We start from the raw sequence: 57,671 nt of genomic DNA on the forward strand, positions 1-57,671 counted from the left end.
TATTAAGTAAGCACAAACCATGGCCTTTCAGGTAAACTTGTCTGACAAAGGTCTTATTCACAAGAACAAAGGAGTCGGGATGAGTTCTCAATCCCAGGCCAAATCACCGGAAGCCTTACGCGCAATGGTCGCCGGTACGCTGGCTAATTTTCAGCATCCAACCTTGAAGCATAATCTCACGACGCTGAAAGCGCTGCACCACGTGGCGTGGCTGGATGACACCCTGCATATCGAACTGCAGATGCCGTTTGTCTGGAGCAGCGCGTTTGAGACGCTGAAAGAGCAGTCGAGTGCTGAACTGCTGCGCATCACCGGTGCAAAAGCCATTGACTGGAAGCTGACGCACGCTATCGCCACCCTGAAGCGTGTGAAAAACCACCCGGGCGTAAACGGCGTGAAAAACATTATTGCCATCAGCTCAGGCAAGGGCGGGGTGGGCAAATCATCCACCGCCGTGAACCTGGCGCTGGCGCTGGCCGCAGAAGGGGCAAAGGTCGGTATTCTGGATGCCGATATCTATGGCCCGTCGATCCCCAACATGCTGGGAGCAGAAAACCAACGTCCGACCTCACCTGACGGCACCCATATGGCGCCGATTATGGCCTACGGACTGGCGACCAACTCGATTGGCTATCTGGTGACTGATGATAACGCCATGGTCTGGCGCGGGCCGATGGCCAGCAAAGCGCTGATGCAGATGCTGCAGGAGACGATGTGGCCTGATCTCGATTATCTGGTGCTGGATATGCCTCCGGGTACCGGTGACATTCAGCTGACGCTGGCGCAGAACATCCCGGTTACCGGGGCCGTCGTCGTTACTACGCCGCAGGACATTGCCCTGATCGACGCCAAAAAAGGCATCGTGATGTTCGAAAAAGTGGAGGTGCCGGTGCTGGGCGTGGTCGAAAACATGAGCATGCACATCTGCAGCAACTGTGGCCATCATGAAGCGATCTTTGGCTCCGGTGGCGCAGAGAAGCTGGCGGCGCAGTATCATACCCAACTGCTCGGCCAGATGCCGCTGCATATCACCCTGCGTGAAGATCTGGACAGCGGTAAGCCGACGGTGGTGAACCGTCCTGAGAGTGATTTCACCGAGATGTATCGCCAACTGGCGGATCGTGTCGCCGCGCAGCTTTACTGGCAGGGTGAGATTATCCCGGGGGATATCGCGTTCCGCGCGGTATAAAACATTCAGGCTGCTCGTTGCGGGCAGCCTGAAGTGCAGTAAAAGCGTCGATTAACGGTGGTAGAAGATATCGCCGTTATACACCTTCATAATTTTGCCATCCGTATTCCCCACCAGGACGTAGTTTTCACCCATATAGGTCCAGTGTGTGCCTTCTGCCGGCGCAGGAAGGTTGCGCAAATTGTACTGTTTAATGGTGTACTCAGGCGTCAGGTACTGTGCCGGGGCGAAATCACCAATCTTAAATTTCGTAAAATCGGCAATAAACTCCTTTTCCTCATAGGCCTGGATGCCCGAGGGTGCCGCTGCGGCCTTCGGTGCTGCAAATGCCGCGCTCGCAACTGACATCACTACGCCCAGAAGTAGTAATTTTGCTTTAGTCATTTTTTCTCCAGATTTACCATGGCTGTTACCTTTGCTCTGCTGTTCCCTCATCGAGCAACAGGCGAGCTATTTTATGTTTTTGCCAACTGGCCCGTTGGCGAAAAAATGTAACAAATCTGTTCATTCAGACGTTCAGTCGCGCAGCGCTGACTATTGATGGTATGAATTCTATGTTATTTATACACGCCTTAATCAATAGTTCCTTTTATAGAATCCTAAATGACTGCTACTGACAAAATAATTAATGTCGAATTGTATTTTTTTTATAGCGTAATGTTTATGATGCGTTTGCAATTATTGATCCTGCTTTTGATTTCCCTCTTTTATAATCAATGACCAGGTGGTTATCAGTACGATGAGTCCTCTGATTTTATCAGGTGTTTTTTGTAACCGTATAATTATAAATACATTTTGTTTAATTACTTAATGGCGCTCGCTACGCGTTCCGCGTCGGGATTAATGGAATATTAACGCAATTACCAGAGTTTTATTATTAATGAAAACGACACTCCGCGCAGGTGCCGGTTTTTTTGCAGCGATCTTATTAACCGGCTGCACAATTATTCCCGGTCAACATCTAAATACTTCCGGAAAAAATAACGTTGCCGTGGCCGACAACCCGCTGGATCTTAATAAGAAAGTGGATGTCTGGCCGCTGACGCCCTCTGTTATTGAAAAGCTTCGTCCCGTCGGAGCTAAATCTCAGGTAAATCCGAATCTCGATGAAGCATTAGCGCGCTGGGAATACCGCATTGGGCCTGGGGATGTGCTGATGATTACCGTCTGGGATCACCCGGAACTCACCACGCCAGCCGGGCAATACCGCAGCGCCAGCGATACCGGGAACTGGGTCGGCGCAGACGGAACGCTCTTTTATCCCTACGTCGGCAAACTCCACGTTGCGGGTAAAACGTTGGCACAGGTGCGGGAAGAGATCACTGCCCGACTGGATCGGGTGATTGAAAGCCCGCAGGTCGATGTCAGTATCGCCGCATTCCGCTCGCAAAAGGCCTATATCACCGGTGAGGTAAACAAATCGGGTCAGCAGCCCATCACCAATATTCCGCTGACGGTCATGGATGCCATTAATGCGGCAGGTGGCCTCTCGGCTGACGCAGACTGGCGTAACGTGGTGCTCACGCATGACGGCAAAGACTCGCGCATTTCACTGTATGCCCTGATGCAGCATGGCGATCTTACGCAAAACCGGTTGCTGTGGCCGGGGGATATTCTGTTTATTCCGCGTAATGATGCCCTGAAAGTGTTTGTGATGGGTGAAGTGATTAAGCAAAGCACTCTGAAGATGGACCGCAGCGGCATGACGCTGGCCGAAGCGCTTTCTAATGCCGGCGGATTGAATCAGGACATGGCCGATGCCACCGGTATTTTTGTGATCCGCTCCACCTCGGGTAAAAGCCCCGACGGCAAGATTGCGCAGATCTATCAGCTCAACGCCCGTGATGCCTCCGCTATGGTGTTGGGCACGGAGTTTCAGCTGCAGCCCTACGACATCGTCTACGTCACCACGGCACCGCTGTCGCGCTGGAACCGGGTTTTGACTCAGCTTGTACCGACCATCACCGGCGTGCATGACCTGACGGAAACCGTGCGTTTTATTAAGTCCTGGCCTGAATAATGATTCATTCCATTCTGGTGGTTTGCACCGGCAATATCTGTCGCTCGCCATTGGGAGAGCGTCTTTTACTCCAGCAACTCCCGACGCTGCAGGTGTCATCTGCTGGGGTCAGCGCGCTGGTTGGCCACCGTGCGGATCCTCAAGCACAGAGCGTGGCGATGATGCATGGCATCTCTCTGGTGGGGCATATCGGCCGCCAGCTGACGGCCCAAATGATGCGGCAAAGCGATCTGATCCTCGCCATGGAAGCAGAGCAAATTAATCGTATCTCACTTATCGCACCAGAGGTACGCGGTAAAGCGCTGTTGTTTGGGCAATGGTTGAAGGATCAGGAGATACCTGATCCTTACGGGAAAAGCATGGATGCTTTTGAGTACGTCTTTCGCCAGCTTGGTGAGGCGAGTCAGGAATGGGCTAAAAGACTTAAAGTTAAGGGATGACGGACATGTCGGCAAAAACGATAAATACACAAGGTTGTACTGTAGAAAACCAAGAGCTGGATCTGGCGCGCCTTGTTGGAGAATTCATTGATCATCGCTGGTGTATCATTAGCCTCACGCTAATTTTTGCGCTTTGTGGGGGGATTTACGCATTATTTACTTCGCCGGTGTATATCGCTGATGCGATGGTGCAAATAGAAGATAAGCATCAGAACACTATTCTCAAAACCTTGAATCAGCTCTCACCAGACCTTGCACCGGACTCTTCAGCTGAAATGTATCTTATGAAATCTCGCATGATCCTCGGCGAAACGGTTGAGGCACTGCGCTTACGAGATGAGATAGTCCCGATCTACTTACCTTTGGTGGGCAAAATCTGGGCTCGCCTGATTGGCCAGCAACCCGATATATTGACCGTTGACATGTTAACGCTGCCGCCTGCTCAGGGGCAGGTGAAGCCGCTCATCCTCACAGTACAAAGTGAGGGTCAATACCTGCTGGAAGGAGAAGGTTTTAGCGCGCAGGGAAATGTTGGCGAGTCATTGCATAAAACGGGTGTCTCAATCAGGGTTCGCGAATTGTCTGCGCCAGCAGGCACGCGTTTTTCGATTACGCAGCGCTCGCTGCTTGAAGCCATCAATGACCTGAGCCGCAATTTTAGCGTGACACAACAGGGCAAAGAGAGCGGGATAATCGGGTTGAGCCTCACTGGCACCGACCCCGAACGCATTGCTCGCACCCTAAACCACATCACACAAAGCTATCTGCAGCAAAACATTGACCGTCAGGCGGCACAGGATTCTAAGAGTCTTGACTTTCTTCAGCGACAGATGCCGCTAGTGCGTACCGAGCTTGAGGATGCTGAAGAGCGTCTGAATGCCTATCGTAAGAAACGTGATTCGGTTGATTTGACGCTGGAAGCCAAGTCAGTGCTAGAGCAAATCGTTAATGTCGATAATCAGTTGAATGAGCTGACCTTTCGCGAAGCCGAAATCTCGCAGCACTTTAAAAAAGACCATCCGACGTATCGTGCACTGCGGGAGAAGCGTCTGACCTTAGAAGGCGAGCGGGACAGGCTAAACAAACGCGTCAGTGCGATGCCATCGACACAGCAGGCGATCGTCCGCCTGAGCCGCGATGTGGATTCAGGTCGCGCGGTGTACCTGCAGCTTCTGACACGCCAGCAGGAGTTGAACATCTCGCGCTCCAGCGCCATCGGCAATGTACGTATTATTGACACGGCGGTGACGCAACCTGCACCCATAAAGCCGCGCAAAGCGCTGATCGTGATGATGATGACGCTGTGTGGACTGTTCGTGTCGATGGGGCTGGTACTGGCAAAATCGGCGCTGCGACGCGGTATCAACAGTCCGGAGCAACTGGAAAGTGAGGGCATCAACGTCTATGCCACTCTACCGCGTTCAGAATGGCTGAGCAGAAAAACTCTCTTAAGCGGCAAATACTTCTCCTGGTGCTTTAAGCATAAAACTACCGACGTGCCGTTTTTGCCGGTGGACCGGCCGCTGGATATTTTTGTCGAAGCCATTCGCGGATTACGCACCAGCCTGCATTTTGCCATGATGGATGCGCAGAATAATATTTTGATGTTCAGCGGGCCGACGCAGGACTGTGGCAAAACGCTGGTCAGCACGTCGCTGGCGGCGCTGGTGGCGCAGGTTGAACAGCGCGTGCTGTTCATCGATGCCGACATGCGTAAAGGCTATGTGCACAATATTTTTGATCTGAAAAACGACGCGGGTTTATCCGATGTCCTGTCAGGGAAGGAAGAATTCCAGCAGGCCGTCCAGACCTACGCCAGCGGCAAATTCGATGTGGTGACCTGTGGACAATACCCACCGAATCCTTCTGAACTGCTGATGCATAGCCGTTTTCGTGAGTTTATGCGCTGGGCCAGTGAGCATTACGACATGGTCATTGTGGATACCCCGCCCATTCTTGCCGTCACGGATGCCGCTCTGGTGGGGGGAATTGCGGCCTCGACTCTGCTGGTTGCCCGCTTTAACGTCACCAGCGTCAGGGAGATGCAGGTCAGCTACCGACGTTTGCAGCAGATGGGGGTCAACATCAAAGGCGCCATTCTGAACGATGTCATGAAATCCGCCGCCAGCTATTACAGCTCCGGTTACGACGCCTACGGTTACTCCGCAGCACAAAACGAGGGCGCACAGACAGCAAGACGATAGGATGTACAGGGGAAAAGACCCGGTAGCCGAGCGGCTACCGGGTATAACGACTTATTTAGACAGCAGCTCGAGCGCCGTACGTTCCACCAGCGACAGCAGGACTTTGACATCCTCAAGCGTCACGATTGGGTTCAGCAGGGTCAGCTTCAGGCAGGTAACACCGTTGTGCTCGGTCACGCCAACGTTGGCACGACCCGAATCCAGCAGCGCATCACCAATCTTCTGGTTGAGCAGCGCGATGGCCGCGTCGTCCAGCTGTTGCTCAGGACGGAAGCGGAACAGCACACTCGCCAGCTGCGGTGGCATCACCAGTTCCAGCAGCGGTTGCTCGGTCACGTATGCGGCAACCTGCTGGGCCATGGTCACGCCATGATCGATGATCTCAGCGTATTTCTTCTCACCCAGCGCTTCCAGGCTCATCCACAGCTTCAGCGCGTCGAAACGACGGGTTGTCTGCAGGGATTTGGATACCAGGTTCGGCACGCCCGCCTCTTCGTCGAACTCGGAGTTCAGGTACGCCGCCTGATAACGCATCAGCTCATAGTGACGCGCTTCTTTAAGCAGGAACGCCCCGCAGCTGATGGTCTGGAAGAACTGCTTGTGGAAGTCCAGGGTAACGGAATCCACCAGCTCGATGCCGTCCAGGTAATCGCGATACTTCTCGGACATCAGCAGCGCGCCGCCCCAGGCCGCATCCACGTGAACCCAGATATTCTGCTTCGCCGCCAGTTCTGCAATTGCACGCAGCGGATCGATAGCACCCGCATCCGTGGTGCCTGCCGTGGCAACAATCGCCAGGATCTGCTCACCGTTGGCGTTGCAGTGGTCAATCTTCGCCGCCAGATCGTTAAGATCCATACGCGAACATTCGTCCGTTTTCACCTGGATGACAGACTGGTAGCCCAGACCCATCAGCGCCATGTTCTTCTGCACGGAGAAGTGAGCGCTGTCAGAGCACAGAACGCGAATTTTACGCAGATCGCCCACCAGACCATCCTGCTGGACCGAGTGGCCAAGACGCGCAAAGAACGCATCGCGTGCCAGCATCAGACCCATCATGTTGCTCTGGGTGCCGCCGCTGGTGAACACGCCCGCATCGCCAGCCTGATAACCCAGGCGGGTACGAAGCCATTCAATCAGTTTGATCTCGATAATGGTCGCCGACGGGCTTTGATCCCAGGAATCCATGCTCTGGTTAGTGGCGTTGATCATCACTTCCGCCGCCTGGCTTACCACCAGGCTTGGGCAGTGAAGATGCGCTACGCACTGCGGATGATGCACCGCCAGGCTGTCTTTCAGGAAATATTCAACGGCACGCGCAATCGCGGTTTCGTTGCCCAGCCCTTCCGGGTTGAAATCCAGGTTGATACGATCGCGCAGCTCGGCGACCGTTTTACCCTGATACATTTCCGGCTGTTTCAGCCACTGCATGACCGCCTGGGTGCTCTGCTCGATAGCCTGCTGATAGGCTTCAATGCTATGCGCCGATGACGACAAAATCGGGTTTAAATCTGACATCTTATGCTTCGTCTCCGGTTCGGTTAGGCTGGGCGAACGCCCGCAGCAAGCAGTGCCTGCTCAAATTTGTCCAGGAACACGTTCAGTTCCTTGTCGCTTATCAGCAGGGAAGGCAGCAGACGAACAACGTTGCCGTTACGACCACCACGTTCCAGAATCAGACCAGCTTCGAAGCATTTCTTCTGGATCAGTGCAGAGAGATCGCCATCGCCCGGGAAGCAGCCCATGTGGTCTGCCGCTTCGTGCGGTTTCACGATCTCAATACCGATCATCAGGCCCAGACCGCGCACGTGACCAATAACCGGATAGCGTTTCTGCAGCTCAACCAGTTTTGCTTTCAGCCACTCGCCCTGGGCGGCAACTTTATCAGCAACGTTCTGCTCTTTGAGGATCTGCAGGGTAGTCAGGCCAGTGGCCATCGCCAGCTGGTTGCCACGGAAGGTGCCGGTATGGTGACCCGGAGACCAGGCATCGAACTGCTTTTTGATGCCGAGCACGGCCAGCGGCAGACCACCACCCACAGCTTTAGACATCACAACGATGTCAGGCTGGATACCTGCGTGTTCGAAGGCGAAGAACTTACCAGTACGGGCAAAGCCCGCCTGCACTTCGTCGAGAATCAACAGAATGCCGTTTTCTTCAGTCACTTTACGAATACGCTGCAGCCACTCAACCGGAGCCGGGTTCACGCCGCCTTCGCCCTGAACCGCTTCCAGAATAACGGCAGCCGGTTTACGCACGCCGCTTTCAACGTCGTTGATCAGGTTTTCGAAGTAGTAGCTCAGGGCTTTAACGCCCGCTTCACCGCCGATACCCAGCGGGCAGCGGTACTGGTGCGGGTAAGGCATAAACTGCACTTCCGGCATCATGCCGTCGACCGCTTCTTTCGGAGACAGGTTGCCGGTCACGGACAGTGCGCCGTGCGTCATTCCGTGATACGCGCCAGAGAAGCTGATAATGCCGCTGCGGCCGGTGACTTTTTTCGCCAGCTTCAGTGCGGCTTCAACCGCATCCGCGCCGGAAGGGCCGGTAAACTGCAGGCAATACTCTTTGCCCTGACCAGGCAGAACGGAGAGCAGGTATTCTGAAAACTCGTCTTTCAACGGCGTAGTCAGATCCAGGGTATGTAACGGCAAGCCGCTGGTAATGACACTTTGGATGCTTTTCAGCACATCAGGATGGTTATGACCCAATGCCAGCGTTCCCGCTCCGGCAAGGCAATCAAGATACTCTTTGTTATCCGCATCAGTGATCCACACGCCGTCCGCCTTAGTAATCGCTAAAGGCAGTTTGCGTGGGTAACTTCTGACGTTGGATTCCATTTCGGCCTGACGGGCCAGATAGGTTTCGTTGGTTTTGAAAGAAGAGGCATTCAAAGAATCAATACGGACTTTATCCGTCATCATATCACTCCTACAACCGCGGCTCATCGATGGCCACGATTGAACAATTAAAAGAAAAATGAGAAGGGCATCAAAAATTCGCGGCCAATATAGAGCCTTTTTGCGTGGGGCTCAATGGTTAATTGTTTATCGTTTTGTTACGCGTTCGCAATTGACGCGCGCAGGCCGTTAACCCGCATGGCGACTACGGTTTACCCGCGGGCGCTCAGGCTAAAAAAGTGGGGCAATTCCGGGCAAAAAAATACCCTCACCAGCGCGATGGCGGGCAAAGGTTTTTGGACGCCGTAAACTTACTTTTTAACCTTTGTTGCCGCTTGCGCATTCTCTAACGCCTGCTTTTCAGCTGCCGCATTGATCGTAGCCTGACGGTTCTGATCGGCGATATAGCACGCATCGCGGCTTACGCCTTTTGCTTCGCAGTCTGCTAAGCGTTGCTCCTCAGAGACGCAGCCTGAGAGAAGCGCTGCCACAATACCTGCTAATACAATCTTGTTCATAGATTAACCTTAAGTGAGCTGAGAACGCGTCGGCATGACGGTCTTGTTTCTATAGAAGTAACGGATTGCTAACGCGAGGGTACTATCGCGAAAGGGTAGGCTAAACAGCTTGATGCAGATCACACTTAGCACGAATAGCTAAAAAGATGAGAGTGGTCTGTAGAGGGAGTGGCGAGAACGATACTCCCTCTACAAAAGGTATTTTAACTGCCCGCCTCGTTATTCTTACGCCACGCGGGGATAGTATTAAGCAGATAATGGCGAAGCGTTCAGCGCTTTGGGGTTAGAGCTCAGGCAGATTGCTCGTCTCTCGCTCCACGCGCTGAATAATATCCAAATCCCACTGCATGAGAAAAACGGAGGTCTCACTAAGCGTTATTTACATATGTTTCCCTTATCCTCAGTTTCTTATGTGATTGATGGTCTGGATTGGGAGTAAATGGTTAGAAAGAGAAGAAGCCAAATAAAAGTATATTTGGCTTCTATTTTTCACGATTTGATAAATAGATAAGAGGCAGCGACATTAGAAAGAATTAAAATAATAGTTATCAAAAATAATGTGAACTTAACTTTTAGCCATGATGTCATTTCATCGGGTAAAGTTCTGATGAAATCATAATGGTCTGAGTTCATACCTCTAACTATGAAACTGCCTTTCTTTACAATAAGAGGTAAGAAGAAATAAAAGTCTTTTTGAAATGTAAAAAAAAGCCCCCCTGCCTGAGCAAGTATTATTCCATTTGGTAGAAATCCAAATCGCTCGCGGAAAATTTCACACAATATAATGTGATGCTTGTTTTTTAATGCGGAATACCCATATGTTATTATTGTAAAAACCATAAAGAGTACAAATAAAATAGCAGATGTAATATTCACACTATTTACCTACCGAGTTATAAATCATCTCACCAAAGCCTTCGCCTTTGTCTGAGAAGTATTCACCAGCAAGGGCACCGCCACCACTCCCAAGAATTATGCCACAGGCTAAGGCACCAGCCCCGGCTACCTCTATTGTTGTAACACCCAAAACTAAAGAGCAGATACCCATACCAACAGCACCTCCGGCATAACCACCAGCAAGGCTACCAGCGAAGCTACCGATCTCTGTATATTTTTTCTTCGCACATTCAGTTTCGCGACCAGTTGAACAAGCCTCATTTATCTCATTGATTGAGTGAACCGCACTAAACACTATTCCAACGTAACCAGTATAGCGCATTGCTTTAACATATTTAGCTGCGCGCTCAATATGGGTTGCGTATCCTTCAATATCGCTGATCCCAGTCTCATTCCATTGGTATGTTATTGAACGGGTAGACAAACCCAGCACATTTTTGATTTTATTATACTCTCCAAGCTTCATCGCTTTATTCAGGAAGCCAACTTTGAGAATACTGTCGAGTTCGTTGAAGAGTTGAGTACGCCTCACATAGAATTGTTCACCGATCAATGCGCCTCGCGTCATATACGTATTTTTATATGTCGCCTGGATCTCTTTGAGAATTCGTTCGATATTCTCAAAATATTTCCCGACCGGATCGGCAACAAGCCCTATTCCTTTATCCGCAATGTTAGAAAAATGGGCAATGGTGGCGTAATGCTTGTGCAGGAAATTAGCTTCTTTATGTGTCAGCGGCTCAAGGGCTGCATCAACCCTGGCTTTTGCTTTTTGCATGTGGGCGATCTGCTCGTCGTCCTGCTTTTCAGGATCAACCAGAAGCATAATCGAACCAGCTTTATAGCTTTGGTCTGCACCGTTCAGCGTAGCAAATAGCGCTTTGGCTCCTGCCGGTGGGTTTTCAGTGAACAGCAGACGTTGCCAGGCTTCTGTCGTACCGCCATAGGGGAGAACAGCGAAACCTGCATCTATGCCCGATTTTTTCTTCTTCGCTGTCTGTGCGTGCTGTTCAGGCTCTGAGTAAACTTCTGGAGCGAGTGAGGCGGATAGTGGAGCCACAGTCGCTGAGCCTGCGTTTCCGAATGCCTGTGGTTCTTCTTTTTCATACATGGGGTAAGCGTTAGAGGGGCGTATTTTTGCCTTACAGGGGCATGAACTGTAGCTATCAAGTGACCCTGCTACACGTCTGTTATCTGCACCATCCGTAAAAATTGAGATCCCGCCAATAATCTTGTACGTGTTGCCGTCTTTGCCACAGGTTACAGGGTCGCCTTCTTTTGCTATCGGTTTACCGAAAGCAATACCCAGCGCTGAGCCTACGACGATTCTTCCTCCGCATGTTGTTCTGTCCCCCTGGCAAAGCACAATCCCTGTCGCCATAAATCCCTCTGGTTAATGAGGAAATAATCAAGGAGGTCATTTTACAAACAATCACCCCATGCGCAACAAGTATCAGACTTAAGGGAAACTTCGTTTCGTAACAATCAGTAAGGGGGGCCGGATGAACTGCTTGCACCAGCAAGCCGCTTCCCCTAATCTGGCGGGCGTAAAAAGATTTAACTTACATGACTCGGGGTGCCCTTCCTTGTGAAGGCTGAGAAATACCCGTACCACCTGATCTGGATAATGCCAGCGTAGGGAAGTCAGATGCCCTCCGGGCTATCGCTTCTTCGCGCAAGGCAGGAGCGATACCATGCAGCCTGACCTGCTCAATTTACACGCCTTACACCATTTCCGAACCCGTTCCCCGCTGACGCACTGCATGACCAATGATGTGGTGCAGACCTTTACCGCGAACGTGTTGCTGTCTCTCGGAGCGTCACCGGCGATGGTGATTGAAGCCGAAGAGGCCGAACAGTTTGCCTCTGTGGCCGATGCGCTGCTGATTAACGTCGGCACCTTGACTGCGTCGCGTGCTCAGTCGATGCGCCGGGCAATCGAAAGCGCCGTCGCCGCAGGCAAACCCTGGCTGCTCGATCCGGTCGCCGTTGGGGCGCTGGCGTACCGCACCCGCTTTTGCCAGCAAATTCTCGCCCTGAAACCTGCCGCCATCCGCGGCAATGCCTCAGAAATTATGGCCTTGGCCGGGATGAGCGCGGGCGGGCGCGGGGTGGATACCACCGATACGGCAGCCAGCGCGTTGCCTGCGGCGCAGGCGCTGGCGCGTCAGACCAATGCAATTGTGGCGGTGACCGGCGAGGTGGATTACGTCACTGACGGGCAGCGCATCCAGGCTGTGACCGGCGGCAATCCGATGATGACCCGCGTGGTGGGCACCGGCTGCGCGCTGTCGGCGGTGGCGGCGGCCAGCTGTTCGCTGCCGGGCGATCGGCTGGATAACATCGCCGCAGCCTGTGGTTGGATGAAGCGGGCGGGCACCCTCGCTGCCGCACAAAGTCAGGGGCCGGGCAGTTTTGCGACGGCGTTTCTGGATGCTTTGTGGAATCTGGGGGATCAGGCATGAAGCGCATTAACGCTCTGACCATTGCCGGTACCGATCCCAGCGGCGGCGCAGGGATCCAGGCCGACCTGAAAACCTTCTCCGCGCTGGGCGCCTACGGCTGCTCGGTCATCACCGCGCTGGTGGCGCAAAATACCCGTGGGGTCCAGTCGGTGTATCGCATCGAACCGGATTTTGTGGCCGCGCAGCTGGAGTCGGTGTTCAGCGATGTGCGCATCGATACCACCAAAATCGGCATGCTGGCAGAGACGGATATTGTTGAGGCCGTGGCAGAGCAGCTTAAACGTTATCAGGTGCAGAACGTGGTGCTCGATACCGTGATGCTGGCAAAGAGCGGCGATCCACTATTATCGGCTTCCGCCGTCGATACGCTGCGTATAAAGCTACTGCCACAGGTAGCGCTGATCACACCCAATCTGCCCGAAGCGGCTGCGCTGCTCAATGCCCCGCACGCACAAAACGAGCGTGAAATGAGAGAGCAGGGCATTGCGCTACTCGCCATGGGCTGCGGGGCGGTACTGATGAAAGGTGGTCATCTGGAGGATGCCGAAAGTCCGGACTGGCTCTTTACCCGTGACGGCGAACTCCGCTTTACGGCCCCGCGCGTGCAGACCAAAAATACCCACGGTACGGGCTGTACGCTCTCTGCTGCCCTCGCGGCATTACGTCCACGTCATGACAACTGGCCTGATACGGTGCAGGAGGCCAAGCGCTGGCTCTCAAGCGCGCTGGCAAAAGCCGATAGTCTGGAAGTGGGTCACGGTATTGGGCCGGTACACCATTTCCACGCGTGGTGGTAAGCCTTATACTGGCAGGAGATATCAGGCCTGAGAAAAACAGAGATGGAACAAGCGCATACCCGGCTAATTGCTGAGCTGACTGAACGGATCGCGGCACCGGACAATACCCCGCTGTACCTGAAGTTTGCCGAAACGGTAAAAAATGCGGTGCGCAGCGGGGTGCTGGCCCACGGGAATATTCTGCCAGGTGAGCGCGATCTGAGCCAGTTGACCGGGGTATCGCGCATTACGGTGCGTAAAGCAATGCAGGCGCTGGAAGAGGAGGGGGTAGTGACGCGCGCCCGGGGCTACGGGACACAAATCAATAATATCTTTGAATATTCCCTTAAGGAAGCGCGCGGTTTTTCTCAGCAGGTGGTGCTGCGCGGTAAAAAGCCCAACACGCTATGGGTCAACAAGCGGGTGGTGAAGTGTCCGGAAGAGGTTGCCAGCCAGCTGTCGATTGCCCCGGAAAGTGACGTCTTTTTGCTGAAGCGTATTCGCTATGTGGATGATGACGCCGTCTCGATTGAAGAGTCCTGGGTTCCGGTGGCACTTATCCCTGACCCGGATGCGATTGGTATTTCGCTGTACGACTACTTTCGCAGCCAGAATATCTTCCCGCAGCGGACCCGTTCTCGCGTCAGCGCCCGCATGCCGGACAGTGAATTTCAGACCCATATTAAAATGGATGACAAAATACCGGTGCTGGTGATCAAGCAGATTGCGCTTGACCAGCAACACCGGCCCATTGAGTACAGCATTAGCTACTGTCGCAGCGATCTATACGTCTTTGTGTGCGAAGAGTAACGCCTCGCGCGTGGGGGCACAGTCCCCTCCGCGATGGCTGACCACCCAGGCGGCCACGGCATTGCCCAGCATCACCGCGTCAGCCAGACTCCACCCCGCCGCCAGCCCGGCAAGCGTACCGCCCGCGTGGCTGTCACCTGCGCCAATGGTGTCGACCACGGTAGCCGGAAAGGCAGGACCATAGCCCGAGGTTTCAGCGTCATACCAGGCTGCACCGTCTTTGTCGTGACGGACAATCAGCACTGAGCCGAACCGCTGCTGCCAGTACGCGCCTAAACTGTCATCCTCGACACCCCATCTTTCAGCGGCGAGCTGCGCCTCCTGGCGATTGAGCGACACGATCGGGTTACAGGCCATAATCCGCGCCATCAGCGGGTCAGGAATATCCGCAATACGCGGGCCAAAGTCGATAAACGGCGTCACGTCCTGCAGTCCTTCCAGCCAGCCCGTCAGTAACTCCCCGCACGGTGATGCCAGCTGGTAACCCGACAGATAGACCAGACTGTCAGGCGGCACGGTAAGCGCATCCAGCCAGGGTTGCTGCCACTGGTTTTCCACCCCGCTAAACGACATAAAGGTCCGCTCGCCGTCAGGCTCCACCAGCGCCAGGCACCAGCCGTTGTCGCCGGTTTCGGCTTCCACGACGCTGTGCAGATCCTGTTTTGCCATTGCGTGACGAATAATGTCCGCCCACACGCCGTGACCGACGGGCAGCGCGTTTTGTGCGCTGATACCCAGCCGCTTCAGGGCGATGGCGATGTTCAGCGCGCAGCCGCCAATGTTGATGCCCTGCTGTTTTAGCTCGATATCACACCCGCGCCAGGGCAGGGCGTAGGCATCGGCGATCACGTCAATCACCGCCGCACCCAGCACCGTGACCGGGCGCGTGGCGTGTAAGGCTTCCAGACGCTGGGCTAACAAACTCATACGGCCTCCCTTTGCTCCCGGTAGTGCAGGAGTTTTTCGCAGTAATGACCAAAATCGAGGCGGTTAACGGCGTCAAGTTCGTCCTTCAGCGCCGGGTCAATCGCCTGCACGCCGTGCAGCGCCCCACAGATAGCCGTTGCCATTGCGCCAATGGTGTCCGTATCGCCGCCCAGGTTGGCGCATAAAATAGCGCAGCGGTTCGGGTCAGTCCCCGCCAGCTCAACCATCGCGATCGCCGCCGGAACGGACTCAATGGTGCTGGTTCCCGCCCCGATAAGTTGATACACCTGCTCGCTGGCGGACTCTGTGCCAGTGGCCTCCCGCACGGTTTTGAGCGCCAGTTCAATGCGCGCGGCAAGCGACGCGCTGAAAGTGGTGGTTTTGGCCTCCTGCGCATAGCGGGCGATACCCGGCAGGGCATCAGCGATGTTTTGCCAGCGCTCTCCGTCGATGGCGCGGGAAATCGCCCAGGCAATCACCACCGCACCGGCGATGGCGAGATCCGATTTATGGGTCGGGCTGGAGGCCAGCGCGACCTGTTCAACAAAGTGCTCCAGAGGCATCGCGGGCAGCAGGCAGCCCAGCGGGGAGGCACGCATCGCCGCCCCGTTGGTGACGCCGTTGTTTTCCAGCTCGCTGACCGGCTTGCCGTCGCGAATGGCGTTGAGGGCGATTTTCGACGTCGGGCCGAGTACGTTCTTATTAAAGGCGTCGAAATCGAGCGCCCAGCGCAGGATATGTTTGCCGATAACGTCCGCATTAATCTGCCCGTCGCACTCGATAATGGCGTCGGCGAGACACAGCGCCATTGAGGTATCATCGGTGAATTCCGCGCGGTTGAAATAGCAGGCCGCGTTATTCTCTGCCGGGCCGGGTAAAAAACGGTCGATCCAGCCGAAGTGCGCTTTCACGCGCTTTCTCGGCCACAGCTCCGATGGCATGCCCATCGCATCCCCTAACGCCTGCCCGTAAAGAGCCCCGAGAACACGTTCGTGTTTCATTTAACTTCCCCTTGTGTCAGCGCGGTATCGCCATCAACCACCTCAATTGCGGTGATCTCTTTATCCGATTCGCGGAAAAACAGCATAAACAGCACGGCAATCACCGCAATCATGATTGCCCCAAACGTCCACATTCCGGCCCAGTTGAAGGTCAGCCCATTCACCGGCTCTTTATAAGCGAACATTTTTTCCATCATCACGCCGCCCAGACGGTAACCCAGCAGGCTACCAAAGCCCTGGCAGCACAGCGTAATCAAGCCCTGCGCGGCGGTACGCATGTGCGCCGGCGCTTTTTTGTCCACGTAAATGTACGCCGTCACGTAGTAGAAGTCGTAGCTCACGCCGTGCAGCAAAATACCGAGGAACAGCAGGGCGTAGGTGAAGTATTGTTCCGCACCGCCGTAAACAAAGAAGCCATAGCGAATAGCGGCGGTGATAAGACCCAGCAACAAGACCTTCTTAATACCAAAGCGTTTGGTAAAGAACGGCAGGGCCAGCATAAAGAAAATTTCGGAGAACTGACCGAGCGTCATCCAACCCGTGGCGTTTTTCATGCCTACTTCGGTCAGGTAGCCAGTGGCGAAGATGTAGTAGAACGCCAGCGGCATTGCGAACAGGAACGAGCAGAAAAAGAACACCAGGAAGTTTCTGTCGCGCAGCAGGATCAGGGCATCGAGCCCCAGCATGACTTTGAGGTCCAGCTTGCCGGTACTCTTCGGCGGGGTGTTCGGCAGGAACAGCGCGAACACGCCAAGCAGGGCAGAGCTGGCGGCGGTCATCAGCAGTGGAATATTGGTATCGGAGATATCGCTGTAACCCAGCATCTGCGGCAGGAACCCGCACGCCAGACCAGAGGCGATCCAGCCGATGGTGCCCATGACGCGAATGCGGGGGAAATCCGCCTCCACATCATTAACGTTGGCAAAGGCGATACTGTTGGTCAGCGCGATGGTCGGCATATAGGTCAGGGAATAGGCCAGCAGCAGCGGGAAGAAGGTGCTGAACTCGGTCTGTTGCGCGGCGAAGTACATCAGCACGGCACCGGCAAACATCAGCACCGCCAGCACTTTCTGGGCGGCGAAGAAGCGGTCGGTCAGCGAGCCGACGAGGATTGGCGAGAGGATCGCCGCAATCGCGGTACAGGCATACGACCAGCCGATTTCCCCGGCGCTGAAGCCGCTTTTACTCAGCCACAGCCACAGCGGCACAAACCATGCGCCCCAGATAAACCATTCAACAAACATCATGAATGACAGTTGGACTTTCGTTTTCATTGCTTCATCCTGCATGTCAGAGAGGGTACGCCTTTAACATACCATTCAATAATACCTTTTAAATACCTTTGTGGTGATTGTTTGATCGGTGTAACAAAATTGTTGTACACGAAACGCGCCAGTAAGCGGTATGGAAATGCGCTTCAGGCGGTGGAAAATCTGTTCAGGCGGTACCAGGCTTAGTCTGCTCACAAAAATGTGGGCCTGGATACTACGCGCCGACATCACGTCGGCCCTGACGGGAGCAAAGCTATGACTGATATTGCGCAGCTGCTTGGCAAAGACGCCGACAGCCTGTTACAGCATCGTTGTATGACCATTCCAGCCGACCATCTTTACCTGCCCGGTCACGACTACGTCGACCGGGTGATGGTCGACAATAACCGTCCACCTGCCGTGCTGCGCAATATGCAGACGCTGTATAACACCGGGCGTCTTGGCGGTACAGGCTATCTGTCGATTCTGCCAGTTGACCAGGGCGTGGAGCATTCGGCCGGGGCGTCGTTTGCCGCTAATCCGCTCTATTTTGATCCAAAGAACATTGTTGAGCTGGCAATTGAAGCGGGCTGTAACTGCGTTGCTTCCACCTACGGCGTGCTGGCCTCAGTGTCGCGGCGCTATGCGCACCGCATTCCGTTCCTCGTGAAGCTAAACCATAACGAAACCCTGAGTTATCCCACCGAGTATGATCAGACCCTGTACGCCAGCGTCGAGCAGGCGTTCAATATGGGGGCCGTCGCGGTAGGGGCGACCATCTACTTTGGTTCAGAGCAGTCGCGGCGTCAGATAGAAGAGATCTCGGCGGCCTTTGAGCGTGCGCACGAGCTGGGTCTGGTGACCGTGCTGTGGGCTTATCTGCGCAACCCGGCGTTTAACAAAGACGGGACCGATTATCACGTCTCCGCCGACCTCACCGGGCAGGCTAACCATCTGGCGGCCACCATCGGGGCGGATATTGTGAAGCAGAAAATGGCCGAGAATAACGGCGGCTACAATGCGGTGAAATTCGGCTACACCGACGATCGGGTCTACAGCAAACTGACCAGCGACAGCCCCATCGATTTGGTGCGCTACCAGCTGGCAAACTGCTACATGGGCCGCGCAGGGCTTATCAACTCCGGGGGAGCTGCGGGTGGTGAAACCGACCTCGCGGATGCGGTGCGCACGGCGGTGATCAACAAACGCGCGGGCGGGATGGGACTGATCCTCGGTCGCAAAGCGTTTAAAAAGTCGATGGCCGACGGCGTGAAGCTGATTAACGCGGTGCAGGATGTCTACCTGGACAGTAAAGTGACAATTGCCTGATTCATCTTTGCGTCTTTCGCTAATGCCGGGCGGCACTGCGTTTGCCCGGCCTACAAATACGGCGTCTACATTTTCGAAAACCCATTTCATTTCACTCAAACATCTATCCCGATCCACGTCACACTTCCCCCGCCTTTTGTGAAAAGTGTCACTTCTTGCCGTGCAGATGCACAGAAAATGGTCGACGCTTAGCGGAATTTGTCTAAGGCTGTGGGTGAAATTTGCGCTTAAAGTTAGTTTCGAAACAGCTTTTCATATTGCGAAGCCGCGCAGAACCAACGTTGTGTTAAGGACTGATAATGAAAATCGAATCTGTAAACGTCACCGTCTTTCAGTATCCCACGCGTCGGGTTTCCGACACCGCCGGGCACTCTCATCCGGGGCCGGAAAGCCTGGCTAAAATGGCGATGCTAACCATTACCGTAGACGATGGCACCCAAGGGTACGCTTTTGCACCGCCGGAAGTGGTGCGCCCTTTTGTCGTCAATACCTTCTTTCGTAAAGTGATGATCGGCCAGGATGCGTTTAATCGCGAGAAGATCTGGCAGGAGCTGGCGCACTGGCAGCGTGGTAGCGCCCATCAGCTGACCGAGCGCGCGCTGGGGTTTGTTGAGCAGGCGCTGTGGGATCTGATTGGTCGCAAGCTTAACGTGCCGGTGTGGAAACTGCTCGGCGGCTATCGCGATAAAGTCCCGGCTTACGGCAGCACCATGTGCGGGGATGACCTGCCGGGCGGCCTCTCAACCCCGGACGAATACGCCAGCTTCGCTGAAACGCTGGTCGCGCGCGGCTATAAAGCGATCAAACTGCACACCTGGATGCCGCCGGTCTCGTTTGCGCCTAATCCAAAGATGGATGTCAAAGCCTGCGCCGCAGTGCGCGAAGCCGTGGGCCCGGATATCGACCTGATGATTGACGGCTACCACTGGTACAGCCGCACCGAGGCGCTGTACATCGGTAAAGAGCTGGAGAAGCTCAACTTCGCATGGTTCGAAGAGCCAATGGAGGAGGAGAGCATGTCCTCGTACGCCTGGCTGGCCGAAAATCTGTCGATTCCGATCATCGGGCCAGAAAGCCTTGGCGGTAAACACCACAGCCGTGCGGACTGGATTAAAGCCGGCGCCTGCGACATTCTGCGTGCCGGCTCTAACGGCGTGGGCGGCATCTCGCCAACCCTGAAAGTAGCGAACCTCGCCGAAGCGTTTGGCATGGACTGCGAAGTGCACGGCAACGGCGCGGCAAGCCTGGCGGTGATTGGCGCTATCAAGAACTGTCGTTGGTACGAGCGCGGTCTGCTGCACCCGTTCCTCGACTACGATGTCCCGGCCGCTTATCTCCATAGCATCGTCGATCCGATGGACGAGAACGGCATTGTCACCCTGCCGGATCGCCCGGGACTCGGTGAAGACATTAATTTTGCATATATCGAAGCCAATACCGTCAGCCACGACTGACAAATAAAAACGTACCCTACAGGCGATATATACATGAAACGATCTCCCTTAGCCGGGGCGTGCTTAGTCGCGCTCTCGCTGATGATGGGGAGCGGGGCGGCGTACGCAAAAACGCCGTCCGATCAGCTCATCATCGGTATGAACATGAACAACCTGCTGACCCTCGACCCGGCCGCGATGACCGGTAATGAAGTGGTCGGCATTGTGGTCAATCTCTACGATTCGCTGGTGGAACTGGATCCCAACACCCTCACCAACGTTAAACCGGCGCTGGCGAAATCCTGGGATATTGCCCCGGACGGCAAAACCCTGACCTTCCATCTGCGCGATAACGTGACCTTCCACTCCGGCAACTCGCTCACTGCCGAGGACGTGGTGTGGTCGATGCGCCGCCTGCTGCACCTGAACCTGGCCCAGGCCTCGGTGTGGAAATCCTACGGTTTCAGCAAGAAAAACATCGACCAGCAGGTAAAAGCCGTTGATGACTACACGGTTCAGCTTACCCTGCCGAAGGCCAACGATCCTCAACTGGTGATTTACTCCCTTGGCGCACTGGGCAACCTCGGCGTGCTGGATCGCAAAACGGTGCAGAGCCACGAGGTCAATAACGACTGGGGTAACCGTTGGCTGACCACCAACGAAGCCGGTTCCGGGCCGTTTATGCTGGAAACCTGGCAGGCGAAAGACGTGCTGCGCATGCAGCGCAACCCGACATACTGGCGCGAAGAGCCGAAGATGAACCGGGTGGTATTGCGCCATTTCCAGGAGTCGCAAACCCTGCGCCTGATGGTGGAGAAGGGCGATCTGGATATTGCCAGCAATATGGCGGTGGCCGATATCAACGCCCTGCGTAAAGATCCCCAACTGACGGTGGAAGCCGTGCAGAAGGGCACGGTTTATTACGTAGCGATGAGCATGAAAGAGGATCACTTCGCCAACCCGAAAGTGCGCGAAGCGGTGCGCTACCTGATTGATTATCAGGGCATCAACAAAGCGCTGATGCCGGGCTACGGCGTCCTGCACCAGCGACCGATCAAGGCCGGAATGCCGTCAACGCTGCCGGATCCTGGCTATGCGTTGGACATTCCCCGCGCCAAAAAGCTGCTGGCAGAAGCGGGCTATCCGGACGGTTTCGACACCACGCTGCGAGTGCTGGCGGATCAGCCCTTCCTCAATATTGCCATCGCGGTGCAGTCCACGCTGATGCAGGCGGGGATTAACGCCAAAATCATCACCGGCACCGGCAACCAGATCTACGGTGCGATGCGCGAACGTAAGTTCGACATGCTGGTCGGGCGCGGCGGCAGCGGCGTTGAGCCGCATCCTCACTCCAGCCTGCGCGCGCTGGTCTACAACCCGGACAACAGCGACGAAGCCCGCCTGACCAACTTCCAGGGCTGGCGCACCAGTTTTTACGACAAACCGCTGAACGAGATGATCGACAAAGCGCTGCTGGAGCGCGATCCGCAGAAACAGATTGTTGATTATCAGCAGATCCAGGTCCGCTACGACCAGCTGATCCCGGCGCTGATCCCCCTGTCGCAAATGGTTGATTCGGTGGTGGTGCGTAACGAGGTAAAAAACTTCCAGTCGCATCCGTCCGCCACCACCTTCCTGCGGGAAGTGTACAAAACCGGAGGTGAAAAATGAGTGTTGCGATCCTCGCCCCGGGCTCCCGGACCCGGCGTTTCTCAAAACGCGTAACACAGGTGCTGGTGACCCTGTTCGGCCTGCTGGTGCTGACCTTTTTTATCGGCCGCGTGATGCCGGTGGATCCGGTGCTGGCGATTGTCGGCCCTGATGCTGACCACAGCACCTATCAGCAGGTGTATCACCAGCTGGGCTTTGACAAGTCGCTGCTGACCCAGTTTGGCATTTACTTCAACAACCTGCTGCACGGCGATTTAGGCAATGCGCTGCTGACCGGCAAACCGGTTCTGGATGACATCCTGCGCGTCTTCCCGGCGACGCTGGAGCTGGCGACGATGGCAATTATTGTCGGCGCGGGCTTAGGCATTCCGCTGGGGGTGCTGGCAGCGGCGCGTCGCAACAGTATTTCCGATTACGTGGTGCGCATCATCAGCCTGGCCGGTTATTCGACGCCGATCTTCTGGGTGGGGATGATGGGGCTGCTGCTGTTCTACGCCTGGCTCGGTTGGGTGGGCGGCGCCGGACGGCTGGATTTGGGCCTCGAAGGCGTGGTGCCGCGGCGTACCGGACTGATGACCGTCGATGCCCTGCTGGCGGGCAACAGCGCGGTGTTCTGGAATGCGATTAACCATCTGGTGCTCCCGGCATCGCTGCTCGGTTTCCACTCTCTGGCCTACATAAGCCGTATGACCCGCAGCTTTATGCTGGCCCAGCTGTCGCAGGAGTTCATCATCACTGCCCGGGTAAAAGGCTTAACCGAGCGTCAGGTGATCTGGAACCACGCGTTCCGCAACATCCTGGTCCAGCTGCTGACGGTGGTGGCGCTGGCCTACGGCTCGCTGCTGGAAGGGGCGGTCCTGATTGAAACCGTCTTCTCCTGGCCTGGATTTGGCTCGTATCTTACCGGCAGCCTGCTGCTGGGGGACATGAATGCGGTAATGGGCTGTGTGCTGCTGGTGGGGATGATCTTCGTGATGCTCAACCTGCTCTCCGACATGCTGTATCAACTCTTTGACCCGAGGACGAAATCATGACCGTTTCTCTGGATACACCGCTGCAGATTGGCCGCAGCGAAGGACGCCAGCGTCTGGCGCGCACCGCACGTCGCGCGGCAGGCTTTGTCGGGCAAATGGCGCGTAATCCGCTAACGGCGATTGGCGGCGGCATTATCCTGCTGCTGTTGATTGTTGCGGCCTTCGCGCCGTGGATCGCCCCTTATAACCCGCTGGTGCAGGATCTGAATAACGCCCTGGTGGCGCCGAACGCCCAGCACTGGTTCGGCACCGATGAGTTTGGTCGGGACATCTTCAGCCGCCTGGTGTACGGCTCACGCATTACGCTGTACATCGTGCTGCTGGTGTCGGTCACCGTTGGCCCTCTGGGGCTGCTGCTCGGCGTTACCGCAGGTTATTTTGGCGGTAAGGTCGATGCTGTGCTGATGCGCGTCACCGACATCTTTATCTCGTTCCCGAGCCTGGTGCTGGCGCTGGCCTTTGTTGCCGCCCTCGGTCCGGGGCTGGAGCACGTGGTCATCGCCATTACGATTACGGCCTGGCCGCCGATTGCCCGTCTGGCGCGCGCCGAGACCCTCTCGTTACGCCAGGCTGACTTTATCTCCGCCGTGCGTCTGCAGGGGGCATCCCCGGTGCGGGTACTGTGGCGACACGTTGTCCCGCTGTGCCTGCCGTCGGTAATCATCCGGATCACCATGAACATGGCCGGGATCATCCTGACTGCCGCCGGTCTCGGTTTCCTGGGTCTTGGCGCGCAGCCGCCAGAGCCGGAGTGGGGCGCGATGATCTCCAGCGGTCGCACTTATATGATGGAGTGCTGGTGGGTGGTGACTATTCCGGGGCTGGCAATCCTGATCAACAGTCTGGCGTTCAACTTCTTAGGAGATGGCCTACGTGACATCCTCGATCCTCGCAGCAACTGATGCACCGCTGCTCGACGTGCGCGATCTGCACGTCGACTTTATCAACGGACGCGCGGTCACGAACGCGGTGCGCGGCGTCTCCTTTCAGCTCGGGCGCGAGAAGCTGGCGATTGTCGGCGAATCGGGTTCCGGTAAATCCACCGTCGGGCGGGCGCTGCTGCGCCTGCATCCGGCTAAAGCGCAGATCACCGCCACGCGGATGCAGTTTGGCGATGTCGATTTACGTACCGTCAGCGAGGCGCAGATGCGCGGCATTCGCGGCAAGCGCATCTCGATGATCATGCAGGACCCGAAATACTCCCTTAACCCGGTGGTGTGCGTCGGGGATCAGATTGCCGAAGCCTGGCTGACCCACCATCCGGGGCGCAAGGCGGAAGCCAAAGCCAAAGTACTGGAGATGCTGGACGTGGTGCGCATTCGCGAGCCGAAGCGCGTGTATCAACTCTATCCTCATGAGATCTCCGGCGGGCAGGGGCAGCGCATCATGATCGCCATGATGCTGATCACCGACCCGGAACTGGTGATTGCCGATGAACCGACCTCGGCGCTGGACGTCTCGGTGCGCCTGCAGGTACTGGGGCTGCTGGACGATTTAGTTCAGTCTCGCGGGCTGGGTTTAATCTTTATCAGTCACGACATCAACCTGGTGCGCAGCTTCTGTGACCGGGTGCTGGTGATGTACGCCGGTCGGGTGGTGGAATCCATTGCCGCCTGCGATCTGCACAATGCAAAACATCCCTACACGCAGGGGCTGATCAATGCCCTGCCGGAGATGAATCACCGCCGTCCGGTGCTGCCGGTGCTGCAGCGCCAGGCCAGCTGGCTGGTCGAATAAGGAGCGAAGATGATCGAGGTAAAAAACCTGAATCTGGCCTTCGGTGAGGGCGAGAAGCGCAGCCAGGTACTGTATGACGTAAACATTAACGTCCAGCCGGGCGAGATTTACGGCCTGGTGGGAGAGTCGGGGTCCGGCAAAACCACGGTGCTGAAGTGCCTTGCCGGGCTGTTCACCCACTGGGAGGGGGCGCTGGCGATTAACGGCCAGGCGCTGGAGCGACGCATCAGCCCCCAGCGCTGTCGGCTGGTGCAGATGGTGTTTCAGGATCCCTATGGTTCGCTGCACCCGCGTCACACCATCGGCGATATTCTGGAAGAGCCGCTGCAAATCCATGGCATCAACGACCGGGATCGGCGTATTCATGCCCTGCTGGATAAAGTGGGGCTGAACCGCGCCTTCCGCGACCGCTATCCGCATCAGCTGTCGGGTGGTCAGCGCCAGCGCGTGGCAATAGCGAGGGCGTTGATTCTGGAGCCACAGGTGCTGCTGCTCGACGAACCGACCTCGGCGCTGGACGTGTCGGTGCAGGCGGAGATCTTAAACCTGCTGGCGGAGCTGCAGCGCGAGTCGAAGCTGACCTATCTGATGGTGACCCACGATCTGGGGGTGATTGCGCATCTGTGCCAGAAGGTGGCGGTGATGCAGTACGGTAAGATCCTTGAAACGCTGACCGTGGATGAGCTGGTGGCCGGGAATGCCAAAACCGATTATACGCGGATGCTGGTCACCGCCAGCCAGCAGTATTCACGCGAGATGGCGCGGGAGGTGGCGGTGTATTAGTGGGATTGTGCCGGGTGGCGGCTTCGCCTTACCCGGCCTACCCAAACCCTGGGCCCGTGCAAAAATCTCACCTCAATAGCGGGCAATCCGGCGGCAGCCGACAGCGCAGCGCCCCCGGCAGCAGCGCGATGCGGAAATGCTCCCCGCTTAACGGCTCGCCGTCGAGGTTAAAGGTCATGCCGTGCGGGGCCGTGATGTCAAACCACGCCGACTGGCCGTCAACAATGTTCGGGCTCTCTTCCGGTTTGGTCAGCGTGGTCAGCAGGGCGGGCAGCAGCTCGTCGCCGGTGAAAATACGCAGCTCGAGCTGACCGTCGTTGATAAGCGCATTCGGACACAACTGTTGTCCACCTCCCGCCTGGCGGCCATTGCCGATCCCAATCACCAGCGCATTACCCTGCCAGTGAAACGCTTCCCCGGTTATTTCGCACTGATCCGGCTTCAGGGTATCTAAGCGCACCAGCCCGTGGATCAGGTAAGAAACTCCCCCAAGAGCGGCTTTGAGTTTTTCCGGGGTTTCGCTGGTGATCCGCGTGCCAAACCCACCGGTCGCCATATTGATAAAGCAGGTTTCATCGTTGACCCGGGCGATGTCCACCGCCGTCGCTTTACCGACAATCGCCAGCTGGAGCGCTTTATCCAGACTTTCGGGGATCCCGGCGCTGGTGGCAAAATCGTTGGCGGTGCCGAGCGGCAGAATGCCCAGCGCCGGACGGTTGGCGTCGGGCAGGGCGATCAGCGCCGTCGCCACCTCATTGATGGTGCCATCGCCGCCGCCCGCAATCACGGTCTCCACACCCAGGGCGTGAGCTTCGTCGATATAGCGCGCCGCATCGCCTTTTTCCCAGGTTACCCGCACGTGAATGGCCACACCTTCCTCGCGCAGCAGAGAAACAGCCTGACGGAGCAGATCGTCCCCGGCGCTTTTACCGTTGAGAATTAATAAACTTGCCGGATAGTTGGCCATTCTCGTTACTCCTTTTGAATTAACAAGAAGTGTAGAGCAGAGCGGGAAAAGGGAGCCAGGAAGAAGATGAAAGGCACAAAAAAAATTAGCCTGGGTAAGGGAGATTACACAGGCTAAGGAGGTGGTTCCTGGTACAGCTAGCATTTATGGGTTATGTTTTTCAGCGTTATCAATAATAACCGTATTGAACGCAGCGGTATGTGATCGAATTCTAAGAATTATCTCATGCCCGGAAAATAACCCCTGAAATTATTTAGCGTGCGGGTTTCGGGTATTTTCGCCGCTGAAGTTACGCATCAGCAGCGCATAATCCAGCGCGATATCTGCCGGTACCGGCAGCCACACTTTATGACCGTCTCCCGGCGCAACGGACACCGCTTCACCTTTACCGTTCTGCATATGTTCCAGCGTAAAGTTGATGTTGCCCTGCGGGGTCATCAGCTCCAGGCTATTGCCGACGAGGAATTTGTTTTTGACCGCCACTTCCGCGAGGTCGCCTTTGCGCTCGCCGGTGAAGTCACCGACAAACTGTTGACGCTCTGAAATCGAGTGGCCGTAGTCGTAGTTCTGGTAGTCATCGTGGGTGTGACGACGCAGGAAGCCCTCGGTATAACCGCGATGGGCCAGCCCTTCCAGCGTGGTGAGCAGGTTCTCGTCAAAGGGTTTACCCGCTGCCGCATCGTCGATCGCTTTGCGATACACCTGAGCGGTACGCGCGCAGTAGTAATAGGATTTGGTCCGGCCTTCGATCTTCAGCGAGTGGACGCCCATCTGGGTCAGGCGCTCAACGTGGGCGATGGCGCGCAGGTCTTTGGAGTTCATGATATAGGTGCCGTGCTCGTCTTCGAACGCGGTCATGTACTCGCCAGGACGTTTGGCCTCTTCAATCATAAACACGCTGTCGGTCGGGGCGCCTTCGCCCAGCGTCGGCTCGACGGTTTTTACCGGGATCGGCTCGTGCTTATGCACGATGTTGCCCACGTCGTCCTCTTTCCCTTCCTGAACTTTGTATTCCCAGCGGCAGGCGTTGGTGCAGGTGCCCTGGTTAGGATCGCGTTTGTTGATGTAGCCGGACAGCAGGCAGCGGCCGGAGTAGGCCATGCACAGCGCGCCGTGAACAAAAATCTCCAGCTCCATTTCCGGTACCTGGGTGCGGATCTCTTCAATCTCTTCCAGCGACAGCTCGCGGGACAGGATCACGCGGGTCAGGCCCATTTGCTTCCAGAACTTCACCGTCGCCCAGTTAACCGCATTCGCCTGCACGGAGAGGTGAATATCCATCTCCGGGAAGTTCTCGCGCACCAGCATGATCAAACCCGGGTCGGACATAATCAACGCATCCGGCCCCATCTCAACGACCGGTTTCAGGTCACGGATAAAGGTTTTCAGCTTGGCGTTGTGCGGCGCAATGTTGACGACCACGTAGAATTTTTTCCCCTGGGCGTGGGCTTCGTTGATGCCGAGCTGCAGGTTTTCGTGATTGAATTCATTGTTACGCACGCGCAGAGAGTAGCGCGGCTGGCCCGCATAGACGGCATCGGCACCATAGGCGAAAGCGTAACGCATATTCTGCAGCGTTCCCGCCGGGGAAAGGAGTTCTGGTTTAAACATGTTTGTTCTCGTTCTGATGACAGGTCAGATGCGCTACACCAGAGTGTGCGCCGGGAGGAGATCCCATACTTTAAGGGCGGGCATTGTAGCGCTGTGGGGCAGGGAGGTAAACCATTTAACGAAACGCCGACGGCAGGACAGTGCCGTCAGCGTTTAATTAAATGAAGGGCGCTCAGAGGTCATCCAGGGTGTGATCGACAATAATTTCCAGCGTCTTGCGAATGATATCGGCTTTGACAACGTCGCGGGTGGACTCAATTTCATGAATAAGGCGCAAGATGATCGCTTTATTGGTCAGCGGCTCATTCGCATCCGCAATAGCGGCAACAACGGAATGATACAGCGCTGATTCGTCAGCCAGTAAACCTGCAGCATTACGAAAATAATTGGACAGCACAGGGTTTGGCAGTGGTTGATAAAAATCATTATTCTGGAGCATAGCCTGGCTCATAGGATCACACCGATTAGTTAATGGCTGAATAATTGCAGTCAGTGTTTTTTACTGCTGCGCGATTGCTGGCTTGTGCCAAACAAGGGATACACGTTGCTGCTGTTCAGACCGTCCTTGTCCCCTGCCTGCTGCTCACTTTTGACGTTGCGCGAAGGCGCACCGTTACTGTCACTGGAGATTTCCAGGATTATTTGTGCCAGTACGCTGCGTCTTTCATCATCTCGCTCTGCAGCGAGCATTGCGCTCAGCCTCTCCAGCAATCCTTTAATGCTGATCGGCCCCTTTTCCTGGAGCAGAGAAAGGGTGGCTTCGCCAATAAGTTCGTCAGTCAGTCTTTCATGTTCACTTCTGTTCATAACTACGTCTCTGTTGCCACATCTTCCAGCAAAGGGAAACGCGGCATGATGTCAGTTTTGAGAGCAGTATAAGAAAACTGCTTGCAAGAAAAAACCGACGAAAAGCAAGGTAATTAGCGGCTGCAGGCGTCCTTCTTTTAACGGTCAAACAGCAGGCCAATCAGCGTTTGGTAGCGACTCTCCTCTCCCTTATCCAATGCCTGGTCCATGCGGGAAAGCAATTTAGTGCACAGCGACTTTCGGTTAAGGATTTTTCCCTCCCGAAGGATCTCCACTACAATCTGTCCCAGCATCTCCTGCTGAGTAGGCTGGTTAGCTTTCGTAAAGTATTGAGTAATGGCATTGGCTGTATTCGGTACATACCCGTTCTCGCGCATATGTCACTCCTGATGCTTTGTATTAGCTAATGTGTTAACGTGTTGTAAATCTATAAATACTGTACACACTGGTTGTACAGGTTGACAGTTTATTTTTGATCATTAAGTGCTATTGCATTATAATCAAAAACTTAAAGTTGTATTTTGCTGCGGAGCAGGCAGGAAATATTGTACATTGTGTACGGTTTTTACGCGTTAAAGTGTTAAACAGTACCGCACAAAATCCCGTGATAAAGGATATCAAGAGATATATCCAACCATTTGATACTGTGGCGTTTCATTCACTTCCTCTATTGGAAATCCTATGCTCACTACCATTATTTACCGTAGTCACTTACGTGATCACGTACCGGTTACCGTGCTGGAAGACATGGTTGTTGCAGCTAATGAGAAGAACAGCAAAGCCGGCGTCAGCGGCATTTTGCTGTTCAACGGCAAGCTGTTTTTTCAGCTGCTTGAGGGACCCGATGAGAGCGTGAGGGCTATCTACCAGACGATTTGCGCAGATGAGCGTCACCACAACGTGGTCGAACTGCTGTGTGATTATTCCCCTGCGCGGCGTTTCGGTAAGACTGGCATGGAGCTGTTTGATTTACGGACCTACGATCGTCGCGAGGTGCTGCAAACGGTGATGGATAAAGGAACCACCCGGTTCCAGCTTATCTATAACGACCGGGCGCTGCAGTTTTTCAGGACCTTTGTCGAAGAGAGTGAAATCGAGAACTACTTCGAAATCCCACCGGCAGACTACTGGGAGTTTATCCCCGATACCTCTGCCGCCAGCGTGCGAACGCTGCATACGCGCTATAGCGAGACGTGCAGCTTTGCCTTTCAGCCGATTATTGACCCTATGGCCCGTGAGCGGGTCACGCTGGAAGCGCTGATCCGCACGCCGAGCGGGGAGCCTGCCCAGCGCTGGTTTGAAGGGCTGCAGGGGGATGAAATCTACGCAGCAGATCTCAAAAGCAAAAGCGTGGCCTTTGCAATGGCCAGCGCGCTGGGGCTGGGTGAGCAGAGCCTGTCGGTCAACCTGCTGCCGATGACGTTGGTCAACGAGCCTGATGCGGTCAACTATCTGCTGCAGGAAATTGCCGCCAACGGGCTGGTGCCCGAGCAGATCGTGGTGGAGTTTACCGAGAACGAAGTGATCTCGCGTCTGGATGATTTCACCGGCAGCGTGCGCGAGCTTAAAGCGGCCGGGATCGGTGTGGCTATCGACCACTTCGGCGGCGGTTTTGGCGGTCTTTTGCTGCTGGCCCAGTTCCAGCCGGACCGGATTAAGATTAACCGTGACCTGATCCGCGATATTCACAAAAGTGGCCCGCGTCAGGCCATCGTACTGGCTATCATCAAATGTTGTACAACACTGGAAATACTGATCTCTGCGGTCGGTATTGAGAAGGCGGAAGAGTGGATGTGGCTCGAATCTGCCGGTGTTTCACAGTTCCAGGGGCACCTGTTTGCCCGTCCGGAACTCGCTGGGATCCCCGCTATCGCGTGGCCTGAGCGGACAGAGGACATTTAAGCAATAGTCTCACCGGGTAGTGATACAATTTTGTTGTACACTATTACAGGTTGTACAGCCTGGTGAGATTCGTTACTTTGAATACAGAATATATCGATTAAGCAGGGAGAATCGATGGCCTTTTACAGTATTGGCGATGTTGCAGAACGATGTGGCATAAACCCCGTCACTCTGCGGGCATGGCAGCGCCGGTATGGGTTGCTTAAGCCGCAGCGCAGCGAAGGCGGACATCGACAGTTTGACGACGACGACCTTCTGCGCATTGCCGAGATCCAACGCTGGATCGAACGTGGTGTGCCGGTCGGGAAGGTGAAAGCGCTTCTCGATCAGGGAAAAGCGCCGGAGCCGGGAGACTGGTCTGCGCTGCAGGAAGAGATGATTGGGACCTTGCGCCAGGTGAGTCCTGCGAAACTGCGTGCCAAAATTGCGGCGTTCTGTGCGCTCCATCCCGTGGATATCCTGATCGACAACGTCTTTGAGCCCCTGCGGAACACCCTGAGTCTCGATCGCGATACCGCGCGCGCCATGCGCAGCCTGCTGGATGGCATTCTGATTGAGCAAGCGGTGTCGAGCCTGATGGAAGCGCGCATCAAAGCGGGCAGAGATGCATTACTGATCGGCTGGGGAATTGACGATCGCACCGGTCTGTGGCTGGAGGCGTGGCGTTTATCCCAGCGCGGCTGGCGGATTGATGTGTTTGCCGAACCGCTTGAGTTACCCCATCCGGAATTCTTCCCGGGGCAGCAAATTCTGGTCTGGGCGGGGCCGGCAATTTCGCCGGAACAGCTCCAGCAGCTGGAGCACTGGCAAAAGCAGGGTTATGCCATCAGGGCATACGGGGCGGCAAACGCCGCCTGATTGTTTACCTCACTGACCCATCCGGCACGCATCTGCTTCCCAGCGATATCCCACCCCGTACACCGCGCGAATAAACGACTGATCGGCGTCGAGCGCTTCCAGCTTGCGGCGCAGGTTTTTAATGTGGCTGTCGATGGTGCGGTCGGTCACTACCCGGTAATCGTCGTAAAGCTGGTTCAGCAGTTGCTCGCGGGAGAACACTTTTCCCGGCTCGTGCGACAAGGTTTTCAGCAGACGAAACTCCGCCGGGGTTAAATCCAGCATCTTACTGCGCCAGCTCGCCTGGAAGCGGCCTTCATCGATAATCAGCGGACTTTCGGCATCCAGCGCCTGCAGTTCACGCTTGGGCTTGCAGCGGCGCAGAATGGTTTTCACCCGGGCCACAACTTCACGCGGGCTGTAGGGTTTGCAGATGTAATCATCAGCCCCAATCTCGAGCCCCAGCAGGCGGTCGATCTCTTCGATTTTGGCGGTCACCATCACAATCGGCACTTCCGAGAAACGGCGGATCTCGCGACACAGGGTCAGGCCATCGGTGCCGGGCAGCATCAGGTCCAGCAGGATCAGATCCGGCGGCGTCTGGCGCACGTAAGCCAGCACTTTATCGCCGTGGCTGATAAGCGACGGGGCATAGCTTGCCGCCCGCAGATAGTCGATCAGGAGCTGCCCCAGCTTCGGTTCGTCCTCGACGATCAGAATTCGGGGGGTGTTTTCGTCAATCGGTAAATCAGTCATGCTTCTCTCGATAAATCGCGTTCCAGCGGTAGCTCTACTGTAATGCTAACCCCGCCAAAAGGCGAATGGGCGGCGCGGATCGTCCCGCCGTGGGCTTCAACAATGTTGACACAAATCGCCAGCCCCAGCCCGGAGCCGCCGCTGGCGCGGTTACGGGAACCTTCGGTGCGGTAAAAGCGCTCAAAGAGCTTCGTTAGCTGTTCATCGGTGACGCCCGGGGCGGTGTCGGCAAAGGTCAGGGCAAAACGCTGATCTTCGCATCTGCCGGAGATGCGCAGCGCACCCCCCGGGTCGGTATAGCGCAGGCAGTTTTCCAGTAGATTATTGAACAGCTGCATCAGCCGGTCCCGATCGCCAAAAATCACGGCGTTCTCCGGCAGCGACAGCTCAATGCGCAGATCCCGGCTGGCGAAGCGATCGCGGAAGGCGCCGCTGGCGACCTCCAGAATGTTGATCACGTCGACCGGCGCTTTTTGGTAGGCCAGCGCCCCCTCGTCGGACATCGAAAGCTGGTGCAGATCGTTGACCAGCTTGGTCAGGGTGCCAACTTCGGCCTGCAACGAAGTGACCGATTCGGGGGTGAATTTGCGGACCCCGTCCTGGATCGCCTCCAGCTCGCCGCGCAGCACCGCCAGTGGGGTGCGCAGCTCGTGGGAGATATCCGCCATAAAATCCCGGCGCATCTGCTGGTTCTTCTCCAGGGTGCTGGCGAGCTGGTTAAAGTCCTGCGCCAGCTTGCCCAGCTCGTCCTGGCTACGGGTATCCACCCGGGTCGAGAAATTGCCCGCCGCCAGCTGGTGGGTGCCGTCCACCAGCCGTTTGACCGGGGCCAACAGCCCGCGCGCCAGCGGGAAGGTGGCCAGCGCCGCCAGCAGGGTGGAGAGGGCGACGATCAACCAGCTGGTCTGGCGCTGCTGGCGGTCAAAGTTGATGTCGGTATTGCGCGTCAGTCGCTCAACCGGTGAAGCTATCACCCAGCCAACCGCCTCGCCGTTTACCAGGATTGCCCGCTTTGAGCCGTCTTCAGGTACCGGGGCGCGTGGGCCAACCAGCACGCGCTTCTGCTGGTCGACAACCCAGAACTGGGTACGCCAGCCGTGTGGCGGCATGCCCGCGCCGGGACGATCGTCGTCAGTGTCGTGCTCCAGCGAGCGCAGGATCTGGAAGACAAAGCGGTCATTGTTGCGTAAAAAACGCCAGTTGCCGTGCAGGGCATACTGCTCACCCAGCGCGTCGCTTAGCCCCTGTAGCCGCTGCTCGTTGCCGTGCTTAATGTAGTCAATAAACCCGCGCTCAAAGCTGACCCGCACCGCCCAGTGCATGGTGACCAGCAGGACGATACAGGTGGCAAAAATAGCCAGAAAAAGCTTACCGGTAATGCCGGGACGCCAGAATTTCATGGTTCACTCCTTTTGCGCCGACTGATGACGTCATTCTTGCTGGTGTCATCCGGAACCCGGGCGAACACGACGGCGGGCAGGGCGATAATCAGCGCCATGCTCATGTAGGTGTACAGGAACACCTGATGGACAACCGGGCTGTCAGCCGCCAGATGCTGCTGGCCATACATCCCCAGCAGTATCCCGGCGACGGTGACGCCGATGCTCATCGAGAGCTGCATAATCATCGACAGCAGGCTGTTGCCGCTGCTCGCCAGCTCATCGGGCAGATCTTTCAGCGTCAGGGTATTCATCGACGAGAAGCGGATAGAGTTGATTATTCCCTGGAAGAACAGCACCAGCGGCAGGACGTAATACCAGCCCAGCAGGGCGACGCCCATAAACAGCAGGCTCACCAGCGCCAGCCCCAGCGTGGAGGCCACCAGCACCCGGCGATAGCCAAAGTAGTTCACCACCTGCACCACGATCCGCTTCATCCCCATGCTGCCCAGCACCATCGGGATCATCATCAGCCCGGCGTGGAACGGGGAAAAGCCGAGCCCAATCTGCAGGAATACCGGAGTCATAAACGGCAGCATGCCGCTGCCGATGCGCCCGGCAAAGCTGCCGAGCAGCCCCAGACGGTAGGTGGGATTGCGAAACAGCGTCAGGCTGAACAGGGCGCGGTCATTGCCTCTGGCATGCCACAGATACCACAGAATCGATATCACCCCAATTGCCACCAGCCCGACCAGCGACAGGGTGGAGATCCCGAGCCCCTTCTGACCGTCAAGGGCCAGCGTCAGCGTCGCCATCCCGGCCGCCAGCAGGAAAAAGCCTACCAGATCGAAGCGTCGTGTCTGCATGGTGTAGTTCGGCATCAGCATTAAGGTGGCAATCGCCCCGACAATGCCCACTGGGAGGTTAATCAGGAAGATCCAGTGCCAGGAGGCGTACTCCACCAGCATCCCGCCGAGCGCCGGACCGAGCAGCGGCCCGACCTGACCGGGCAGGGTGACGAAAGTCATCGCCGCCATGTACTGCGCCCGCGGCACGATTTTCATCACCGTTAACCTACCCACCGGCACCATCATCGCTCCGCCGACGCCCTGCAGCACCCGAGCCATAATCAGCTCATTGAGGGTGTCGGCCTGGGCGCAAAACAGGGAACCGGCGGTAAACAGCACAATGGCGGTAAAGAAGATATTACGTACCCCGACCCTGTCCGCCAGCCAGCCGCTGGCGGGCAGCATCACCGCCACCGTCAGCACGTAGGCGACAATCACCATATGCATATGCAGCGGGCTCTCTCCCAGGCTTTTGGCCATCGAGGGAAGGGCCGTATTAACGATGGTGGTATCCAGCGCCTGCATAAAAAAGCCAAAGGCGACAATCCATAGCTGCCAGCGAACGTTGCGCGGAAGGTCAGTCATTTATCCCCTTACCGTCTCTCTGTTTTTAGATGAAAAACGCACCCGCAGGCGGTCAAAGAACAGATAGACCACCGGCGTGGTGTACAGCGTCAGCAGCTGGCTCATCACCAGACCGCCAACAATGGTGATCCCCAGCGGCTGGCGCAGCTCCGCACCGTCGCCGGCGGAAATCACCAGTGGCAGCGCGCCAAACAGCGCCGCCAGGGTGGTCATCATGATCGGGCGAAAACGCAGCAGGCAGGCCTGGAAGATGGCTTCCTGCGGCGTCATATTGCCGTTGCGCTGCGCCTCGATCGCAAAGTCGACCATCATGATAGCGTTCTTCTTGACGATGCCGATCAGCAGCATAATGCCGATCAACGCAATCAGGCTGAACGGCGCACCAAACAGCTCCAGTGCCAGCAGCGCCCCGACGCCCGCCGAGGGCAGGGTCGAGAGGATGGTCAGCGGATGGACGTAGCTCTCATACAGAATGCCCAGCACGATATAGACCGTGGCAATCGCCGCCAGAATCAAAATCACCTGCGAGTTCATGGTCTGCTGGAACACCTGTGCGGTCCCGGCAAAACTGCCGCGCACCGTTGATGGCACCCCGAGCTGGGTCATGGTGCGGGCGATCGCCTCGCTGGCTTCAGAGAGCGACGAGCCGGTCGGCAGGTTAAACGACACGGTCGACGCCGCCGACAGCCCCTGATGGTTGACCGATAGGGGGGCGTTAGCCGGTCGCCAGCTGGCGAAATAAGATAGCGGAATCGCCTTACCGTCGTTATTGATCACAAACATCTTATCCAGCGCGCTGATATCCTGGGTATAGCGCGGATCGACCTCCATCACCACCTTGTACTGGTTCATCGGCTGATAGATGGTTGAGATCTGCCGCTGGCCAAAGGCGTTGTTCAGCAGGCTGTTGGCGGCTTCGACGTTGATCCCCAGTCGCGACATGGTTTCCCGGTCATAGGTCAACGCCATTTCGGCGCCGTTGTCCTGCTGGTCGGAGTTTACGTCCGCCAGCTCCGGCAGCGCCGCCAGCGCTTTACGGATTTTCGGCTCCCATTCGCGCAGCGCAGCGAGATCGTCCGACAGCAGGGTGTACTGATAGCTGGCGTTAGACTGACGCCCGCCAACGCGAATATCCTGCACCGCCACCAGGAACATATTCGCTCCCGGCTCTTTTGCCAGCTTGATGCGCAGGCGGTCGATCACCTGCTGGGCGCTTTCGTTACGCACGTCGCGCGCCTTGAGGGTGATAAACATCATCCCGCTGTTGACCCGCGAGCCGCCGGTAAAGCCGGTGACGTTATCCACGGCGTCATCTTCGCGGATGATCTTCATGAAATCCTGCAGCTTGCCGCGCATCGCCTGGAACGAGATGCTCTGGTCGGCCTGAATGCCGCCCATCAGCACTCCGGTGTCCTGCTCCGGGAAGAAGGTTTTCGGGATGGTAATATACATCCAGACGTTGAGCACGATGGTGCCAATGAGCACCAACCCGACGATTCGGGTGTGGTTCAGCACCCATTTTAACGATTTACCGTAGCCTTCCTGCAGGGCGATCAGCATCCGGCCAAAGCCTTTGGTACGCGGCTGGGAGTGGGGCGGGCTGCGCTTAAGCATCCAGCCACACATCATCGGGGTCAGGGTCAGCGACACCGCCAGCGAAATGCCAATCGCCACCGACAGGGTGACCGCAAACTCGCGCAGCAGGCGCCCCGGCAGGCCGTCCATCAGCAGCAGCGGCAGGAACACCGCCACCAGCGACAGGCTCATCGACAGCACCGTAAAGCCCACTTCGCGCGTGCCCTGCAGTGCCGCCTGCAGCGGCTTCATCCCGGCTTCAAGGTGGCGGGAGATATTCTCCAGCACCACGATGGCATCATCCACCACAAAGCCGGTGGCGATGGTCAGGGCCATCAGCGACAGGTTGTTGAGGCTAAAGCCGCACAGGTACATGGCGGCGAAGGTGCCAATCAGCGACACCGGTACCGCCACGGCGGGGATCAGCGTTGCGCGCCCGGAGCGCAGGAACAGGAACACCACCAGAATCCCCTGCGCCACCGAGATAATCAGCGACTGTTCCACTTCTTCCAGCGAGGCACGAATGGTCGGTGAGCGGTCCTGGGCAATCTGCAGGTCGATAGCCGCCGGAATGGTCTCCTGCAGTTCCGGCAGCCGCGCGCGGATGCTGTTTACCGTCTGGATAATATTGGCTTCCGGCAGCTTGCGGATCATCAGCAGAATGGCCGGTTTAGCATTGGTCATCCCGGCGTTACGCACGTCCTGCACCGAGTCGGTAACGCTCGCCACGTCGCTTAAGCGCACTGCCGCGCCGTTGTTGTAGTGAATAATCAACGGCTGATATTCGGCGGCGGTTTTCAGCTCATCGTTGGTCTGGAGCTGCCAGCGGCGCGAACCGTCCTCCACCGCGCCCTGCGGCTTGCGCACGTTAGCGTTGCTGATGGCGCTGCGCACGTCGTCCAGCGAAACGCCCTGGTTAAAGAGCGCCTGCGGGTTCAGCCCGACGCGTACCGCGGGCAGGGAGCTGCCGCCGACGTCCACATCCCCCACGCCGTCGATCTGGGCGATGGTTTGCGCCAGCTGGGTGGAGGCAAAATCGTACAGCTGACCCTGAGAGTAGGTGTCCGAGGTCAGAGTCAGGATCATGATCGGCGAATCGGACGGGTTCGCTTTGCGGTAGGTTGGCCGGCTCGGCATTCCGCTTGGCAGCAGGCTCTGGGCGGCATTGATCGCCGCCTGCACGTCCCGCGCTGCGCCGTTGATATCGCGGTTAAAGTTAAATTCCAGAATGATGCGCGTGCTGCCCAGCGAGCTGCTGGAGGTCATTTCGTTGACCCCGGCAATGCGCCCGAGCGAGCGCTCCAGCGGCGTGGCGACCGACGAGGCCATGGTTTCCGGCGAGGCTCCGGGCAGCGAGGCGCTGACCATGATCACCGGGAAATCCACCTGCGGCAGCGGGGCTACCGGCAGCAGGCGAAAGCCCAGCACGCCGCACAGGGTAATGGCCAGAGAGAGCAAAATCGTCGCTACCGGGCGGTAAATGAAGAGGGCGAAAAACTTCACTTACGCCTCCTCTTCACGCGTCGGGAAACGCGCCTTGATCTTCAGCGCCAGGCTGTCGAACAGCAGGTAAATCACCGGGGTGGTAAACAAGGTCAGCACCTGGCTCACCAGCAGGCCGCCAACCATGCCAATCCCCAGCGGACGCCGCAGCTCGGCCCCGACGCCGGTACTGAGCATCAGCGGCAATGCGCCTAACAGCGCCGCCAGAGTGGTCATCAGGATCGGACGAAAACGCAGCAGACAGGCCTGGAAGATGGCCTCCCGCGGCGCCATCCCCTGCTCGCGCTCGGCGGCAAGGGCAAAGTCGATCATCATGATGGCGTTCTTCTTGACGATACCGATCAGCAGGATGATGCCGATTATCGCAATCACGTCCAGCTCGCTGCCAGCCAGCATCAGCGCCAGTAACGCCCCGACGCCCGCGGTCGGCAGGGTCGAGAGAATGGTGATCGGGTGGATAAAGCTCTCGTACAGCACGCCAAGGACGATATACATCGCCACCACCGCCGCGACGATCAGCCATATGGTGTTGCCGAGCGCCGCCTGGAAGGCGAGAGTGCTGCCCTGGAACTGGGTCTGGATCTCGGACGGGAAGCTGAGATCTTTCTCGGCGGCGAGAATGGCTTCGACCGCCTCGCCCAGCGAATAGTCGTCCGGGACGTTAAACGAGATGGTGGTGGACGGGAACTGATCCAGATGGTTAATCGCCAGCGGGGTATAACGCTCTTCCACTTTCGCAATCGCGCTCAGCGGCACAATGCCGCCGCTGCTGCTGGTCATGCGCACCGAGTCGAGCCCTGCCAGACCCGGGGTCTGCCGGGTGTCGTGCTCCAGCACCACCCGATACTGGTTGGCCTGGGTGTAGATGGTGGAGATCAGCCGCTGACCGAAGGCGTTATACAGGGCGTTATCGACATCCGCCATGCTAATGCCCAGCCGGCTGGCGCTGTCGCGATCGACGTTGATGTAGGCCGCCAGCCCTTTGTCCTGCCAGTCGCTGCTGACGTCCGAGAGCTGCGGCAGCTGCTGCAGGCGTGTTACCAGTTGCGGCACCCAGGTGCTGAGGGCGTCCAGGGTGGTGGCCTGCAGGGTGAACTGGTACTGGGTCCGGCTGACGGTGGTATCAATAGTAAGATCCTGGGTCGGCTGCAGATACAGCGCCACGCCCGGCACCCGGGCCACGGCGCTTTGCAGACGCTCGATCACCGTGTTCACCCGGTCATCACGATCGCTTAGCGGTTTGAGGTTAATCTGCAGGCGGGCGCTGTTCAGCGACGGATTCGTGCCGTCGACGCCAACAAACGAGGTCAGGCTTTCGACCGCCGGATCTTTCATCACCACTTCCGCCACCTGCTGCTGGCGCTGGGCCATGCTGGCAAACGACACCGACTGCGGCGCCTGCAAGGTGCCCTGAATAATGCCGTTATCCTGGATCGGGAAAAAGCCCTTGGGGATCATCACCCACAGCAACACGCTCAGGGCCAGGGTGCCCAGCGCCACGCCGAGGGTCGCCCACGGATGGTTCAGCACTTTGGTCAGCATCCGGCCATAGGCGGCAATAATGCGCTCGAACATCCGCTCAGAGGCGCGGGAGAAACGGTTTTGCTTGCGCAGGGACTCGGCGCTGAGCATGCGGGCGCACATCATCGGGGTCAGCGTCAGCGACACCACGGCGGAGATCAGGATTGCCACCGCCAGGGTCACCGCAAACTCGCGGAACAGACGCCCGACAATATCCCCCATAAACAGCAGCGGGATCAGCACCGCAATCAGTGAGAAGGTCAGCGAGATAATGGTAAAGCCGATCTCGCCCGCGCCTTTCAGCGCCGCCGCCAGTGGCTTTTCGCCCTTCTCGATATAGCGTGAGATGTTTTCGATAACCACAATGGCGTCATCCACCACAAAGCCGGTGGCGATGGTCAGGGCCATCAGCGTCAGGTTGTTGATCGAGAAATCGAGAAACACCATTACCGCAAAGGTGCCAATCAATGACAGTGGCACCGCCACGGCGGGAATAATGGTCGCCGGCACGTTGCGCAGGAACAGGTAGATGATCATCACCACCAGCGCCATCGCCAGCATCAACTCAAACTGGGTATCGTTGACCGAGGCACGAATGTTGGTGGTGCGATCCGACAGCACTTTAACGTTGACCGACTTTGGCAGGCTCTCAATCAGCTGGGGAAGCATGGCGCGAATGCTGTCGGCGGTATCAATAATATTGGCCCCCGGCTGGCGCTGGACGTTCATCACAATCGCCTGCTGCTGGTTAGCCCAGGCCCCGAGCCAGCTGTTTTCTGCCCCTTGTTCTACGGTGGCCACGTCGCCAAGACGGATAGCCGCACCGTTCTGGTACGCGACAATCAGCTGGCGATATTCATCGGCAGACTGCATCTGATCGTTGGCCGAGAGCGTCACCGCCCGGCTTGGACCATCGAGGGAGCCTTTTGCCGAGTTGACGTTGGCGCTGCTGATGGCGGTGCGGATGGTTTCGCTGGTCAGCCCCAGAGCGGCAATCGCCTGAGCGTTCAGTTTGACGCGCACGGCCGGGCGCTGGCCGCCGGAGAGCGTCACCAGCCCGACGCCGGAGACCTGAGAGATCTTCTGCGCGACGCGGGTTTCAACCATGTCTTCGACCTGGGTCATCGGCATGGCGGACGAGGTGACGGCAAGCGTCATGATCGGCGGATCCGCCGGGTTGACTTTGCTGTACACCGGCGGGTTGGGCAGGTCTGACGGCAGCAGGTTGGTGGCGGCGTTGATCGCGGCCTGCACCTCCTGCTCGGCCACGTCCAGCGGCAGGGTCAGCTGAAACTGCAGTGTTACCACCGACGCGCCGCCGGAGCTTTGCGAGGACATCTGTTTCAGGCCCGACATCTGGCCGAACTGGCGTTCTAAGGGGGCGGTGATTGCCGAGGTCACCACGTCCGGGCTGGCGCCAGGGTAGAGCGTCACCACCTGGATGGTGGGGTAATCCACTTCGGGCAATGCAGAGACCGGCAGGAAACGGTAGCCGATGATCCCCGCCAGCAGGATCGCCACCATCAGCAGGGTGGTGGCAACCGGGCGCAGGATAAACAGGCGTGACGGCCCGCCCGTGGAGCTGGGTGGTAACACCTGCATCAGGAATGTGCTCCCTGGGTTTTACGTTCACGTTTGGCCGGTTGAGCCGGGGTGGCGCTGTGTGCTTCGACCACTTCGACGGTGGCCCCTTCGGTCAGACGATCGATCCCGTCAGTGACCACGCGGTCACCCGCTGACAGCCCGGCGGCGATCACCACGGTCTGGCTGTTCTGAATACCCGTTTTCACCAGATGCTTGCTGACCTTGCTTTCGCTGTTCAGCACCCAGACGAAGTTGCCTTCGTTACCCATCTGCAGCGCTGCAGTCGGGATCACCACTGCGTTCTCTTCGGTGGCGACCAGCATCCGGGCGTTAACAAACTGGTTCGGGAACAGGGCGTCATCCTGATTGCTAAAGCGCGCTTTCAGCTTGATGGTGCCGGTGGTGGTGTCGATCTGGTTGTCCAGGCTCAGCAGGGTACCGTCGCTGAGCTTCTGCTTGTTAGCCCGGTCCCAGGCTTCTACCGTCAGCGGCTGGCCCGCTTTCTGGGCCTGCATCACCGTGGCGATATCGCTTTCCGGCAGGGTGAAAATCAGGTCGATAGGGTGGGTCTGGGTGATCACCACGATCCCGGTGGTATCCCCGCTGGAGATCTGGTTGCCGATATCCACCTGTTTTAAGCCCACGCGCCCGTCAATAGGGGCGGTGATGCGGCTCCAGTCCAGCTGCAGCTGAGCGCTGGCGACGGCGGCTTGATCGGCTTTAATCGTGCCAAGGCTTTCATTGACCAGCGCCTGCTGGGCGTCGAGCTCCTGGCGGGAGACGAGGTTGGTTTTTACCAGCTGCTGGTAACGTGCCAGATCGCGGCGGGCATTGGCTAGGGTGGCGCTATCTTTCGCCAGCTGCCCCTGGGCCTGGGCCAGCGCCACTTTGAACTGGCTGGGGTCGACTTCGGCCAGCAGATCGCCAGCTTTCACCTGCTGGCCTTCCTGGAAGTGCAGAGCCAGCAGCTGTCCATCAACACGGCTGCGGACGGTGGCGGTATTGGCGGCGGTGATCGTGCCGAGGCCGGAGAGATAGCGCGGCACGGATTGACTGACGGCGGTCGCGGCCTGCACCGGTGCCAGCGCACCGCCGCGCATCCCGTGGCGTCCACCGCCCGCAGCGCGCGGCGGCTGGCTGGTAGCACCGGCGGGCGCCGACGAGTGTTGATGCCAGTACCAGGCGGCGGCAAGGGCCACCACAATGATGCCAGCGGCGATTGCCCAGCGGGATTTTTGACGGCCTTTCATCGTTATACGTACTCTTCCTGAATCAATGCGGGAAATGATACTAGTTTAGTCAGGCAGGGGAGCAGAAAAATGGAGGAAATATGGAACACTGTCTGGAATTGTCTGATTAGGGGCAGTGCCGGGCGGCGCAGCACCGCCCGGCGATGGGGACTTAGCTAAAGACCACCTGTGCCCAGCGGGCCAGCCCGGCGGTGACGGAACCAAAGTCATCGCCTCCGGCAATCGGAATGCCTGGCAGCTGCTGTGCCAGTGCTTTCTTGATCAGCGGCGAACGGGCGCTACCGCCGGTCAGGTAAATCACGTCCGGCTGTTCGTTGCCATTATCCAGCGCCAGCTGCACCTGCTCCAGAATGCGCTGCAGCGGCTGGGCAAGCGCCGCTTCCAACCCCTGCTGGCTGATGGCGGTGGCCAGCTCATCGCTGATAAACGGCAGGGTTACGGCATGTTCCACCGCCTCTGACAGGGCGATTTTGCTCTCTTCGGCGCTGCGCACCATCCGGTAGCTCAGGCGCTGACGCCAGACCTTATGCAGCAGGGCCACTTTGTCGCCGTCCTGCGCGTCGCGCACCAGATCGTTGAGGAAACGGCCGTTGGCAACGCTGTAGAAATCGCTTTGCGCGGGTACGTCATTGATCGCCACTGCGTTCCACCACGGCAGGATCGGCAGCGCGGTGCCTTTCTCCGTCTGTCCGCCCATACCGAGCAGCGGCATCAGGCTCTTAAAGGCCAGCGCAATATCCAGATCGTTACCGCCGATGCGGCAGCCGCTGTGTCCCAGCAGGCTGGTTTCGCGATCGCGACGCTGATGCCACTGCGGGCCCATCAGCAGCAGCGAACAGTCGGTGGTCCCGCCGCCGATATCGACGACCAGCACGCGTTTTTCTTCCGTGAGGGTTGCTTCAAAATCCAGACCGGCGGCAACGGGTTCGTACTGGAACACCACGTCGCGGAAACCGGCCCGCTGGGCGGCACGCTCAAGAATACCCTGCGCCTGCTGGTTGGCCTCATCGCCCCCCAGCCCCTGGAAGTTGATCGGGCGACCAATTACTGCCTGGGTTATCTCATCCGTCAGCTGGGACTGCGCCTGCTGGCGAATATGCAGCATCATGGCGCAGACCAGATCTTCAAACAGCGCCACCTGCTGTGGCTTCAGGCCGCTGGCACCGAGGAACGATTTCGGTGACTTAACGAAGTACACCTCTTCCGGATCCTCAATATAGTGACCCAGTGACGACAGGCCGAACTGCACGCTGGCCGGGGTCACGTCGATATCTTCGTCGCGGTTAAAATTCACTGCGCGGCGCAGCAGCGCCTGCGTTTCCGTGCCGGTGGCCGGAACCTGATGATGGCGGTACAGCCACTCGCTCACCGCTTCGCGGGTCGGGGCGCAGATCATCGACGGCAGCAGCGTGCTGTTGTTTTCCATTTTGAGCAGCTGTGGCTGCCCGTTTTGCATCACCGCAACGGAACAGTTGGCGGTGCCATAGTCAAATCCAATAAACACTGCAGGATCCCCATGCCATTGAGAAGGGGCGAGACTTTAGCGAAATGTCAGGCTGGCGACAACTGGAATATGAAAGCAAGGCACAACGGCCAAACTCCGTTTATGCTGTGACAACACCAAAAAGGAGCAACCATGTTTACCCTCAGCTGGCAGCCACCCTATGACTGGCAATGGATGTTTGATTTTCTCGCCGCCCGTGCGCTGAAGGGCGTGGAAACTGTTACCGCCACCGACTATACGCGCAGTTTTGCCTACGACGGGCATCGGGGACTGATCCGCGTGACGCCAAATCTGCGTGCCAGCACGTTACAGGTTACGCTGAGCGATGGCCTCCTGCCTGTCCGGGAACAGTGCCTGGCGCGCATCGCCCGTCTCTTCGATCTGGATTGCGACCCACAGCAGATAGTACAGGCCCTCGGGGATCTCGGTGAGGCGCGGCCCGGTTTACGCCTGCCGGGCTCGATGGATGCGTTTGAACAAGGCGTACGCGCCATTCTTGGCCAGCTGGTCAGCGTGGCGATGGCGGCGAAGCTGGCCGGGAGGGTGGCGGCGCTGTACGGCGAGCCCCTGGCGCAGACTGACTACGTCTGTTTTCCGACACCTGCCGCGCTGGCAAAGGCCGACCCGCTGGCGCTGAAAGCGCTGGGGATGCCGGTCAAGCGGGCGGAATCGTTGATTCATCTGGCGCAGTCGGTGGTAGCGGGGGATTTTCCGACGCAGACGCCAGACGATATCCACAGTGCGATGAAAGCCCTGCAAACCCGGCCAGGAATTGGCCGCTGGACGGCAAACTATTTCGCCCTGCGTGGCTGGCAGGCGAAAGATGTCTTTTTAGCGGACGATTATCTGATTAAGCAGCGCTTTGCGGGCATGACGCCTGCGCAAATCCGCCGCTATGCCGAGCGCTGGCAGCCGTGGCGATCTTACGCCCTGCTGCACATCTGGTATACCGAAGGCTGGGCGCCATCAGTTGATGGCGAAATAGCTGGTATTCAGTAGCAGTTCCAGCGGCTGCGGTTCGCCAATGGTGTCGCCGAAGATATAGTCGATGCCAATTCCGGACAGGGTGTCCATCATGATTGGTTGATTGCTTGGCCCGGCGATGGTTTTCATCCCCAGCCGTACGGCGTGGCCCTGAATAATGGTCACCAGCATCTCGTCCATCAGATTGCCGTGGACGTTGACCACCAGCTCCGGGTCGATCAGCAGATAGTCGGCCATGTGAGTATTGAGGTGATTGAACACGTCCATGTCGCGCCCGACGTGGCTGAGGACAATCCGGCATCCGGCATGGCGCAGCTTCTGCAGATTGACGCGGATGTTGTCATCTGCCTGCGTCAGCACGCTGACGTGCACCACCAGATGCAGGAGTCGCGACGGGAGCAGGCTTTTGGCCAGCATCTCCAGCAACTCATCCACCAGCGTAATACTGGCCAGTCCGGCCATCGACAGCGGCAGAGCCACGCCCATGCCTTTATGGGTCAGCGGCGCGGCGAAATTGCGGAAAAACTCCTGCAAAATGCGTCGGTCGAGGGCGTGGATCAGCTCAGGCTCGGCCAGCCCGGCCCGGAAGGCCTGTTCTTCCAGCATCTTTCCTTCGCTGGTCCACAGGCGCAGAGAGAGCATCCAGAAGTTGCTGCTTTCAGGAATCCGTGGGGAGGCGACGCTGCGGGCAATCATCAGCAAATGGTTGTCTTTGATCATATGCCACTGCTCATCCAGCGAGATGGCGTCCTGGGCGTTCTGCGCGCGTTCCTGCTGCGGCTCATACACCGTCACTACGCCGCGGCCGCTGTTTTTCGAGGAGTAGCAGGCGATATCGGCCTGCGACATCACTTCGGCCGCCTGATGGTTGCGCTCGTCAATCTGGGTGATCCCGGCGCTGGCGCCAATCCGGTGCAGACGGCCTTCCCAGAGAAAGTGGTACTCGTTAATCGCCGTAATCAGGCGACCGACGATGTAGCGCGCGCTTTCCGTGTTGCAGTCCGGCAGCAGCAGGCCAAATTCATCCCCGCCCAGACGTGCCAGCATATCGCTGGAGCGCAGCATGCTCAGCATCAGCGAAGAGAGCTCCCGCAGCAGAGCATCGCCCGCCGCGTGACCTGCGGTATCGTTGACGGCTTTAAAGCGGTCCAGATCGATAAACACCAGCGCATGACGCTGGCGCGTCTCCTGCACGGTCTGCAGCATCCGCTTGAGATAGCTTTCGAAGCTGACGCGGTTTGCCAGGTGGGTGAGGGCGTCGTGGGAGGCGTTGTAGCTCAGCTCGCGCAGCATTTTGCGCGATTCGGTCACGTCCTGGATCACCAGCACCGAGCCGATATTCTGCCCGTCGAGAGTGCTTAGCGGCGTAATGCTGTAGTGGATGTCGTAGCTGCCGCCGCTGCGGCTGTGGAGAACAACGTCCTGTTCCATATCCGAACGGGACATATCGCCGCTGTGAATATTTTCCATCAGCGGGCCGTTATCGCCGAAGGTGATGTGCAGTACCGAGAGGATCGGCTGGGACATCGCTTCATGCTGCAGCCAGCCGCTCATTTTTTCCGCCACCGGGTTCATAAAGGTGACGTTCATATTGATATCGGTACAAAGCACCGCTTCGCCGATGGAGTCGAGCGTAATGTGCAGACGCTCTTTTTCCTGGAACAGCGCCTCGTTCAGCTCTTTGACCTCGGTCATGTCCATATTGATGCCGAGCAGACGCTCCACTTCGCCCTGCTTATTCAGCACCCGGTTCGCCAGGGCGCGGATGTGGCGCACGCCGTCTTTCACCCGGATACGGAACTCAATCTTGAACGGGGTGCGGGCTGCCAGCGAATCGCGCACCACCTGTTCGGCCTGGGCGCGATCTTCCGGCAGCATACATTCATGCCACAGCTGCCAGGTGGGCTTGATGTGCGCAGGCACTTCGTACAGATCGAACATGCGCTTGTCCCAGCTGATCACGTCCGGTTTAACGTCCCACTCCCAGATGCCAATCCCGCCTGCTTCGTTGGCCAGCGTAATACGCTCCATCAGACGCTTATTGACCCACTCGGTATGCTTAAGATCGTTGATGTCTTCAATCTGGGCGATAAAGTACAGCGGCGTGCCGTCGGCGTGACGTACCAGCGATACCGCCAGCAGCGCCCAGACCACGTCGCCGTTGCGGGTGTAGTAGCGTTTCTCCAGCGAATAACTGTTTATTTCGCCTCTGAGCAGCCGCTCCAGCTGTTCCACATCGTTGTGCAGATCTTCCGGCCAGGTCATCTGCTGGAAGCTCAGGGACTGAAGCTCGGACTGGCTGTAGCCGAGAAACTGACACAGTGCTTTGTTAGCCTGCAGCCACTGGCCTTCGATGCCGACCAGCGCCATGCCGATGACGGAATACTCCATCGCATTACGGAACCGCTCTTCGCTCTCAGTGATGTGTTTACGCTCGGCGCGGAAGGCATACATCACCATGGTCATCACGTTGGCGGGGATCAGCATCATCAGGAACGGCAGCCACGGGGCATTGACCATCGCGCTGGCGTTTTGGGTCACCAGCGCGATCGGGTTGGCGGCTATCATCAGCGACACCATCATCACCGTCACCAGGAACACCAGAAACGCTTCAAGGCGCGGCAGGCGTACGGCGCTCCACATCAGCAGCACGATAATGGCGGTGAAAGGCCACGGCAGAAAACGCAGCGAGATCCAGCTCAGCAGCATGGTGACCGCCATGGTGACCAGCGTTTCTAACAGCAGTCGGGGATTGCGATGACGCAGCAGGTAGTGCGGTTTGAACAGCAGGCCCAGCGGCACCAGCGCCAGCGAGCCGATCGACTCTGAGAGCACCCACACCAAAAAGTTGCGCAGCGGCGCATCGCCCGGCGCCAGAAAATAGACCAGCACGCCACCCAGCACCGGCGGGATCAGGGCGCTGCCAATCGCCAGGCGGATCCAGTCCCCGAGATTCTGCAGCGGATTATACCAGGGCAGCAGTTTGCGCAGCAGCAGGGCGCCGACGCAGGCTTCCAGCACGTTGATCGTCACATACCAGAGATTGATCATCTCCCAGGAGAACAGCATCCAGGAGGCACCGAGATTACCTAAGGTGCAGGCGAGCGCGATCCCCGGCCACATCTTCCCGGCGTGGCGATAGAACGCCACCATCATAATGGCGGTCGGGAACCATAGCGGTGCGAGAAACGTGCCGAAACGCGTTAATTCGAGTGAGAAAAGGGTAAAGATAAAGGTAAGTAAACCAAGACTGACAAGCCGTAGTAAAGGATGGGGCGTAGTGACTAAAACGCGCTGGTATTTTTTATTCATTACCGCTTATCCGAAGACGCCATACCGCCAGGAGTCAACTCCGGACGCGTTCATTTTTTAATTTCGATCATGCTAGTACAAACAATTTACAATTAATATGGTGTCTGCTCATAATTTGACATCGCAGGGTTATTAAATACTTATCCTGCAAAAAATTCATCTTTAACGCGTTAAAACTGACCGGTAAAATTTGCGTCAGGGGCAATTCGCGCGCACTTTGAACGCGTCTCGCTAAACAAACCTATTCGACTGGTATCGGGACCGCGAAATCCCTATAATTGCCGCGTTTGACGCTCAGGCGTCGTCCTTCCTTACATCCAGGTTACTCAGGTCGCAAAATTTATGACTGATAAGTCTCATCAGTGCGTCATTATAGGCATCGCCGGCGCATCGGCTTCAGGTAAAAGTCTCATTGCCAGTACGCTTTACCGTGAATTACGTGAACAGGTCGGTGATGAGCACATCGGCGTCATTCCAGAAGACAGCTATTACAAAGATCAAAGCCATCTGTCGATGGAAGAGCGTGTTAAAACCAACTACGACCATCCGAGCGCGATGGATCACAGTCTGCTGTTCCAGCATCTTCAGGCTCTGAAGAACGGCACCGCCATTGAGCTGCCGGTGTATAGCTATGTGGAACACACTCGTCTTCAGGACACCGTCCGCATTGAGCCGAAAAAGGTCATTATCCTTGAAGGGATCCTGCTGCTGACCGACGCTCGCCTGCGCGAATCCATGAATTTCTCGATTTTTGTCGATACCCCGCTGGATATCTGCCTGATGCGCCGCATCAAGCGCGACGTCAACGAGCGCGGCCGCTCAATGGATTCGGTGATGGCCCAGTACCAGAAAACCGTCCGTCCTATGTTCCTGCAGTTTATTGAACCGTCCAAACAGTATGCCGACATTATCGTGCCGCGCGGGGGTAAAAACCGCATCGCCATTGATATTCTGAAAGCGAAAATCAGCCAGTTTTTTGAATAACACGCGCAAATTGTGTACCGTTCAACGATAACCGGGTTCGCCCTTCGGCAGCATTTGCCCGAGGGCGCAGTGCACGAAAGGAGAAAGTGGGATGCGTCTTTGTGACCAAGATATTGAAGCCTGGCTGGACGAAGGCCGTCTGGAAATCACCCCGCGCCCGCCGGTAGAGCGGATTAACGGCGTTACTGTCGATGTGCGTCTGGGGAATAAGTTTCGTACCTTTAGCGGCCATACCGCCCCCTTTATCGACCTGAGCGGGCCGAAGGACGAAGTCAGCGCCGCGCTGGAACGCGTGATGAGCGACGAAATCGTGCTGGCTGACGGCGAAGCATTTTATCTGCATCCGGGTGAGCTGGCGCTGGCCGTGACGTTTGAATCGATAACCCTGCCTGCGGATCTGGTGGGATGGCTCGATGGGCGCTCATCGCTGGCGCGTCTTGGGCTGATGGTCCACGTCACCGCGCACCGTATCGATCCCGGCTGGTCCGGGCGTATCGTGCTGGAGTTTTTCAACGCCGGTAAACTGCCGCTGGCCTTGCGCCCGGGCATGATGATTGGCGCGTTGAGCTTCGAGCCGTTAAGCAACCCGGCGGTACGTCCGTACAACCGCCGCCAGGATGCCAAATATCGCGACCAGCAGGGTGCGGTCGCCAGTCGTATCGATAAAGACTGACCCCGGCCCACAGAGGAAGCCATGAGAAGAGTTCTGACCACGCTGATGATCTTGCTGGTGGTGCTGGTTGCAGGCCTGTCAGCGTTGGTTCTGCTGGTTAACCCCAATGACTTTCGTGCCTACATGGTGCGTCAGGTTGAGGCGCGTAGCGGCTATGCGCTGAAGCTCGACGGACCGCTGCGCTGGCACGTCTGGCCGCAGCTCAGCATACTTTCCGGGCGCATGTCGTTGACCGCGCCGGGTGCTTCTGCGCCGCTGATTGCCGCGGATAATATGCGTCTGGATGTGGCGCTGATCCCGCTGCTGTCGCACCAGTTGCAGGTAAACCAGGTCATGCTGAAAGGGGCGGTTATCCAGCTCACCCCGCAAAGCGAGGCGGTGCGCAACGTCGATGCACCTGTTGCCCCGCGCGAAAACACCTTGCCTGACAAAGCCGAAGATACCGGCTGGTCGTTTGATATTGGCCGCCTTAAAGTGGCGGACAGCGTGCTGGTGTTCCAGCATGAAGACGACGAGCAGGTTACGGTGCGTAATCTCAACCTGCAGATGGAGCAGGATGAACACCACAAGGGCACGGTTGAATTCAGCGCCCGCGTGAACCGCAATCAGCGCGATCTGACCCTCTCTTTCCATGCCGACGTTGATGCCTCTGACTATCCGCATCTGCTGAGCACCAATATCCAGCAGCTCAGCTGGCAGCTGACCGGTGCCGACCTGCCGACCCAGGGCATTACCGGCAAGGGCGATCTGCAGGCGCAGTGGCAGGAAGAGCATAAAAAGCTCGAACTCAATAAACTCAATCTACAGGCCAATGACAGCACCCTGTCCGGTCAGGCCAGCGTGATCCTGAGCAATGAACCGCAATGGAACATTGACCTGCAGTTCGACAAGCTCAATCTGGAAAACCTGCTCCCGGCTCAGGCGGCGGTATCAACGGCCGATCGCGAGGCGACCCAGCAGGGGCAAAAGCAGCCGAAGCAGACGCGGCCGGTGATCTCCTCTAACCTCAACCAGCCGGACTACAACGGTCTGCGTGGCTTTGATGCTGACATTCTGTTGAAGGCGAACAGCGTGCGCTGGCGCGGGATGGACTTCACCCAGGTGAGCAGCCAGATGAGCAACGCTAACGGGCTGCTGACCATCACTGAGCTGAGCGGTAAGATGGGGCAGGGGCATCTGTCGCTACCCGGCACGCTCGACGTGCGTAAAGCCACGGCCCAGGCCGCCTTCCAGCCGCGTCTCGACAATATTGAGATTGGCACCATTCTGAAGGCGTTCGACTATCCGATCTCCCTGACCGGCAGCCTGACGATGGCGGGGGATTTCGCGGGCAATAAGATCGACGCCGAAGCGTTCCGCCGTAGCTGGCAGGGCGATGCGCACATCGATATGCGCAACACCCGCATGGAAGGGCTTAACTTCCAGCAGCTGGTTCAGCAGGCGGTAGAGCGCAGCAGTAACGTCAAAGTGGAGGATAACTTTGACAACGCCACCCGTCTGGACAGTTTTGTTACCGACCTGTCGCTTAACAACGGTCAGCTTGCGCTGGAAAACATGCAAGGCAGCTCGCCGATGCTGACCCTTGAAGGAAAAGGTACGCTGGATCTGGTGAAAGAGACGGCCGACACCCGCTTTAAAATCCGGGTGCTGGAAGGCTGGCTCGGCGAAGGTAAGCTGATCGATTTCCTGAAAGAGACGCCGATCCCGTTGAATGTGTATGGCAACTGGCAGGCGCTGCACTACAGCCTGCAGGTGGATCAACTGCTGCGTAAACATCTGCAGGATGAAGCGAAGCGTCGGCTGGGCGACTGGGCCGAGAAGAACAAAGATTCGAAAAACAGCAAAGACGTGAAGAAGTTGCTGGATAAGTTATAGTCGTGAATCCCCTCACCTCATCGAGGTGAGGGGAAACCTCAAAGCTCGTAATCCCCATCCTCTTCCACACTCAGCGGGATCAGCTGCACTTTCTGCACCCGGTGGTTTTCCACCTCCAGCGTTTTCAGGGCGTATTCCCCCACCTGAACCTCTTCTCCCGGCTGCGGAATGCGCTGCAGATTCTCCATCAGCAGACCGGCAATCGTATGGTATTCGCGTTTCTCGTCCAGCGGCAGCGGCACGTACTGCACCAGGTCCTCCAGCGGCATGTGGCCGTTGGCGGTCCAGCTGCCGTCGGCGTTCTTCTGAATATCATGCCGGGCGTCGAGCTCTTCCACTTCATTAGGCAGATTCCCGGCGATGGTCTCCATCACGTCGCTGAGCGTCACTAACCCTTCCACAGAGCCAAATTCATCCACCACAAAGGCGAAGTGGGTGCGGGCATTACGGAACTGTTCCAGCGCCTGCAGCAGCGGTAGTCCTTCCGGGAAGACCAGCGGTTGACGCACCAGCGCGCGCAGGTTCAGCGCCTCGCCCTGCAGCTGCTGATTGAGCAGATCGATGACGTGCACCACCCCCAGCAGCTCCTCTTCCTGTTCGCCACCGGTCACCACGATGCGGGTGTGCTGGTTCTTCTCCAGCAGCGCGCGAATGCTCATCTCCGGCGCGTTGAGGTCGATATGCTCAATATCATGGCGCGAGGTCATGATGCTACTGACGGAACGCTGATTGAGGTTCAGCACCCGCTCAATCATTCGTCGCTCCTGCGGATCAAAGATCGGGCTGTTATCGTGATCCGCCAGCAGCGAAGAGGATTGCGCATCCAGCTCTGCATCCTCTTTTCGGCCGCTCAGCAGGCGTACCACCGTTTCTGCCGTGCGCTGGCGCAGCGTCTGGTTGGCCCACAGGAAGCGCCGACGGTTGAAGATTGCCAGCTGGTTCAGCGCCTCAATAATCACCGAGAAGCCAATCGCGGCGTACAGATAGCCTTTCGGGATATGGAAGCCAAACCCGTCGGCCACCAGGCTAAAGCCGATCATCAGCAGGAAGCTGAGACAGAGGATGACAATCGTCGGATGGTTATTCACAAAACGCGTCAGCGACTTGCTGGCCATCACCATCAGGATAATGGCGATAATCACGGCGGCCATCATAACCGGCAGTTGGTCGACCATCCCCACGGCGGTGATCACCGAGTCCAGCGAGAAGACCGCATCCAGCACCACGATTTGCGCCACGACTGGCCAGAATTTAGCGCCGCGCCGCTGGGTGGTGTTTTCGCTGTCCTTACCTTCCAGCCTTTCGTTGAGTTCGACCGTGGCTTTGAAAATCAGGAACAGCCCGCCGAAGAGCATGATCAGATCCCGGGCGCTAAAGCCGTGGCCGTACAACGTGAACAGCGGACGGGTGAGCGTTACGAGCCAGGAGATAGAGGCCAGCAGCAACAGGCGCATCACCATTGCCAGCAGCAGGCCGGTGATACGGGCGCGGTCGCGCTGCGCGGGAGGCAGTTTTTCGGCGAGAATGGCGATAAAGACCAGGTTATCGATACCGAGCACAAGTTCCAGCACCACCAGGGTGACCAGACCGGCCCATATTGATGGATCTGCTATCCATTCCATAGTGGGAGTAATACCTCATGTGAAATGACAATTGTCACATTCCGATCATGGATACCAGGGCGAGAAAATGCAATCCCGGTTGGCAATTTCTCTCTGCTGTCGGGTGGAAAATACGGCAATCATTATCCCTGCACTCTGTGTGTTAATAGCGTAAATGTTCTGGAAATAGATAAAATAAGAAATATCGCATGCTGAATTTATCCCTTTAATAATGTCAATATAAAGTAATTCCTAAAAGCGTGGGAATGATACCGTTAATATTAATCTTAAAAGGTCTTTCCTTGCGGATGTTTCCTTGCCTGATATTCGGTTAGCTGCAACAATTCTTCCAGCATCACATACCTCCGTATCTTGCTGCTATTTTCTGTGTCGGTTTAATCGCCTGAAAAACTATATTTGGTTCGGATTTATCCTGCCTGACATATTTTTCCGTTAAGCCATGCCAATGAGGGTGTTTATCCATAACTTACTGTTTATGCAGTGGATTGGTAACTGAAAGCCAAGGGCGGTAGCGTGCCTGAAGGCGTGTTAATCAGCCTCGATTATTCTGTCAATAGCCTGGTGGTGCATTGTGCGCTTTTAGGACTGATGCCAGTTATATTTCTGTTTTATTAACTGCATGCTAAAAGTATTACCGCACCTCGCTTATTTAAATTGTACAGGGTAATTACTCTGCCAAAGTGATAAATAATCAATGATGAAATCCAAACTGAAATTGATGCCATTATTGGTGTCTGTGACCTTGATGAGTGGTTGCACGATCTTACCCGGCAGCAATATGTCGACGATGGGCAAGGATGTGATTAAACAGCAGGATGCTGATTTCGATATTGATCGCATGGTGAATGTTTATCCCCTGACCCCACGACTGGTCGAACAATTACGCCCGCGCCCGAATGTGGCGCAGCCGAACGTCAGCCTCGACCAGGAGATCGCCGCCTACCAGTACCGCGTCGGACCGGGTGACGTGATTAACGTGACCGTCTGGGATCACCCCGAGCTGACCACCCCTGCCGGGCAGTACCGTAGCTCCAGCGATGCCGGTAACTGGGTGCAGCCGGACGGCACCATGTTCTATCCCTACGTGGGTAAAGTGCGCGTCGTCGGCAAAAGCCTCTCCGAAATCCGCAGTGACATTACCGGGCGTCTGGCGCAGTACATCGCCGACCCGCAGGTGGACGTGAATATCGCCGCCTTCCGCTCGCAAAAAGCCTATGTCTCCGGCCAGGTGAATAAATCCGGCCAGCAGGCGATCACTAACGTGCCGCTGACCGTGCTCGACGCCGTCAACGCCGCGGGCGGTCTGACCGATACGGCGGACTGGCGCAACGTGGTGCTGACCCATGAAGGTAAAGAGCAGCGCATTTCGCTGCAGGCGCTGATGCAAAACGGCGATTTGAGCCAGAACCGACTGCTCTATCCGGGCGACATCCTGTTTGTACCGCGCAATGACGATCTGAAAGTGTTCGTGATGGGCGAAGTGAAGAAACAGAGCACCCTCAAGATGGACTTCAGCGGCATGACCCTGACCGAAGCGCTCGGCACCGCAGAAGGGCTGGATATGAATACCTCCAACGCCAGCGGCATCTTCGTGATCCGTCCGCTGAAAGGCGAGGGCAGTGCGAAGGGCAAGATCGCCAACATCTATCAGCTGGATATGTCCGATGCCACTTCGCTGGTGATGGCGACCGAATTCCGCCTCCAGCCGTATGACGTGGTGTATGTCACTACCGCACCGGTTTCTCGCTGGAACCGCCTGATTAACCAGTTGCTGCCAACCATTAATGGCGTCCGCTACATGACGGACACGGCACACGACGTCCACACCTGGTGATCCGCGATGTTTAACAAAATTCTGGTGGTATGCGTGGGGAACATCTGCCGTTCCCCCACGGCCGAACGGCTGCTGAAGCAGTATCAGCCGACGCTGACCGTGGCGTCGGCCGGACTGGGGGCGCTGGTGGGCAAAGGGGCCGATGCCCAGGCCAGCAGCGTGGCGGCAGATAATCAGCTTTCGCTCGACGGGCACTGTGCCCGTCAGGTCTCTGCCCGCTTGTGTCGGGACTATGACCTGATCCTCGCCATGGAAAAACGCCACATTCATGCCCTGTGCGACATCGCACCGGAAATGCGCGGCAAGGTGATGCTGTTTGGTCACTGGGACAATGAGCGCGAGATCCCCGATCCGTATCGCAAAAGCCGTGAAGCGTTTGAGGCGGTTTACACCTTACTCGACCAGTCTGCCCGCCAGTGGGCGCAGGCACTGAACGTTCAGCAGGGATAACAATGACAGCAAACGTAAAACCTTCTGCCGCCCCCTCTACGGGTAGCGATGAAATTGATATTGGCCGCCTGGTCGGGACCGTCGTAGAGGCGCGCTGGTGGGTACTGGGGATTACCGCGGTATTTGCCGCTGCGGCGGTGATTTACACCCTTTTTGCCACCCCGATCTACAGCGCCGATGCGCTGGTACAGATTGAACAGAACAGCGGCAATTCGCTGGTGCAGGACATCGGTTCGGCACTGTCGAACAAGCCGCCCGCCTCACAGGCGGAGATTCAGCTGATCCAGTCTCGTCTGGTGCTGGGTAAAACGGTGGACGAGCTGGATCTGGATATCGGCGTCAGCAAAAACAGCTTCCCGGTGTTTGGTGCAGGCTGGGACCGGCTGATGGGTCGGGCGAACGACACGGTGAAAGTGACCACCTTCACCCTGCCTGCCGGGGCAGGGGGGCAGATCTTTACCCTTGAGGTGACAGGACCTGAACAGTATCAGCTCACCAGCGACGCCGGTTTTAGCGCCAAAGGCGAGGTCGGGAAGATGCTGGAAAAAGACGGCGTCAGCATGATGGTCAGCGCCATCAAGGCCGGGACGGGGAGTGAGTTTACGGTCAGTAAATTCTCGATGCTGGGGATGATCAACAGCCTGCAAGGCAACCTGACGGTCACCGAAAACGGCAAGGACACCGGGGTGCTGAGCATGAACTTCACCGGGGAAGATAAAGACCAGATCCGCGCCATTCTCAACAGCATTACCCGCAACTACCTTGAGCAGAACGTGCAGCGCAAGTCGGAAGAGGCGTCAAAAAGCCTCGCCTTCCTCGCGAAGCAGCTCCCGGAAGTGCGCTCCCGCCTGGATGAGGCAGAGAACAAGCTTAACGCCTATCGCCAGGATAAAGACTCCGTCGACCTGCCGCTGGAAGCCAAGTCGGTGCTGGATTCGATGGTCAACATCGACGCCCAGCTGAACGAGCTGACCTTTAAAGAAGCGGAGATCTCCAAGCTTTATACCAAACGTCACCCGGCGTACCGCACCCTGCTGGAAAAACGACAGACCCTGGAAGAAGAAAAATCGAAGCTCAATGGCCGCGTTACCGCGATGCCAAAAACCCAGCAGGAGATTGTGCGTCTGACCCGTGACGTGGAGTCCGGCCAGCAGGTCTACATGCAGCTGCTGAACAAACAGCAGGAGCTGAAGATCACCGAGGCCAGCACCGTGGGCGACGTGCGTATCGTCGACCCGGCCATCACCCAGCCCGGCGTGCTTAAGCCGAAGAAAGCGTTGATTATTCTTGGCAGCATTATTCTCGGCCTGATGCTCTCTATCGTTGGCGTGCTGCTGCGCTCCCTGTTTAACCGGGGTATTGAAAGCCCGCAGGTGCTGGAGGAGCACGGGATCAACGTTTACGCCAGCATTCCGCTCTCCGAATGGCAGAAGTCGCGGGACAGCGTCAAAACCGTCCACGGTGTGAAGCGTTACAAGCAGAGCCAGCTGCTGGCGGTGGGCAACCCAACGGATCTGGCCATCGAAGCCATCCGCAGTCTGCGTACCAGCCTGCACTTCGCCATGATGCAGGCCAACAACAACGTGCTGATGCTCACCGGGGTTAGTCCGTCAATTGGTAAGACCTTTGTCTGCGCCAATCTGGCAGCGGTGGTCAGCCAGACCAACAAGCGGGTGCTGCTGATCGACTGCGATATGCGTAAGGGCTACACCCACGAACTCCTCGGCACCAACAACGTTAACGGTCTGTCGGACATTCTGCTCGGCAAGGGCGAGATCAGCCAGTGTGCCAAACCGACCTCCATTACCAACTTTGACCTTGTGTCGCGCGGCCAGGTACCGCCGAACCCGTCAGAGCTGCTGATGAGCGAGCGTTTCAGCCAGTTGGTGGAATGGGCGAGCAAACACTACGACCTGGTGCTGAT

44 protein-coding genes, 1 pseudogene and 1 riboswitch (1 of these 46 only partly in view) are annotated in these 57,671 nt (G+C 57.1%); of the genes and pseudogenes, 23 read left to right on the forward strand and 22 right to left on the reverse strand.

Annotated features, from left to right (window positions below; all coding sequences use genetic code 11):
- Positions 1-79: 79 nt before the first annotated feature.
- Positions 80-1,189 carry an iron-sulfur cluster carrier protein ApbC gene (apbC, locus tag ACRDD5_RS03055; protein WP_438675882.1) on the forward strand — a complete coding sequence of 370 codons (1,110 nt, stop codon included), beginning with the start codon at positions 80-82 and terminating at the stop codon, positions 1,187-1,189.
- A 51-nt stretch (positions 1,190-1,240) separates the two neighbouring features.
- Here apbC and ACRDD5_RS03060 read toward each other — a convergent pair whose 3' ends face one another.
- The gene (locus ACRDD5_RS03060; protein WP_271282719.1) at positions 1,241-1,573 is read right to left on the reverse strand and encodes an RcnB family protein; all 333 of its coding nucleotides are present in this window, start codon (positions 1,571-1,573) and stop codon (positions 1,241-1,243) included.
- A 496-nt stretch (positions 1,574-2,069) separates the two neighbouring features.
- Here ACRDD5_RS03060 and ACRDD5_RS03065 point away from each other — a divergent pair, with 496 nt between their 5' ends.
- The 3 genes from ACRDD5_RS03065 to ACRDD5_RS03075 are packed head-to-tail and all read left to right on the forward strand — an operon-like array spanning position 2,070 to position 5,853.
- Positions 2,070-3,209 carry a polysaccharide export protein gene (locus tag ACRDD5_RS03065; RefSeq protein WP_438675883.1) on the forward strand — a complete coding sequence of 380 codons (1,140 nt, stop codon included), beginning with the start codon at positions 2,070-2,072 and terminating at the stop codon, positions 3,207-3,209.
- Positions 3,209-3,649 carry an arsenate reductase/protein-tyrosine-phosphatase family protein gene (locus ACRDD5_RS03070; protein WP_438675884.1) on the forward strand — a complete coding sequence of 147 codons (441 nt, stop codon included), beginning with the start codon at positions 3,209-3,211 and terminating at the stop codon, positions 3,647-3,649. Before ACRDD5_RS03065 ends, ACRDD5_RS03070 begins: the two co-directional genes overlap by 1 nt.
- A gap of 5 nt (positions 3,650-3,654) precedes the next feature.
- On the forward strand, positions 3,655-5,853 hold the full coding sequence (locus ACRDD5_RS03075) for a polysaccharide biosynthesis tyrosine autokinase (protein WP_438675885.1): 2,199 nt from the start codon (positions 3,655-3,657) through the stop codon (positions 5,851-5,853).
- A gap of 51 nt (positions 5,854-5,904) precedes the next feature.
- Here ACRDD5_RS03075 and ACRDD5_RS03080 read toward each other — a convergent pair whose 3' ends face one another.
- The 4 genes and pseudogenes from ACRDD5_RS03080 to ACRDD5_RS03095 form a co-directional block, all read right to left on the reverse strand.
- Entirely contained in the window at positions 5,905-7,371 is a 1,467-nt protein-coding gene (locus ACRDD5_RS03080; RefSeq protein WP_438675886.1) for a pyridoxal phosphate-dependent decarboxylase family protein, read from the reverse strand.
- A gap of 23 nt (positions 7,372-7,394) precedes the next feature.
- Positions 7,395-8,777, reverse strand: coding sequence for a diaminobutyrate--2-oxoglutarate transaminase (locus tag ACRDD5_RS03085; RefSeq protein ID WP_438675887.1), 1,383 nt, complete (start codon positions 8,775-8,777; stop codon positions 7,395-7,397).
- Between the two features lie 299 nt (positions 8,778-9,076).
- A pseudogene (locus ACRDD5_RS03090) lies at positions 9,077-9,271 on the reverse strand (hypothetical protein); the annotation flags it as partial.
- 877 nt (positions 9,272-10,148) lie between these two features.
- Positions 10,149-11,549, reverse strand: a complete 1,401-nt coding sequence (locus ACRDD5_RS03095; RefSeq protein WP_438675888.1) for a PAAR domain-containing protein — start codon at positions 11,547-11,549, stop codon at positions 10,149-10,151.
- A gap of 181 nt (positions 11,550-11,730) precedes the next feature.
- Positions 11,731-11,827, forward strand: a riboswitch (TPP riboswitch).
- 35 nt (positions 11,828-11,862) lie between these two features.
- Between ACRDD5_RS03095 and thiM the strand changes: the two genes are divergently transcribed.
- The 3 genes from thiM to ACRDD5_RS03110 are packed head-to-tail and all read left to right on the forward strand — an operon-like array spanning position 11,863 to position 14,219.
- Positions 11,863-12,633 (forward strand): hydroxyethylthiazole kinase, encoded by a 771-nt coding sequence (gene thiM, locus ACRDD5_RS03100; RefSeq protein ID WP_438675889.1) that lies wholly within the window; start codon positions 11,863-11,865, stop codon positions 12,631-12,633.
- Positions 12,630-13,430, forward strand: a complete 801-nt coding sequence (gene thiD, locus ACRDD5_RS03105; RefSeq protein WP_438675890.1) for a bifunctional hydroxymethylpyrimidine kinase/phosphomethylpyrimidine kinase — start codon at positions 12,630-12,632, stop codon at positions 13,428-13,430. Before thiM ends, thiD begins: the two co-directional genes overlap by 4 nt.
- 42 nt (positions 13,431-13,472) lie before the next feature.
- Positions 13,473-14,219: a GntR family transcriptional regulator gene (locus ACRDD5_RS03110; protein ID WP_271282698.1), complete on the forward strand. Its 747-nt coding sequence runs from the start codon at positions 13,473-13,475 to the stop codon at positions 14,217-14,219.
- Here ACRDD5_RS03110 and ACRDD5_RS03115 read toward each other — a convergent pair.
- Genes ACRDD5_RS03115 through ACRDD5_RS03125 form a run of 3 tightly spaced genes read right to left on the reverse strand, consistent with a single transcriptional unit; the run spans position 14,193 to position 17,421 of the window.
- Positions 14,193-15,146: a PfkB family carbohydrate kinase gene (locus ACRDD5_RS03115; RefSeq protein WP_438675891.1), complete on the reverse strand. Its 954-nt coding sequence runs from the start codon at positions 15,144-15,146 to the stop codon at positions 14,193-14,195. The two genes, ACRDD5_RS03110 and ACRDD5_RS03115, sit on opposite strands and share 27 nt — an antisense overlap.
- Positions 15,143-16,147: an ADP-ribosylglycohydrolase family protein gene (locus ACRDD5_RS03120; protein WP_438675892.1), complete on the reverse strand. Its 1,005-nt coding sequence runs from the start codon at positions 16,145-16,147 to the stop codon at positions 15,143-15,145. The genes ACRDD5_RS03115 and ACRDD5_RS03120 overlap by 4 nt, the downstream gene beginning before the upstream one ends.
- Complete coding sequence (locus ACRDD5_RS03125) at positions 16,144-17,421, reverse strand: nucleoside permease (protein ID WP_438675893.1); 1,278 nt, start codon at positions 17,419-17,421, stop codon at positions 16,144-16,146. Before ACRDD5_RS03125 ends, ACRDD5_RS03120 begins: the two co-directional genes overlap by 4 nt.
- A gap of 252 nt (positions 17,422-17,673) precedes the next feature.
- Between ACRDD5_RS03125 and fbaB the strand changes: the two genes are divergently transcribed.
- The 7 genes from fbaB to ACRDD5_RS03160 all read left to right on the forward strand — a co-directional run bounded on the left by fbaB (position 17,674) and on the right by ACRDD5_RS03160 (position 25,384).
- Positions 17,674-18,726, forward strand: coding sequence for a class I fructose-bisphosphate aldolase (fbaB, locus tag ACRDD5_RS03130; protein WP_271282694.1), 1,053 nt, complete (start codon positions 17,674-17,676; stop codon positions 18,724-18,726).
- 299 nt (positions 18,727-19,025) lie between these two features.
- Positions 19,026-20,180 carry a mandelate racemase family protein gene (locus ACRDD5_RS03135; protein WP_438675894.1) on the forward strand — a complete coding sequence of 385 codons (1,155 nt, stop codon included), beginning with the start codon at positions 19,026-19,028 and terminating at the stop codon, positions 20,178-20,180.
- Positions 20,181-20,213: 33 nt separating this feature from the next.
- Complete coding sequence (locus ACRDD5_RS03140) at positions 20,214-21,830, forward strand: ABC transporter substrate-binding protein (protein ID WP_438675895.1); 1,617 nt, start codon at positions 20,214-20,216, stop codon at positions 21,828-21,830.
- Positions 21,827-22,864 carry an ABC transporter permease gene (locus ACRDD5_RS03145; protein WP_438675896.1) on the forward strand — a complete coding sequence of 346 codons (1,038 nt, stop codon included), beginning with the start codon at positions 21,827-21,829 and terminating at the stop codon, positions 22,862-22,864. The genes ACRDD5_RS03140 and ACRDD5_RS03145 overlap by 4 nt, the downstream gene beginning before the upstream one ends.
- On the forward strand, positions 22,861-23,766 hold the full coding sequence (locus ACRDD5_RS03150; RefSeq protein WP_271282690.1) for an ABC transporter permease: 906 nt from the start codon (positions 22,861-22,863) through the stop codon (positions 23,764-23,766). The genes ACRDD5_RS03145 and ACRDD5_RS03150 overlap by 4 nt, the downstream gene beginning before the upstream one ends.
- Positions 23,738-24,601, forward strand: coding sequence for an ATP-binding cassette domain-containing protein (locus ACRDD5_RS03155; protein ID WP_271282689.1), 864 nt, complete (start codon positions 23,738-23,740; stop codon positions 24,599-24,601). The genes ACRDD5_RS03150 and ACRDD5_RS03155 overlap by 29 nt, the downstream gene beginning before the upstream one ends.
- Before the next feature lie 9 nt (positions 24,602-24,610).
- Positions 24,611-25,384: an ABC transporter ATP-binding protein gene (locus tag ACRDD5_RS03160; protein ID WP_438675897.1), complete on the forward strand. Its 774-nt coding sequence runs from the start codon at positions 24,611-24,613 to the stop codon at positions 25,382-25,384.
- 67 nt (positions 25,385-25,451) lie between these two features.
- Here the strand turns inward: ACRDD5_RS03160 and yegS are convergent, their stop codons facing one another.
- The 5 genes from yegS to ycgZ all read right to left on the reverse strand — a co-directional run bounded on the left by yegS (position 25,452) and on the right by ycgZ (position 29,146).
- On the reverse strand, positions 25,452-26,351 hold the full coding sequence (gene yegS / locus ACRDD5_RS03165) for a lipid kinase YegS (protein ID WP_438675898.1): 900 nt from the start codon (positions 26,349-26,351) through the stop codon (positions 25,452-25,454).
- Positions 26,352-26,600: 249 nt separating this feature from the next.
- Complete coding sequence (gene trhP, locus ACRDD5_RS03170; protein ID WP_271282179.1) at positions 26,601-27,962, reverse strand: prephenate-dependent tRNA uridine(34) hydroxylase TrhP; 1,362 nt, start codon at positions 27,960-27,962, stop codon at positions 26,601-26,603.
- Positions 27,963-28,134: 172 nt separating this feature from the next.
- The gene (locus ACRDD5_RS03175) at positions 28,135-28,413 is read right to left on the reverse strand and encodes a biofilm development regulator YmgB/AriR family protein (RefSeq protein ID WP_271282180.1); all 279 of its coding nucleotides are present in this window, start codon (positions 28,411-28,413) and stop codon (positions 28,135-28,137) included.
- Between the two features lie 38 nt (positions 28,414-28,451).
- Positions 28,452-28,769, reverse strand: a complete 318-nt coding sequence (locus ACRDD5_RS03180; protein ID WP_271282181.1) for a hypothetical protein — start codon at positions 28,767-28,769, stop codon at positions 28,452-28,454.
- Between the two features lie 137 nt (positions 28,770-28,906).
- Positions 28,907-29,146 (reverse strand): regulatory protein YcgZ, encoded by a 240-nt coding sequence (gene ycgZ / locus ACRDD5_RS03185; RefSeq protein ID WP_438675899.1) that lies wholly within the window; start codon positions 29,144-29,146, stop codon positions 28,907-28,909.
- Between the two features lie 304 nt (positions 29,147-29,450).
- Between ycgZ and ACRDD5_RS03190 the strand changes: the two genes are divergently transcribed.
- Both ACRDD5_RS03190 and ACRDD5_RS03195 read left to right on the forward strand, forming a co-directional pair.
- Entirely contained in the window at positions 29,451-30,671 is a 1,221-nt protein-coding gene (locus tag ACRDD5_RS03190; protein WP_438675900.1) for a diguanylate phosphodiesterase, read from the forward strand.
- Positions 30,672-30,785: 114 nt separating this feature from the next.
- A complete protein-coding gene (locus ACRDD5_RS03195) occupies positions 30,786-31,529 on the forward strand; it encodes a MerR family transcriptional regulator (protein ID WP_438675901.1) in 744 nt (247 codons plus the stop codon).
- Between the two features lie 9 nt (positions 31,530-31,538).
- Here the strand turns inward: ACRDD5_RS03195 and baeR are convergent, their stop codons facing one another.
- From baeR to yegD, 7 genes are all read right to left on the reverse strand, one after another.
- Entirely contained in the window at positions 31,539-32,264 is a 726-nt protein-coding gene (baeR, locus tag ACRDD5_RS03200; protein WP_271282185.1) for a two-component system response regulator BaeR, read from the reverse strand.
- Positions 32,261-33,664, reverse strand: coding sequence for a two-component system sensor histidine kinase BaeS (gene baeS / locus ACRDD5_RS03205; RefSeq protein ID WP_438675902.1), 1,404 nt, complete (start codon positions 33,662-33,664; stop codon positions 32,261-32,263). The genes baeR and baeS overlap by 4 nt, the downstream gene beginning before the upstream one ends.
- Complete coding sequence (locus tag ACRDD5_RS03210; RefSeq protein WP_438675903.1) at positions 33,661-35,076, reverse strand: MFS transporter; 1,416 nt, start codon at positions 35,074-35,076, stop codon at positions 33,661-33,663. Before ACRDD5_RS03210 ends, baeS begins: the two co-directional genes overlap by 4 nt.
- Positions 35,077-38,154: a multidrug efflux RND transporter permease subunit MdtC gene (gene mdtC, locus ACRDD5_RS03215; protein WP_438675904.1), complete on the reverse strand. Its 3,078-nt coding sequence runs from the start codon at positions 38,152-38,154 to the stop codon at positions 35,077-35,079. It lies immediately after the preceding gene.
- Positions 38,155-41,277 carry an MdtB/MuxB family multidrug efflux RND transporter permease subunit gene (locus ACRDD5_RS03220; RefSeq protein ID WP_438675905.1) on the reverse strand — a complete coding sequence of 1,041 codons (3,123 nt, stop codon included), beginning with the start codon at positions 41,275-41,277 and terminating at the stop codon, positions 38,155-38,157.
- Positions 41,277-42,509, reverse strand: coding sequence for an MdtA/MuxA family multidrug efflux RND transporter periplasmic adaptor subunit (locus ACRDD5_RS03225; protein WP_438675906.1), 1,233 nt, complete (start codon positions 42,507-42,509; stop codon positions 41,277-41,279). The genes ACRDD5_RS03220 and ACRDD5_RS03225 overlap by 1 nt, the downstream gene beginning before the upstream one ends.
- 151 nt (positions 42,510-42,660) lie before the next feature.
- Positions 42,661-44,013 (reverse strand): molecular chaperone, encoded by a 1,353-nt coding sequence (yegD, locus tag ACRDD5_RS03230; protein WP_438675907.1) that lies wholly within the window; start codon positions 44,011-44,013, stop codon positions 42,661-42,663.
- 132 nt (positions 44,014-44,145) lie between these two features.
- Here yegD and alkA point away from each other — a divergent pair, with 132 nt between their 5' ends.
- Positions 44,146-45,012: a DNA-3-methyladenine glycosylase 2 gene (gene alkA / locus ACRDD5_RS03235; RefSeq protein ID WP_438675908.1), complete on the forward strand. Its 867-nt coding sequence runs from the start codon at positions 44,146-44,148 to the stop codon at positions 45,010-45,012.
- Here alkA and ACRDD5_RS03240 read toward each other — a convergent pair.
- The gene (locus tag ACRDD5_RS03240; protein ID WP_438675909.1) at positions 44,980-48,309 is read right to left on the reverse strand and encodes a diguanylate cyclase; all 3,330 of its coding nucleotides are present in this window, start codon (positions 48,307-48,309) and stop codon (positions 44,980-44,982) included. The two genes, alkA and ACRDD5_RS03240, sit on opposite strands and share 33 nt — an antisense overlap.
- Positions 48,310-48,651: 342 nt before the next feature.
- Between ACRDD5_RS03240 and udk the strand changes: the two genes are divergently transcribed.
- The 3 genes from udk to asmA all read left to right on the forward strand — a co-directional run bounded on the left by udk (position 48,652) and on the right by asmA (position 51,841).
- Positions 48,652-49,293, forward strand: coding sequence for a uridine kinase (gene udk, locus ACRDD5_RS03245; RefSeq protein ID WP_271282194.1), 642 nt, complete (start codon positions 48,652-48,654; stop codon positions 49,291-49,293).
- A 91-nt stretch (positions 49,294-49,384) separates the two neighbouring features.
- The gene (gene dcd, locus ACRDD5_RS03250) at positions 49,385-49,966 is read left to right on the forward strand and encodes a dCTP deaminase (RefSeq protein WP_271282195.1); all 582 of its coding nucleotides are present in this window, start codon (positions 49,385-49,387) and stop codon (positions 49,964-49,966) included.
- Between the two features lie 21 nt (positions 49,967-49,987).
- Positions 49,988-51,841: an outer membrane assembly protein AsmA gene (gene asmA / locus ACRDD5_RS03255; protein WP_438675910.1), complete on the forward strand. Its 1,854-nt coding sequence runs from the start codon at positions 49,988-49,990 to the stop codon at positions 51,839-51,841.
- Positions 51,842-51,879: 38 nt separating this feature from the next.
- On the opposite strand, the gene ACRDD5_RS03260 is transcribed toward asmA, so the two are convergent.
- On the reverse strand, positions 51,880-53,463 hold the full coding sequence (locus tag ACRDD5_RS03260; RefSeq protein ID WP_438675911.1) for a TerC family protein: 1,584 nt from the start codon (positions 53,461-53,463) through the stop codon (positions 51,880-51,882).
- A gap of 694 nt (positions 53,464-54,157) precedes the next feature.
- On the opposite strand from ACRDD5_RS03260, the gene ACRDD5_RS03265 reads away from it, so the two are divergent.
- The 3 genes in view from ACRDD5_RS03265 to wzc are tightly spaced (at most 6 nt apart) and all read left to right on the forward strand, a layout consistent with a single transcriptional unit that may run on beyond the window.
- Positions 54,158-55,297: a polysaccharide export protein gene (locus tag ACRDD5_RS03265; protein WP_271282198.1), complete on the forward strand. Its 1,140-nt coding sequence runs from the start codon at positions 54,158-54,160 to the stop codon at positions 55,295-55,297.
- Positions 55,298-55,303: 6 nt separating this feature from the next.
- A complete protein-coding gene (gene wzb / locus ACRDD5_RS03270; RefSeq protein WP_271282199.1) occupies positions 55,304-55,747 on the forward strand; it encodes a low molecular weight protein-tyrosine-phosphatase Wzb in 444 nt (147 codons plus the stop codon).
- 2 nt (positions 55,748-55,749) lie between these two features.
- A protein-coding gene (gene wzc / locus ACRDD5_RS03275; protein ID WP_271282200.1) for a tyrosine-protein kinase Wzc crosses the window boundary here: on the forward strand, positions 55,750-57,671 show its 5' portion. The gene runs 241 nt beyond the window's last position; 1,922 of the gene's 2,163 nt are visible here — the first part of the coding sequence; the start codon lies at positions 55,750-55,752; its stop codon lies beyond the right edge, outside the window.

The organism is Silvania sp., assembly GCF_051656365.1.
Classification (GTDB): Bacteria; Pseudomonadota; Gammaproteobacteria; order Enterobacterales; family Enterobacteriaceae; genus Enterobacter; species Enterobacter hatchlandensis.

Excerpts from the sequence above, each read along its gene's own strand:
- apbC (WP_438675882.1), top strand. The coding sequence starts at position 80 with ATGAGTTCTCAATCCCAGGCCAAATCACCGGAAGCCTTACGCGCAATG.
- ACRDD5_RS03060 (WP_271282719.1), bottom strand. The coding sequence starts at position 1,573 with ATGACTAAAGCAAAATTACTACTTCTGGGCGTAGTGATGTCAGTTGCG.
- ACRDD5_RS03065 (WP_438675883.1), top strand. The coding sequence starts at position 2,070 with ATGAAAACGACACTCCGCGCAGGTGCCGGTTTTTTTGCAGCGATCTTA.
- ACRDD5_RS03070 (WP_438675884.1), top strand. The coding sequence starts at position 3,209 with ATGATTCATTCCATTCTGGTGGTTTGCACCGGCAATATCTGTCGCTCG.
- ACRDD5_RS03075 (WP_438675885.1), top strand. The coding sequence starts at position 3,655 with ATGTCGGCAAAAACGATAAATACACAAGGTTGTACTGTAGAAAACCAA.
- ACRDD5_RS03080 (WP_438675886.1), bottom strand. The coding sequence starts at position 7,371 with ATGTCAGATTTAAACCCGATTTTGTCGTCATCGGCGCATAGCATTGAA.
- ACRDD5_RS03085 (WP_438675887.1), bottom strand. The coding sequence starts at position 8,777 with ATGATGACGGATAAAGTCCGTATTGATTCTTTGAATGCCTCTTCTTTC.
- ACRDD5_RS03095 (WP_438675888.1), bottom strand. The coding sequence starts at position 11,549 with ATGGCGACAGGGATTGTGCTTTGCCAGGGGGACAGAACAACATGCGGA.
- thiM (WP_438675889.1), top strand. The coding sequence starts at position 11,863 with ATGCAGCCTGACCTGCTCAATTTACACGCCTTACACCATTTCCGAACC.
- thiD (WP_438675890.1), top strand. The coding sequence starts at position 12,630 with ATGAAGCGCATTAACGCTCTGACCATTGCCGGTACCGATCCCAGCGGC.
- ACRDD5_RS03110 (WP_271282698.1), top strand. The coding sequence starts at position 13,473 with ATGGAACAAGCGCATACCCGGCTAATTGCTGAGCTGACTGAACGGATC.
- ACRDD5_RS03115 (WP_438675891.1), bottom strand. The coding sequence starts at position 15,146 with ATGAGTTTGTTAGCCCAGCGTCTGGAAGCCTTACACGCCACGCGCCCG.
- ACRDD5_RS03120 (WP_438675892.1), bottom strand. The coding sequence starts at position 16,147 with ATGAAACACGAACGTGTTCTCGGGGCTCTTTACGGGCAGGCGTTAGGG.
- ACRDD5_RS03125 (WP_438675893.1), bottom strand. The coding sequence starts at position 17,421 with ATGAAAACGAAAGTCCAACTGTCATTCATGATGTTTGTTGAATGGTTT.
- fbaB (WP_271282694.1), top strand. The coding sequence starts at position 17,674 with ATGACTGATATTGCGCAGCTGCTTGGCAAAGACGCCGACAGCCTGTTA.
- ACRDD5_RS03135 (WP_438675894.1), top strand. The coding sequence starts at position 19,026 with ATGAAAATCGAATCTGTAAACGTCACCGTCTTTCAGTATCCCACGCGT.
- ACRDD5_RS03140 (WP_438675895.1), top strand. The coding sequence starts at position 20,214 with ATGAAACGATCTCCCTTAGCCGGGGCGTGCTTAGTCGCGCTCTCGCTG.
- ACRDD5_RS03145 (WP_438675896.1), top strand. The coding sequence starts at position 21,827 with ATGAGTGTTGCGATCCTCGCCCCGGGCTCCCGGACCCGGCGTTTCTCA.
- ACRDD5_RS03150 (WP_271282690.1), top strand. The coding sequence starts at position 22,861 with ATGACCGTTTCTCTGGATACACCGCTGCAGATTGGCCGCAGCGAAGGA.
- ACRDD5_RS03160 (WP_438675897.1), top strand. The coding sequence starts at position 24,611 with ATGATCGAGGTAAAAAACCTGAATCTGGCCTTCGGTGAGGGCGAGAAG.
- yegS (WP_438675898.1), bottom strand. The coding sequence starts at position 26,351 with ATGGCCAACTATCCGGCAAGTTTATTAATTCTCAACGGTAAAAGCGCC.
- trhP (WP_271282179.1), bottom strand. The coding sequence starts at position 27,962 with ATGTTTAAACCAGAACTCCTTTCCCCGGCGGGAACGCTGCAGAATATG.
- ACRDD5_RS03175 (WP_271282180.1), bottom strand. The coding sequence starts at position 28,413 with ATGAGCCAGGCTATGCTCCAGAATAATGATTTTTATCAACCACTGCCA.
- ACRDD5_RS03180 (WP_271282181.1), bottom strand. The coding sequence starts at position 28,769 with ATGAACAGAAGTGAACATGAAAGACTGACTGACGAACTTATTGGCGAA.
- ycgZ (WP_438675899.1), bottom strand. The coding sequence starts at position 29,146 with ATGCGCGAGAACGGGTATGTACCGAATACAGCCAATGCCATTACTCAA.
- ACRDD5_RS03190 (WP_438675900.1), top strand. The coding sequence starts at position 29,451 with ATGCTCACTACCATTATTTACCGTAGTCACTTACGTGATCACGTACCG.
- ACRDD5_RS03195 (WP_438675901.1), top strand. The coding sequence starts at position 30,786 with ATGGCCTTTTACAGTATTGGCGATGTTGCAGAACGATGTGGCATAAAC.
- baeR (WP_271282185.1), bottom strand. The coding sequence starts at position 32,264 with ATGACTGATTTACCGATTGACGAAAACACCCCCCGAATTCTGATCGTC.
- baeS (WP_438675902.1), bottom strand. The coding sequence starts at position 33,664 with ATGAAATTCTGGCGTCCCGGCATTACCGGTAAGCTTTTTCTGGCTATT.
- ACRDD5_RS03210 (WP_438675903.1), bottom strand. The coding sequence starts at position 35,076 with ATGACTGACCTTCCGCGCAACGTTCGCTGGCAGCTATGGATTGTCGCC.
- ACRDD5_RS03220 (WP_438675905.1), bottom strand. The coding sequence starts at position 41,277 with ATGCAGGTGTTACCACCCAGCTCCACGGGCGGGCCGTCACGCCTGTTT.
- ACRDD5_RS03225 (WP_438675906.1), bottom strand. The coding sequence starts at position 42,509 with ATGAAAGGCCGTCAAAAATCCCGCTGGGCAATCGCCGCTGGCATCATT.
- alkA (WP_438675908.1), top strand. The coding sequence starts at position 44,146 with ATGTTTACCCTCAGCTGGCAGCCACCCTATGACTGGCAATGGATGTTT.
- ACRDD5_RS03240 (WP_438675909.1), bottom strand. The coding sequence starts at position 48,309 with ATGAATAAAAAATACCAGCGCGTTTTAGTCACTACGCCCCATCCTTTA.
- udk (WP_271282194.1), top strand. The coding sequence starts at position 48,652 with ATGACTGATAAGTCTCATCAGTGCGTCATTATAGGCATCGCCGGCGCA.
- dcd (WP_271282195.1), top strand. The coding sequence starts at position 49,385 with ATGCGTCTTTGTGACCAAGATATTGAAGCCTGGCTGGACGAAGGCCGT.
- asmA (WP_438675910.1), top strand. The coding sequence starts at position 49,988 with ATGAGAAGAGTTCTGACCACGCTGATGATCTTGCTGGTGGTGCTGGTT.
- ACRDD5_RS03260 (WP_438675911.1), bottom strand. The coding sequence starts at position 53,463 with ATGGAATGGATAGCAGATCCATCAATATGGGCCGGTCTGGTCACCCTG.
- ACRDD5_RS03265 (WP_271282198.1), top strand. The coding sequence starts at position 54,158 with ATGATGAAATCCAAACTGAAATTGATGCCATTATTGGTGTCTGTGACC.
- wzb (WP_271282199.1), top strand. The coding sequence starts at position 55,304 with ATGTTTAACAAAATTCTGGTGGTATGCGTGGGGAACATCTGCCGTTCC.